This window comes from Nonomuraea sp. LPB2021202275-12-8, from assembly GCF_037044575.1.
Taxonomy (GTDB): Bacteria; Actinomycetota; Actinomycetes; order Streptosporangiales; family Streptosporangiaceae; genus Nonomuraea.
This window is the reverse complement of the sequence record NZ_JBAHWD010000046.1, coordinates 1-57,671: the sequence shown is the minus strand read 5'-3', so window position 1 is coordinate 57,671 and position 57,671 is coordinate 1. Positions and strand designations below refer to the sequence as shown.

At 68.2% G+C, this 57,671-nt stretch carries 44 protein-coding genes and 1 pseudogene (1 of these 45 running past the window's edge); 22 read left to right on the top strand and 23 right to left on the bottom strand.

Annotated elements, in window-relative coordinates; genetic code table 11:
* The 4 genes in view from V5E28_RS44220 to V5E28_RS44205 are tightly spaced (at most 36 nt apart) and all read right to left on the bottom strand, a layout consistent with a single transcriptional unit that may run on beyond the window.
* Positions 1–196: the beginning of a GNAT family N-acetyltransferase gene (locus tag V5E28_RS44220; protein WP_336216151.1), read on the bottom strand. Its footprint begins 362 nt before the window's first position; the window shows 196 of its 558 coding nt (coding positions 1–196); the start codon lies at positions 194–196; its stop codon lies off the left edge, out of view.
* The gene (locus V5E28_RS44215; protein ID WP_336216149.1) at positions 193–2,634 is read right to left on the bottom strand and encodes a hypothetical protein; all 2,442 of its coding nucleotides are present in this window, start codon (positions 2,632–2,634) and stop codon (positions 193–195) included. Before V5E28_RS44215 ends, V5E28_RS44220 begins: the two co-directional genes overlap by 4 nt.
* Positions 2,635–2,964: a helix-turn-helix domain-containing protein gene (locus tag V5E28_RS44210; RefSeq protein WP_336216148.1), complete on the bottom strand. Its 330-nt coding sequence runs from the start codon at positions 2,962–2,964 to the stop codon at positions 2,635–2,637.
* Positions 2,965–3,000: 36 nt separating this feature from the next.
* On the bottom strand, positions 3,001–4,107 hold the full coding sequence (locus V5E28_RS44205; RefSeq protein ID WP_336216146.1) for a tyrosine-type recombinase/integrase: 1,107 nt from the start codon (positions 4,105–4,107) through the stop codon (positions 3,001–3,003).
* Between the two features lie 576 nt (positions 4,108–4,683).
* Here V5E28_RS44205 and V5E28_RS44200 point away from each other — a divergent pair.
* From V5E28_RS44200 to V5E28_RS44195, 3 genes and pseudogenes are all read left to right on the top strand, one after another.
* The gene (locus V5E28_RS44200; protein WP_336216145.1) at positions 4,684–4,938 is read left to right on the top strand and encodes a DUF6444 domain-containing protein; all 255 of its coding nucleotides are present in this window, start codon (positions 4,684–4,686) and stop codon (positions 4,936–4,938) included.
* Positions 4,939–4,956: 18 nt separating this feature from the next.
* Positions 4,957–5,214, top strand: a complete 258-nt coding sequence (locus V5E28_RS49855; protein ID WP_442945971.1) for an IS66 family transposase zinc-finger binding domain-containing protein — start codon at positions 4,957–4,959, stop codon at positions 5,212–5,214.
* A pseudogene (locus V5E28_RS44195) lies at positions 5,100–6,137 on the top strand (IS66 family transposase). The gene V5E28_RS49855 and the pseudogene V5E28_RS44195 overlap by 115 nt, the downstream one beginning before the upstream one ends.
* Positions 6,138–6,449: 312 nt before the next feature.
* Here V5E28_RS44195 and V5E28_RS44190 read toward each other — a convergent pair.
* From V5E28_RS44190 to V5E28_RS44180, 3 genes are all read right to left on the bottom strand, one after another.
* A complete protein-coding gene (locus tag V5E28_RS44190) occupies positions 6,450–6,590 on the bottom strand; it encodes a hypothetical protein (protein ID WP_336216143.1) in 141 nt (46 codons plus the stop codon).
* 291 nt (positions 6,591–6,881) lie between these two features.
* Positions 6,882–7,517, bottom strand: a complete 636-nt coding sequence (locus V5E28_RS44185) for a TetR/AcrR family transcriptional regulator (RefSeq protein WP_336216142.1) — start codon at positions 7,515–7,517, stop codon at positions 6,882–6,884.
* On the bottom strand, positions 7,514–8,338 hold the full coding sequence (locus V5E28_RS44180; protein WP_336216141.1) for a class I SAM-dependent methyltransferase: 825 nt from the start codon (positions 8,336–8,338) through the stop codon (positions 7,514–7,516). The genes V5E28_RS44185 and V5E28_RS44180 overlap by 4 nt, the downstream gene beginning before the upstream one ends.
* A gap of 140 nt (positions 8,339–8,478) precedes the next feature.
* On the opposite strand from V5E28_RS44180, the gene V5E28_RS44175 reads away from it, so the two are divergent.
* The gene (locus tag V5E28_RS44175; RefSeq protein ID WP_336216139.1) at positions 8,479–9,342 is read left to right on the top strand and encodes an SMP-30/gluconolactonase/LRE family protein; all 864 of its coding nucleotides are present in this window, start codon (positions 8,479–8,481) and stop codon (positions 9,340–9,342) included.
* A gap of 251 nt (positions 9,343–9,593) precedes the next feature.
* Here V5E28_RS44175 and V5E28_RS44170 read toward each other — a convergent pair whose 3' ends face one another.
* Positions 9,594–10,145, bottom strand: coding sequence for a MarR family winged helix-turn-helix transcriptional regulator (locus V5E28_RS44170; RefSeq protein WP_336216138.1), 552 nt, complete (start codon positions 10,143–10,145; stop codon positions 9,594–9,596).
* A gap of 131 nt (positions 10,146–10,276) precedes the next feature.
* Here V5E28_RS44170 and V5E28_RS44165 point away from each other — a divergent pair, with 131 nt between their 5' ends.
* Together V5E28_RS44165 and V5E28_RS44160 are read left to right on the top strand one after the other, a co-directional pair.
* Complete coding sequence (locus V5E28_RS44165) at positions 10,277–11,212, top strand: NADP-dependent oxidoreductase (protein WP_336216137.1); 936 nt, start codon at positions 10,277–10,279, stop codon at positions 11,210–11,212.
* 36 nt (positions 11,213–11,248) lie between these two features.
* On the top strand, positions 11,249–12,352 hold the full coding sequence (locus V5E28_RS44160; protein WP_336216136.1) for an SGNH/GDSL hydrolase family protein: 1,104 nt from the start codon (positions 11,249–11,251) through the stop codon (positions 12,350–12,352).
* Positions 12,353–12,448: 96 nt separating this feature from the next.
* Here V5E28_RS44160 and V5E28_RS44155 read toward each other — a convergent pair whose 3' ends face one another.
* Positions 12,449–13,054, bottom strand: coding sequence for a DUF305 domain-containing protein (locus V5E28_RS44155; protein WP_336216134.1), 606 nt, complete (start codon positions 13,052–13,054; stop codon positions 12,449–12,451).
* Positions 13,051–13,218, bottom strand: a complete 168-nt coding sequence (locus tag V5E28_RS44150; RefSeq protein WP_336216133.1) for a hypothetical protein — start codon at positions 13,216–13,218, stop codon at positions 13,051–13,053. The genes V5E28_RS44155 and V5E28_RS44150 overlap by 4 nt, the downstream gene beginning before the upstream one ends.
* Before the next feature lie 36 nt (positions 13,219–13,254).
* Between V5E28_RS44150 and V5E28_RS44145 the strand changes: the two genes are divergently transcribed.
* The 5 genes from V5E28_RS44145 (at position 13,255) to V5E28_RS44125 (ending at position 20,224) form a co-directional block, all read left to right on the top strand.
* Positions 13,255–13,998, top strand: a complete 744-nt coding sequence (locus V5E28_RS44145) for a hypothetical protein (RefSeq protein WP_336216131.1) — start codon at positions 13,255–13,257, stop codon at positions 13,996–13,998.
* 216 nt (positions 13,999–14,214) lie between these two features.
* On the top strand, positions 14,215–14,565 hold the full coding sequence (locus tag V5E28_RS44140; RefSeq protein WP_336216130.1) for a hypothetical protein: 351 nt from the start codon (positions 14,215–14,217) through the stop codon (positions 14,563–14,565).
* 1,081 nt (positions 14,566–15,646) lie between these two features.
* Complete coding sequence (locus V5E28_RS44135; RefSeq protein ID WP_336216129.1) at positions 15,647–16,639, top strand: zinc-dependent alcohol dehydrogenase family protein; 993 nt, start codon at positions 15,647–15,649, stop codon at positions 16,637–16,639.
* Positions 16,640–16,949: 310 nt separating this feature from the next.
* Positions 16,950–18,230, top strand: coding sequence for a hypothetical protein (locus tag V5E28_RS44130; RefSeq protein ID WP_336216128.1), 1,281 nt, complete (start codon positions 16,950–16,952; stop codon positions 18,228–18,230).
* Positions 18,231–18,544: 314 nt separating this feature from the next.
* A complete protein-coding gene (locus tag V5E28_RS44125) occupies positions 18,545–20,224 on the top strand; it encodes a hypothetical protein (protein WP_336216127.1) in 1,680 nt (559 codons plus the stop codon).
* 175 nt (positions 20,225–20,399) lie between these two features.
* Here V5E28_RS44125 and V5E28_RS44120 read toward each other — a convergent pair whose 3' ends face one another.
* Positions 20,400–20,675 (bottom strand): DUF1622 domain-containing protein, encoded by a 276-nt coding sequence (locus V5E28_RS44120; RefSeq protein ID WP_336216126.1) that lies wholly within the window; start codon positions 20,673–20,675, stop codon positions 20,400–20,402.
* A 366-nt stretch (positions 20,676–21,041) separates the two neighbouring features.
* Between V5E28_RS44120 and V5E28_RS44115 the strand changes: the two genes are divergently transcribed.
* The 6 genes from V5E28_RS44115 (at position 21,042) to V5E28_RS44090 (ending at position 39,318) form a co-directional block, all read left to right on the top strand.
* Positions 21,042–21,692, top strand: coding sequence for a cysteine hydrolase (locus V5E28_RS44115; RefSeq protein WP_336216125.1), 651 nt, complete (start codon positions 21,042–21,044; stop codon positions 21,690–21,692).
* Between the two features lie 667 nt (positions 21,693–22,359).
* Entirely contained in the window at positions 22,360–25,833 is a 3,474-nt protein-coding gene (locus V5E28_RS44110) for an AfsR/SARP family transcriptional regulator (RefSeq protein WP_336216123.1), read from the top strand.
* 154 nt (positions 25,834–25,987) lie between these two features.
* Positions 25,988–26,632, top strand: coding sequence for a M4 family metallopeptidase (locus V5E28_RS44105; protein ID WP_336216122.1), 645 nt, complete (start codon positions 25,988–25,990; stop codon positions 26,630–26,632).
* Positions 26,633–27,453: 821 nt separating this feature from the next.
* A complete protein-coding gene (locus V5E28_RS44100) occupies positions 27,454–31,338 on the top strand; it encodes a DNRLRE domain-containing protein (protein WP_336216157.1) in 3,885 nt (1,294 codons plus the stop codon).
* Entirely contained in the window at positions 31,274–35,035 is a 3,762-nt protein-coding gene (locus V5E28_RS44095; protein WP_442945970.1) for an RHS repeat-associated core domain-containing protein, read from the top strand. Before V5E28_RS44100 ends, V5E28_RS44095 begins: the two co-directional genes overlap by 65 nt.
* Before the next feature lie 110 nt (positions 35,036–35,145).
* A complete protein-coding gene (locus tag V5E28_RS44090; protein WP_336216121.1) occupies positions 35,146–39,318 on the top strand; it encodes a LamG-like jellyroll fold domain-containing protein in 4,173 nt (1,390 codons plus the stop codon).
* Between the two features lie 461 nt (positions 39,319–39,779).
* On the opposite strand, the gene V5E28_RS44085 is transcribed toward V5E28_RS44090, so the two are convergent.
* The 3 genes from V5E28_RS44085 to V5E28_RS44075 all read right to left on the bottom strand — a co-directional run bounded on the left by V5E28_RS44085 (position 39,780) and on the right by V5E28_RS44075 (position 41,847).
* Positions 39,780–40,370 carry a hypothetical protein gene (locus V5E28_RS44085; protein ID WP_336216120.1) on the bottom strand — a complete coding sequence of 197 codons (591 nt, stop codon included), beginning with the start codon at positions 40,368–40,370 and terminating at the stop codon, positions 39,780–39,782.
* A gap of 43 nt (positions 40,371–40,413) precedes the next feature.
* Entirely contained in the window at positions 40,414–41,073 is a 660-nt protein-coding gene (locus tag V5E28_RS44080; RefSeq protein ID WP_336216100.1) for a dihydrofolate reductase family protein, read from the bottom strand.
* Between the two features lie 141 nt (positions 41,074–41,214).
* Complete coding sequence (locus V5E28_RS44075) at positions 41,215–41,847, bottom strand: dihydrofolate reductase family protein (RefSeq protein ID WP_336216118.1); 633 nt, start codon at positions 41,845–41,847, stop codon at positions 41,215–41,217.
* Between the two features lie 178 nt (positions 41,848–42,025).
* Here V5E28_RS44075 and V5E28_RS44070 point away from each other — a divergent pair, with 178 nt between their 5' ends.
* The gene (locus tag V5E28_RS44070; RefSeq protein ID WP_336216116.1) at positions 42,026–42,736 is read left to right on the top strand and encodes a TetR/AcrR family transcriptional regulator; all 711 of its coding nucleotides are present in this window, start codon (positions 42,026–42,028) and stop codon (positions 42,734–42,736) included.
* Positions 42,737–42,860: 124 nt separating this feature from the next.
* On the opposite strand, the gene V5E28_RS44065 is transcribed toward V5E28_RS44070, so the two are convergent.
* Positions 42,861–44,000, bottom strand: coding sequence for a twin-arginine translocation signal domain-containing protein (locus V5E28_RS44065; protein WP_336216115.1), 1,140 nt, complete (start codon positions 43,998–44,000; stop codon positions 42,861–42,863).
* A gap of 479 nt (positions 44,001–44,479) precedes the next feature.
* Between V5E28_RS44065 and V5E28_RS44060 the strand changes: the two genes are divergently transcribed.
* The 3 genes from V5E28_RS44060 to V5E28_RS44050 all read left to right on the top strand — a co-directional run bounded on the left by V5E28_RS44060 (position 44,480) and on the right by V5E28_RS44050 (position 49,049).
* A complete protein-coding gene (locus V5E28_RS44060; RefSeq protein WP_336216113.1) occupies positions 44,480–45,301 on the top strand; it encodes a S1 family peptidase in 822 nt (273 codons plus the stop codon).
* A gap of 1,311 nt (positions 45,302–46,612) precedes the next feature.
* Entirely contained in the window at positions 46,613–48,109 is a 1,497-nt protein-coding gene (locus tag V5E28_RS44055; RefSeq protein ID WP_336216112.1) for an MFS transporter, read from the top strand.
* Positions 48,110–48,158: 49 nt separating this feature from the next.
* Positions 48,159–49,049: an NmrA family NAD(P)-binding protein gene (locus V5E28_RS44050; protein ID WP_336216111.1), complete on the top strand. Its 891-nt coding sequence runs from the start codon at positions 48,159–48,161 to the stop codon at positions 49,047–49,049.
* Between the two features lie 416 nt (positions 49,050–49,465).
* On the opposite strand, the gene V5E28_RS44045 is transcribed toward V5E28_RS44050, so the two are convergent.
* From V5E28_RS44045 to V5E28_RS44035, 3 genes are all read right to left on the bottom strand, one after another.
* Positions 49,466–50,164, bottom strand: coding sequence for a hypothetical protein (locus V5E28_RS44045; RefSeq protein WP_336216109.1), 699 nt, complete (start codon positions 50,162–50,164; stop codon positions 49,466–49,468).
* Between the two features lie 78 nt (positions 50,165–50,242).
* Entirely contained in the window at positions 50,243–50,641 is a 399-nt protein-coding gene (locus V5E28_RS44040; RefSeq protein WP_336216107.1) for a hypothetical protein, read from the bottom strand.
* Positions 50,642–51,084: 443 nt separating this feature from the next.
* Positions 51,085–51,600, bottom strand: coding sequence for a hypothetical protein (locus tag V5E28_RS44035; RefSeq protein ID WP_336216106.1), 516 nt, complete (start codon positions 51,598–51,600; stop codon positions 51,085–51,087).
* A gap of 895 nt (positions 51,601–52,495) precedes the next feature.
* Here V5E28_RS44035 and V5E28_RS44030 point away from each other — a divergent pair.
* Complete coding sequence (locus V5E28_RS44030) at positions 52,496–52,714, top strand: hypothetical protein (protein ID WP_336216104.1); 219 nt, start codon at positions 52,496–52,498, stop codon at positions 52,712–52,714.
* Positions 52,715–52,943: 229 nt separating this feature from the next.
* Here V5E28_RS44030 and V5E28_RS44025 read toward each other — a convergent pair whose 3' ends face one another.
* The 5 genes from V5E28_RS44025 to V5E28_RS44005 all read right to left on the bottom strand — a co-directional run.
* Positions 52,944–55,544, bottom strand: a complete 2,601-nt coding sequence (locus V5E28_RS44025; RefSeq protein WP_336216154.1) for an AfsR/SARP family transcriptional regulator — start codon at positions 55,542–55,544, stop codon at positions 52,944–52,946.
* Positions 55,545–55,973: 429 nt separating this feature from the next.
* Positions 55,974–56,240 carry a hypothetical protein gene (locus tag V5E28_RS44020; RefSeq protein WP_336216103.1) on the bottom strand — a complete coding sequence of 89 codons (267 nt, stop codon included), beginning with the start codon at positions 56,238–56,240 and terminating at the stop codon, positions 55,974–55,976.
* Complete coding sequence (locus V5E28_RS44015) at positions 56,237–56,488, bottom strand: NADPH-dependent FMN reductase (protein WP_336216101.1); 252 nt, start codon at positions 56,486–56,488, stop codon at positions 56,237–56,239. The genes V5E28_RS44020 and V5E28_RS44015 overlap by 4 nt, the downstream gene beginning before the upstream one ends.
* A complete protein-coding gene (locus V5E28_RS44010; protein WP_336216100.1) occupies positions 56,485–57,144 on the bottom strand; it encodes a dihydrofolate reductase family protein in 660 nt (219 codons plus the stop codon). Before V5E28_RS44010 ends, V5E28_RS44015 begins: the two co-directional genes overlap by 4 nt.
* Positions 57,145–57,451: 307 nt before the next feature.
* Positions 57,452–57,671: hypothetical protein (locus tag V5E28_RS44005; protein ID WP_336216099.1), on the bottom strand; the 220-nt coding region annotated here is incomplete at its 5' end.

The window sequence follows — 57,671 nt, the reverse complement described above, 5'->3', positions numbered from 1 at the left end:
CGATGAGCTGATCTGCGACAGGCCTCACGTCGTCGATGCCGACCGGAGGAAACGCGAAGCCCACGGCTCCGCCGTTGTTGGCCACGATCATCCAGCAGTTGACCAGTTCGCGGGTCGCCTCGGATGACATGTCTTCCGGACGCTTGGCCTGAACGATCTCGACCAAGTCGCGATCGACGCGGGTTGGCAGGGTCACGGGATCTCCGTTTCCAATGGTCTGCCCGGTGAGGGATTCGGTTGTTCCTGTGGGGGTCTGCGGCTGATGTCGGCTGCGTAGGTCATCCAGTCGCCGCTGCTGGCGCGTTGCCAGGCGACGGCGACGTCGATGTGGATGCCGAGCAGGCGGGTGAGCAGGGCTGCGGGGAGTTCGGTGGCGAGTTGGAAGAGTGCGGCGGAGCGTGCTCGGCCGGGTTGGATGCCAAGGGTTTTGAGGCGTTGTCCGAGGTGGGTGGAGCTGATTGGGCGGCCGGGTTGGCCTCCGGGGAACAGCCAGGGTGAAGGGTTCCCGGTGCCGGTGGTGGCGTGTCCGCGTTTGCCGTCCAGGAGTTGTCGGGTGAGGTCGGCGACGGGGTCGGGCAGGATGACGGGCGCCGATCCGAGGCGGATGCGGACCGTGGTGCCGTCGATGGCGATCTGGTTGGTGGTCAACCGACTGATCCGGGCGACCGGCTGGGCATAGAGCAGGACGAGAAGGCCTGCGAGGCGGTCCCGGTTGCCGATGGTGTCGTCGTGGAGAAGTCGGCGGGCTGCTTCCCAGCGGCCTTCCTCGTCCAGCACGTGGGTGGGGCCGTGCCAGCGGGTGGCGGGGAAGGACAGCGTGGTGAGGCGTTGGCCGACGCTCCAGCGGATGAAGTGTGCGGCCTGGTAGCGGTGGGAGGCTTGGCCGCTGGTCAGCCATCGTTCGAGGTCGGCTTGGCGGCAGGTCGCCAGGGTCAGGTGCTGGGTGGTGAGCCAGTCGAGGAAGATGACGGCGGCGCGTGTGTGCTGGTGCACGACGGCGTACTGCTGGATCGTGGTGGCGTGGCCGCCGGTGCGGCGGCGAAGTCGGCGCAGCAGGTGCCAGACGGCGTAGCGGTGCAGGATCTGACGCTGGTCGGGATCGGTTCGGGTGGCCAGGACGTCGTCGAGGAAGCGTTCCAGCCGGGCCATGTGCTCATCGCGTGGCGGGAGCGTCCCGGTGGCGACCAGCACGCTGCGCAGGTGCGCGAGGATTCCGGTCTGCTCCAGGTCATCGAGTTCGGCGTGGGTGAGTTGGCGGCGGCCCGCCGCGACGTCGGCCAGCCCCTGCGCGACGGGTTCCTTGGCGAGCCAACGCAGCGCCGTTCCGGGCGGGTCGGTGGCTGCCAACGCCGCCTTCAGCGGCTGCAGGGCGGGGTGGATGACGCCGTCCGGGCCGGTGAACAGCTCCCGGAACCGCAGTTCCAGACGGCAATCGGGGCATCGGCCCGGCTGCGGGCTGCTCTCGCAGGCCGGACAATCAGGAAAGACCGGGACGGTGCAGCCGTGGCAGAGCGGCTCGGCGATGGTGCCGGACCGGATCGGTTCGAGATGTCCGCAGCGGGTGCAGCGGCCGGAGCGCCGCTGGCAGGGTGGGCACCATGGGAGCCCGGTCAACCGGGAGGTCCCGCAGGGCCGGTGCTCCTGGCAGATCGAGCATTCGAGCGTTGGCAGCGGCGGGCAGGTGGAGCAGAGAGGCCCGTCCGGGGTCCGGGTGTTAACGACGCGGTGACGGCCGCAGTTCACGCAGTTCTCAAGGTTGGCCGCGTTCCTGACCAGGCAGTTCGGGCAGATGGCTCGTCCGTGCTCGTCGCGGGTTGCTGCTTCGCAGACCCGCCCGCAACCTGAGCATGGCTCAGCCCGAGACCTGGCCACGCAATTCCGGCAGAGTCTGACCCCGTCGCGCGGCTTGACCAGCGGGATCACTCGGCCGCAGTGCGGGCAGGGCGGCCGGACGATGCCGGTGGTGCCAGCCTCACAAAGCGCGTCGATCAGCCGGAGCACCGAGGGAACGGGGGCCTGGGCGCCCGCTCCGGTGAGGAGTTCCGGCCGGTCCTGCAACGTCCAGGCCAGCTGATAGCGGCGCCCCGCCGCGGGAACTGCTGCCTGGACGGCTGCGGCCACGACCTCCGGTCGCAGGGACGGATCGATCGCGGTGACGATGTCGATCACGACGGCCACCGGATCACGACCGTCCTCAAGCGGGCACTTATCGCATCGGGGCCGGCCATGGCGGTCTCGGGAATGCATGGGCTTGGATCGTCCGCAGACGGTGCAGGGTTCGCGCAGCGGGCCGCAGGCGCCGCAGTACCAGTCCTCACCACGGCGCTGCAGCGTCCGCAGCGTCTTGCCGCACTCGGCGCAGACCGGCGGCGAGACTGCCCGAGCCCCGGCCCTGACCAGCGCGATGAGCAGATCGCCCACTGCCCGGAGTGCCGGAGACCGGCCGTCGGTGAGGATCTCAGGCCGCGTGGTCAAGGCTTGAGCGAGCTTGCGGCGTTTGGCCCGGCCGCCGGCCACGCTCACTACGGCCGCCTCGACCTCTCCGCGGCCCAGGCTCGTCTCAACATGCGTGATCAGGTCAACGATGACTCCGATCGGGTCGGCGATGACATCGGATGTCGGCGTGCCCAGCACTCAGCCGTCAGCCCGGGTGATCCGGGCCCGTCTGGGCCGGAGTTCGCCGACCCCGGCTTCACCACCGACCACCTTGGTCTTCTTGGCCTGCCCGGCGGCGGGGACGGGTTCAACAAGGTCGGTCATCGTGCAGTCCAGGATGTCCAGCAACGCCATCAGGATCTTCAAGCTGAGGCGTTCAGGCCGGTCGACGACCAGACGGTAGACCTGCGAGGACGACAGCTTGATGCCCCGCTCGCAGAGCGGTTGGAGCAGGTCGGTGGTGGAGAACATGCCGCGGGTGGCCATCACCTGCCGCAGATGCCACTGGTAGTCCAGCTTCGCCGTCATCGCTGATCCTTCTGTCCTGGCCGACTACCGTGGCCGCTATCGAGGGCCGGGCCCAGAGCCCGCCGCAGAGCGGTGTTCATGAAGTCGTCGCTGACATGGGTGTAGAACCGCCGTCGAGGAATCACTCTCGTGCCCGACCTGGGTCTGGATGAATCTCCGGTCAACCCCGCCTTCGGTCAGATGCGTGACATAGGAATGCCTCAGACTATGGACGGCCAGGGCAGACGGTAGCTTCAGGGCCTCCCGGTAGGCGACGAACCGGGCGTTGATCTCGGCCGGTTTCACCCGACCGCCGCGTCCAGTCACCCACAACGCCGGATGATCCTCACAACCGAACCGGGGCCGTACGTTCTCCACGTAGTCGACGACGGCCTCGACCGCCCAGTCCATCACCGCCGCGACGTTCCGCCGCCGGGGCGGCTGCCCCTTCTTGGCCTTGCCGTAGCGGACGTTGAGCATCCCGAACCGGCCGAACTCCGGAGCAGCCGGGTTCCGTCCAAAGTCCATCACATCCAGCTTGGCGGTCTCCGTCCGCCGCAGCCCCCACCCATAAATCACCTTGAACAAGGTCGCGTCCCGGTAAGCGGCCAGGGCGCCTTTGCGCTTGAACTTCACCGCGCGTTCCACCTGGTCATCGGCGTAGTCCAAGAACCGCTGCAGCTCTTGGCGGCTGAACGGCCGGGCCTCGGGGTTGCCTTCGTAGTCGTTGAGGTGGGCGATCGTGTTCCACTCATGTGCGATCGCCACCGGATGCCGCCCTGGGCCGAACGCCTGCTCACACGCCACCGCCCACCCATAGCGGCCATCGATCAGGAACTCGGTGAACTGCCGCAGCGTGCACTGGTAGCTGCGGATCGTGGACGGCGCCAGATGCTGCTCGGCCGTCATATGCAGCGACCACTCGTCCATGTGCCCTGGTGACCACGCCCACGGGTACTCGTTGGTGAAGTCCAGGAACCGGCGGACCAGTCGCTCGCGTGGCACGATCGTGTCGTCCTTCAGCCCGCGCGCCGTCTGCTGCGCCCGCCAGCCCCGCAACATCGCCTCGACCATCGCGTCCTCCGGACGCAACTGCACCACGCCGGAGACCAACTCCATGTGGGCCGCACCCGCAAGCTCAGCCCGCCGCAACCAGTCCTCCACCCCGTCAAGATCCAACCCGTTTCAAGAGCAAATCTTGCATCAAGCGGGATCATTCTGGCAAACTCGCTGATCAGGCAGCCAAGACCCAAGGCTCCGGAAGCCCCAGTAGCCGCCGCCCTGACCTCACGACCTGCGGCTTCTCGCCCGTCTGATGCAATTCCCGAGCTTTGGCATAGGTGTCGGCGGTGATGGAGATGTGGGCGTGCCCGAGAGCTCCTTGATCGTGACCAGTTCCACGCCTTGTTCCAGAAGCGTGGCGCACGAGTGCCGAAGGTCCAAAGCGGATCTTGCGGAGTCCGGCTCCCGAAGAAGCCTATGGATCTCACGGTTGATGTTGCTGGGTTGGAGGGGCTGCCGTTCGTGGTGGCGAAGATCAACGGTCTTCGGCGTCCGGGGAGTCCTCCAGAGCCCCGGGCCCTCGCGCCGTCGCCGAGGACCATGTCCACCTGCTCAGATTCGCCCAGTCCCATGGCCGTATCCATCCACGCCTGTCGCTGAGCTGGGGTTGATTTGAGGTAGACGCGCCCGTTTCGTTGGATTCACGGATCTTGGGATGGGTCGTCGTATTTTGAGCTGGTGACCCCCGATCCCGCGAGTTGGAGTCGTGAGGAACTGCTGGCTGCGCTGGCCGAGCGGGACAGGGTGATCGCCGCGTTGATGGCCGAGGTCGAGCAGTTGAAACGGCGGGCAGGGATGGATTCGTCCAACTCCTCGATGCCGCCGGGTTCGGACGGTCCGGCGGCGCGGGCCAAGCGCGCCAAGAAGACCAAGAAGCGCTCGTCTCGGCCGCGTGGTGGACAGGACAGGCACGAAGGGCATGCGCTGGCCTAGCGGAGCGATCCGGACCAGATCGCCGTCATCGCCCCCGAAGCATGCGCTGGGTGCGGTCATGTGCTGGCCGATCTGGAGGGGAAGGTCGTCGCGCGGGTGCAGATGTTCGACACACCGCCGGTGAAACTCCAGGTGACGGAGTACCGGATGCTCCAGATCGCCTGCCCGGCCTGCCGTCGCACGACCCGGGCGGCTACCAGGGGCTGGCCGGGCCCTGCTGTTACGGCCCGAACGTCCGCGCGGCGACCGCACTTTTGGCCTGCGCCGGGCATATGAGCATCAGCCGGGCCGCCGACCTGGTGGGCGTGCTGCTGGACGCGCCTGTTTCCACTGGGTTCACCGGCGGGCTGGTCAAGCGCGTCGCCGACCGGCTGGCCGGCTTCGAGAACGCGCTCAAGAACGCGTTGCGGGCCGCGCCGGTGCTGCATCACGACGAGACCCCCGCCCGCGCGTCTCCGCCAACGATGACGATCGGCTGCTGTATGTCTACACCGCCCGCGCCGGCCGGCTGGTCTCTTCGGCGCCGCTGACAACCGCGGCCACGCAGCGCTGGACGGGGTCGGGATTCTGCCCGGCTATCGGGCACCCTGGTCCGCGACGACTACGCCGACTACGCCGGCTACGCCAAGTACGACAAGGACCTGGCCGCGGTGCAGCTGTGCTGCGCGCATCTGCTCAGATCGTTGCGCGGCATCGGCGAGCTGGACGCCGTCGGCAGCCGGGTGCAGCGCTGCTGGACCGAGCCGGTCATGAGCGCACTGACCGACGCCAAGGCCGCGGTCGCCAAAGCCCGCGCCGAGGGCGCCATCGCCGTGGAGGCGGAGGTTCTGCACGGGCTGCGCGCCCGTTACGACGAGGCGGTGGCCTGGGGCATCGCCACCAACATGCACCGGGACTGGCCGGATGGCCGACATTCCGGCTACACCCTGGCCAGGCGGCTGCAGACCAGGGCCGCGCCGGTGTGGCGGTTCACCGTCGACTTCGCCGTGCCCTTCACCAACAACCCCTGCGAGCAGCCGCAGCGCATGGTCAAACTGCAGATGAAGATCGGCGGCTGCTGGCGCAGCGTGCGCACCGCCGCCCGCTACTGCCTCATCCGCTCCTACCTGGGCACCGCCCGCAACCACGGCATCCACCCGCTCGATGCCCTTCGCGACGCTCTGTCCGAAAACCCCTGGATGCCACCACAAAACGCCTGATCAATCACAGGCGTGAATGGATACCCATGGCCAGCTCGTCCGGGACAGGTTCCGGATGTTCATGACCTCCTTGCGTGGGTGCTGGAGCGTGGACAGGACGCCGGCCGACCGCGCTGCCCTCGGGTGAGGGTGGTCAGGGCGGCGCGGATGCGGTCCTTAACCTTCTTGTCTCGTTGGTAGGCGGTCAGGAACGCCACGCATCGACGATCACAAGGACGAACGGTTATTCGACGGAGATCGTGTGAGAGCGGAGGTGGTCGGCGAACAGGCCCGCCCGGGTCCTGCATGCGCGCGACGGCCCCGGACGGTGGATCAGATGATCGAGCCCTTTCCGGTGCCGGTGGTATCGGTGACCAGGACATGGGTGCCGTGGACCTTGAGCGTCCAGGGCTTGCCGCCCTCGCGCAGCCCGATCGCTACCGCCTCCAGGTTGGTGCTCTCCGGAATCGGCAAGGCGGGAATCGCGTGGCCAGCGGGTCGCGGCGGGGGAAGGCTTGCGCCAGGTTGTTCGAGCGAGTGGTCCAGTCGGCCAGCGCTTGCCCCTTGAGCATCTTGACCATGACGGTATCGGCGACCGGCCCGCAGGTGACCTAAATCAGCCGGGGGCGGTACTCCGGACTCTTGGCCATGTGGGACGGGCCCGCGCCGGACAATGGCGAACTGCCAGTGCCGCCGGTAGTTGGCCGTGTGCGGTCGTGGTAGTGGGCCGGGCGGACGCGCGGACGGCGTGTACGGCCACAGTCCCTACGCCTGATCCGGCGCGATCCCTCTCAAGCAGGTGGCAACCAGGTGGTCGGCGAAGCCGGGCGGGAACTCGATCTCCGCCGCCGGGGTGCCGTGGAAGAGGTGCGGGAGGATGAGCTCGTGGCAGGCGCCGACGATCATGGTGGCGGCGGCGTCCGGGTCGGCCGTGGCGGACAGGCGGCCGAGGGTCTGCTCGGCCCGCAGGTAGGCGGCCAGTTCGGCGCGCAACCCCCGCCCCTGCGCGACCGGATTCTCCAGCTCCGCGAACCGGGTGAGGACCGTGGGCCGGCTGAGCAGGCCGGCGAAGGCGGGGATGATCGCCAGGTGCAGCGCCAGCCCGTAGGTGACGTACGTACGCAGGTTGTCCTCCAGCTCTCCTGAGCCGGCCTCGGCGGGCAGGGCGGGGAGGCTCTGCTCCACCGTGCGGACGTGCGCGTGCAGTGCCAGGGCGATCAGCTCCTCCTTGTCGGCGAAGTGGTTGTAGAGGACCCCGTCGGCGACCTGCGCCTCCCTGGCGATGGCGCGCACGGTGAGGCCGGCGGCGCCCTGGGAGGCGATCAGGCGTTCGGCGGCCGCGACGAGATGGGCGGGCAGGGTCTCGCTGTCGCCCAGGGCCGCCGGCTTGCGGGGGCTCATGGGCGTACGGCCGTGATCAGGCGGGCGGCGCCGCGCAGGCGTACGGCGCCGTCCCGCTCGTAGGGAGCCAGGGCGGGGGCGAGGGCGGCCGTCGCGCGGGCTGCGGCGGCGGGGGTGGCGCGGCCGAGGAGGTAGCGGACGGGGCCCCAGGCGGCCAGGAAGGCGGCCGCGTCCTGGGCGTCCGTGCCCAGCACCTGCTCCGCCTCGACGGGGGTGGCCTCCACCTGCGTGAATCCCGCCGCGGTGAAGACCTCATGGACGTGGGCGGGGTCGGAGAGCGAGGTGGGGGAGGTGCCGTCGGGGGAGGGAGGGGGTGGCGGCAGGTGCTCCGCCAGGGTCTCGAACACCAGGCGGAGGTCGTGGTCGGCCAGGTCCCGCATGCCCAGGAACGCCACCCGCCCGCCGGGGCGCAGCGCCCGGCCGATGTTGGCGAAGGCGGCCACCGGGTCGGCGAAGAACATGATCCCGAAGCGGCTGACCGCCAGGTCGTACGTTCCGGCCGGGAGCGGGTGGACCTGCGCGTCGCCCTGCTGGAAGTCGACGTTGCCGATGCCCTCCTCCGACGCGAGGGCGCGGGCCCTGCTCAGCATGGGCGCCGACAGGTCCAGGCCGGTGGCGTGCCGGGCCCGGCGGGCGGCCAGCCGCGTCACCTGGCCGCTGCCGCACCCGACGTCCAGCACCCGGTCGTCCTCGCTGGCGAACTGGAGCAGGTGGTGGTTGAAACCGCTGTTCGTGGCGTCGTAGCGGTCGTGGTGGTCGGCCCAGTGGGTGCCCTCGTAGCCGTTCCACGCCTCGGACTGATGGGTGTTGACGATCGTCATGCTTACCTCCTGGATTATGAACGCACGTTCATGAACATACGTTCATTACGCTTGAGTGTCAAAGGTCATGGCCGGGGAGTGAAGTGATCAATATCCTGTTACGGCACTGCCTCCGGGGCAGGGGAGACGAGGAGGCAGTCATGACCATCGCCGCGCACACCGTGACCGGACCCGACGCCGAGCACGGCGAGGGGCCCGTGTGGTGCGCGCGCTGGGGCGGGCTGCGGTGGGTGGACATGCTGGCCGGCGACTTGCTGGCGCTCGATTCCGGTGGTGCGGTGCGCCGCCGCCATGTGGGCGTGCTCGCGGCCGTCGTCCGGCCACGTGTCACCGGCGGGTTCCTGGTCGCGGCCGAGCGCGAGTTGCTGCTGGCCGACGACGACGACCTCGACGCGCCACTGCGGTCACTCGGGCAGGCGTGGAGCGACGAGACCGTCCGGATGAACGACGGCGGCTGCGACCCGGACGGCCGCTTCTACATCGGTTCCATGGCCTACGACCAGAGTCCCGGCAAGGGGGCGCTGTACGTGTCGGGGCCGGACGGGGTCCTGGACGTGGTGCTGCCCGGGGTCGGCATCTCCAACGGGCTCGACTTCAGCCCGGGAGGCGAGCTCGCCTACTACGCCGACACCAGCACCGGGCGGGTCGACGTGCTCGACTACGACCGGGAGGGCGGGCTGACGGGGCGACGGCCGTTCGTGGCGGTGGACCCCGACCAAGGGGCCCCCGACGGGCTGACCGTCGACGCCGAGGGCGGGGTGTGGGTGGCGCTGTGGGAGGGCTCGGCGGTGCACCGCTACACGCCGGAGGGCAAGCTGGACGAGATCGTCCCGCTGCCCGTGCGCAAGGTCACCGCCGTCACCTTCGGCGGCGAGGGGCTGGACCGGCTGTTCATCACGACCTCCGCCCTCGGCGCCGACCGCACGCGGGAGCCCGACGCGGGCGCCGTCTTCGCGGCCGACCCGGGCGTCCGCGGCCGCCCGGTCCTGCCCACCACACTCTGACGCCGCGCGCCGCTCGGACTGGCGGGTCGGTACGGCGCGTCCCGGTCGGTACGGCGCGTCGCGCTCGCCTGGGCTGTCGGTGAGAAGAGACAGCGCTCAGCCGCACCATCGGAACGGTGAGTGGAGCCGACCTGGGTACCACCGCTGGCGGTTCCGATGCCGGGCGGCGCGGGCCGAGCCGTTCGGTGATCACCGGGTCCATGCCGTCCGCCTCCAGCGAGCCTCGGCGCCAGGCCGCGCGGAATTCCGGTTCAGGACTGCGTCGCGGCCGGGGGCGGCGAGGTGGGGCCGGGGCGGCGCTTGCGGGGGGCGGCGGAGCGGGGTGGCTGGGTGCGCATGTGGTCGCGGACGCGGGTCATGATGTCGCCGAGGTGGCGCAGGTCGTCGTCGGTCAGGGGGTCGAACAGCAGGCTGCGGGAGACCTGGATGTGGCCGGGCAGGACGCGGTCCAGGAGAGCCCGGCCGTCTTCGGTGATGGCGACCAGGGTGGCGCGCTCGTCGTCGGGGCTGGGGCCGCGGGTGATGAGGCCGGCCTTTTCCAGCAGTCCGGCCTGGTACGTCAGGCCGCTACGGCTGTAGACGACGCCGTCGGCCAGCTGCGTCATGGTCAGGTGACCGGGCGCGTGGGCCAGGCGGGCCAGGAGCTGGAACTGCACGTAGCTGATGTCGCCCTCGGTACGTAGCTGCTGCTCGACCTGGTGCTGGAGCAGGCTGACGGCTTCCATGAGCACGAAATAGGCCCCCAGCTGCTGGGGATCGAGCGCCTGGCCGGCGGCGTCGGGGGCGGGGCGGGTGTCCGTCATCCCCCCACCGTATATGTTCGAATTCAAAGCACTGTGAGAAAGGTCACCCACTCGCACGGTATTGCTTTGAAGTCGAAGCAGGTTACTGTCATCACATGCTTCGACTTCAAAGCATCGAGTCTGGAGAGATCATGAAGGCAGTGCGTTACCACTCCTACGGCGACAGCGACGTCCTGGTCTACGAGGACGCCGACCGTCCGGTGGCGGGACCGGGGCAGGTGGTGGTGCAGGTCGCCGGCACCTCGTTCAACCCGGTGGACGCCGCGATCCGCGCCGGTCACCTGCGGGAAGTGTTTCCGGTGGCCTTCCCGCACGTTCCGAACTTCGACGTGGCCGGAGTCATCACGGAGGTCGGTGAGGGGGTCAGCGGCTGGCAGGCCGGAGACGCGGTGGTGGCGTTCCTGCCGATGACCGCGCCCGGTGCCGCCGCCGAGTACGCCTCCGCCCCGGCCGAGACCCTGGCCGCCGCCCCGCGCACGATCGACCTCGCCGACGCCGCGGCGCTGCCGTCGGCCGGCCTCACCGCCTGGCAGGCGCTGTTCGAGCACGCCGGGGTGAAGGCGGGGCAGTCGGTGCTGGTCAACGGCGCGGGCGGCGCGGTCGGCGGGTACGCGGTTCAACTCGCCAAGCGGGCCGGTGCCGGCGTGACCGCGACCGCCGGCGCGCGCAGCCTCGACCGCGTCCGCTCCTACGGCGCGGACCGGATCATCGACTACACCGCGACCCCCGTTCCGGAGGCGGTGGCCGGGCAGCGATTCGACGTGGTGCTGAACCTGGTGCCCACCAGCCCGGAGGAGACCGCACGGCTGGTCGACCTGGTCGCCGACGGCGCAGTCTTCGTCAGCACCACCACCCCCGGCCCCGACGACGTCGGGCGCGGGGTGCGGACGGTGCGGATGTTCGCGCGCAGCGACGCCACCCAGCTCACCGAGCTGATCGCCCGCGTCGACGCCGGCGAGTTGGAGATCGAGGTGGCCGAGCGGCGCCCCATGGCCGACCTGGCCGCCGTCCACGACGAGGCCATCGCCGGACGGCTGGCCGGAAAGACCGTCCTGATCCCCGCCTGAGCGGCGACATTTCCCATGGCTACGAATGGAGCGATCATGATCTGGACAGCCGGCTTCCGTACCGCTGTGATCAGTCCCTACGAGCAGATCCAGCTCACCGAACCGCGCGGCTTCGCGAACCAGACAGTGCGTCAGGTGCTCCACATGGCCGGCGGCGGAGAACGCCTGCGTATACGCCTGACGAACCTCTACGGCCGCACCCCCTTGACCATCGCCGCCGCGACGGCCGCCACCGAGCACGGGCAGGCCGCCCTCACCTTCGACGGCGCCGAGAGGCTCACCATCCCGCCGGGTGAGGAGGCCGTCGGCGATCCGATGGATCTCCCGATCGCCCCCGGCGCCGACCTGTTCCTCAGCCTCTACCTCCCGCAGGAGACCGGCCTGGCCACCTATTCCCACAAGCCCATGGAGACCGCTCACATCGTCGCCGGGAACCACGTCACCTCTCCCGCACTCCCTGGGGCTGAGCAGGTGGAAGCCAGGTTCTACGTCTCGGGCGTCGACGTGCTCACCCCTGACGACACCACGATCGCGGTGGCGTTCGGCGACTCCTGGTTCGAAGGGGTCGGTTCCACGACCGGCGCGAACAACCGCTCCGTGGACGTCCTCAACCGGCGCCTCAAGCGGGGATGGGTCGTCAACCAGGGGATCGCCGGAAACCGCCTGCTGCGGGACGAGGTCGGCGAGCACGCGCTGGGCCGCTTCGACCGCGACGTCCTCTCGATTCCCGGCCTGACCCACGTTCTGGTGCACCTCGGCCTGAACGACCTCGGCCTCCCCGGCATGTCCGGCGAGCCTCCCGCCACCTCCGACTCCCTCATCGAGGGCTTCAAGGCCCTGGCCCACCGCGCCCACAAGGCCGACCTGAAGATCCTCGGCGCCACCATCGGCCCCTTCGCGGGTGCCGTCTACCCAGGGATCAGCACCCCTGAGGGCCTCGCCGCCCGACGCGAGGTGAACGACTGGATCCGTACCGCCGACACTTTCGACGCCGTCTTCGATGTGGCCCGAGCTGTCGAGAACCCCGAAGCCCCCGACTACATCCACCCCGCACTGGACAGCGGCGACGGCATGCACCTCAACGACCAGGGCGCCCGGGCCATGGCCGACGCCGTGGACCTGGAAACCCTCGCCCTCTAGAGCCGTGATCGTCAGCCCGCTGCGACCCTCTGGGCTGCGGCGGTCCGGGCCTGAGGTCTGGGCCGACGGGCAAACCCGCCGCCGTCATCGACATCATCAGGTGAGTTCGTCCAGGCGGGCGAGCTGGGCCGTGCGGGCACGTTCGAGGTCGGCGGCGAGGGCGAGGGCGCGCGGATCGGAGCCCGAGGCCCGCTCGCCACGCGTGACGAGCACGGACTGGTCCAGGTGGTCGCGCAGACAGCGCAGGAACAGCTCGTCCAACTCCTTCCCGCCGGCCGCGCGCATGGCGTCGAGCTGCGATGCCGTCACCATGCCCGGCATGTCATGACCTTCGTGGACATTGACCTCCGATATGCCCGCCGACTTCCGGAGCTCGGCCAGCCGGGCCCGCTCGGCCCGATGCGCGGGGCCGAGCGAGGCCGCCAGGCGCCTGACCGCCGGATCGGCGGCCTCGTGCGCGGCGAGGTCCAGCATCGGCATCGTGCGGTCGATCATCGGGATCATGAGCTGCACCCAGGCGGCGTCGGTGCCGTTGAATCCACCATGGGACGCGGAGCCTTCACTGGCAGGGCTGCCCGAGGGGCCGTCCGGGGCGGGAGCCGCGTGGGAGGCGTGGTGCCCGCCGGAGGCGGCGGCCTGCTCCGGGCCCGTGGCGCATCCGGCGGCCAGGAGCAGGGCGAGGAGCAGGCCAGTGCGGTTCATGGCAGGTCGTAGTCCTCGTCGAGGGCGGCCCCGCGGTGCGGCTTGTACTGGTCGTAGCCGCGCGGGTCGTATGGCAAACCGCCGTTGACGCAGTGGCTCACCAGCGTCTGCAGGATCGGCGGGTGCCAGGCGTTGAAGAAGTCGTAGTGCGGGGCAGGACGCATGGCCTCTCCTGTCGCCTGGACGGAGGGGAGAGCCTGGTGATCGCCGCCGTCTCGGTCAAGCTCATGTCCCTGCTCACCTTGGCCGGTCCGGCGGCAGCCGCGGTGACACCGGCCTTCGCGTACCTGACCGGCGGAGGGCACTATGTGCACGTGACCGACAACCATCCTGCCTTCATGTCCGCTCTCACGACCGAGCACTTCGTGCTGCAGACCGCCGCGAGCACGGCCACCAGCGAGGAATCGGCCCGGGCCACGCTGTACGTGATGGCGCTGTCCAGCTCACTGGTGGCGCTCGGCTTCGCGGCCCCGCCCTCGCCCGCGTTCACGCCGCTGGCGTCGGCCCTCTTACCCTCGCTGGTCATCCTCGGGCTTTTCACCAGCGTACGACTGGTGGACACGGGGCTGCAGAACATCCAGTGCCGCAGCGCCATGGCTCGCATCCGTCGGTACTACCGCGAGCTTTACCCGCAGGCAGCCGCGTACATCATTCCCTGGGCAGGACCGGCGGAGGACGACGTCGTCGCTGCCGCCGCAGCCACGCTGGGCATCGGACGGCGGCGCGATTGGCTCATCGGCTTCTTCTCCATCGCCATGATGATCGCCACCATCAACAGCATCGTGACCGGGGCGGGGATCACGCTCCTGACCGCCCAGGTGCTGCCGCTCGCTGCGGCGATCGCGCTCGGCCTGCTCGCCTCCGCCGTGCATCTCGTGCTGTTCTACCTGTACCAGCGCCACCGCTACAGCAGCCGCCCGGCACTTCCCGATCTTCCGTTCTGACCGCGTCAACCAGCGAACGGACCGGCGCGGGCGACGGCCGGCACGGCGATCAGCTCCGTCACCTTGACCGCCTGCCGTGGTGGGCGCGCCTTCCGAACCGGAGGTGGGACGCATTCACCGGCGCCCGGAAACAGCCTGTCCACTCACCGATAAATGCCCGCGTAACGACCGGTTGCCGTCCTCGACGGTGTTTCCGGGTTGATACAGGCTTGAATCATGAGAACTCTCCTCAAAGCGCTGGGCGCCGGATTGGCCCTGGCCTGCCTGACGATGTTCGCCGCGACGGGCCCCGCCCAGGCTGCGAGCGGGCGGTTGACCCTGAGTGGCGGGACAGCCAGCCGTACCGTCGTCTACGACACCTGCCAACCGCCCGCCCAGTCCCAGCCCCAGACGTTCACGATCGAGACATTCGTCAACGAGCCACTGCCCGGTTGCCAGGCGGTGCTCATCAACAGTGCCGGGGCGAGCAAGGTGTTGTGCGTGGGACGCGGAACCGTCCCGGCCGAGTTCCGCAACGCAGCTCTTGTCCGGGTGCAGCCCGGCACCGCGCCGCCCTGCGCCTTCTAGCCGGAGGTGCGTAGCCGAGCCCGCCAGGACGCAGGGCCGCGGCCTTTTCCGGGGCCGGACCATGGTGCGCTTCCCGATTCGCCCGGCGGACGCGCCGGTGACGTCGTCGTCAATGTGGATACGAAGGCGGCCGCGGCCATGGCTTCGGCGGGTCGGCTCTCCCCGGCGGCACCTCCCGCGCCGGGTCTGAGCATCCTGAAAGGCTCGATCGCGTCCGCGGGAGGTGACTGTCCAGGCGGTATGGCGGAGTACGGGGCAGCGGTGAGGCGAAGGGGATGGGGAGTCCTCGTGCCGCAGGTTGTCGCGCTCCTGCGTATCTCGTCATGCCTGACCAGTGCTCGTGTCCGAGTGCGCGCAGGGGAAATCCGGCGCCGAGCGGCGTCTGATGGGCTGGGAAACGCCTGAAACCTTAGGTCTCCTGGACTAAAAGCATCACTGCCCAAAGCGTGCAGGCCAGCGCGACAGCCGGGGGTCACGATCCACTCCCTGAGCATGCGCACCCGCGCCCGGTCAAACCGCGCCCGCGCCCCATTGACCGGCGCCCAGCCACACTGGCGCGTCTCCTGCTCACACGAGCCGAGGCGTGACAGCCAAGCCGGCTCGCGGATTTCCCAACGCGCTCGTTGCCCGGTCTTCGGGCGCTGGCCGTGGTCGGCGAAGCATGCCGCGTCCAGATGAAGCTGTCCGGCGTCGAGGGCGAGTCCGCTCGCAAGCATTGGCGCCAGACCGTGGCAGACTTACCAATCGGGGAGAACGCACTGGTCAGTGGCTATGGCGGTCGGGGGAGGCCGGGTCGTCGATGTGCATCAGGGTGGGAATGCCGCAGTCGGTACGCAGCGTCCGAACGGGATCGAGCCATGCCGACGCCGCGCGAGCAGCAGAGCATGCACCCGCCGGCAGGTGACTTGCGCCGCGCTCCACTACTCGGTGGTCGCGTTTTCCTCAGGAGGTCTGCCACCAGGATCGACGTGTGCCAACGCCTCTTTGGGCTCATGGCCGCTACCTGGGTGTCGGCCCTGCAGCCTTTCTCCGATGGGCCGGACCTCACACTCACCTGACAAGACAGGAAAGAGGCGCAGCCATGCGCGCAGTGGTTCTGCAAGAGTTCGACACCCCGCTGATCCTCGGCGAGATCGAGAAGCCTGCCGCCGGTCCAGGCCAGGTACTGGTAAAGGTCAAGGCCAGCGGCGTCAACCCGCTGGACATCAAGATTCGGACTGGCAAGGCTGCCCACGCCAAGCGCACGCTGCCGGCCGTCCTCGGCCTGGATCTGGCCGGCGTCGTCGAGGAAGTCGGCGCGGGCGTCAGCGACTTCGCGCCCGGCGACGAGGTTTACGGCATGACCGGTGGCGTCGGTGATCTGCAGGGCTCGCTCGCCGAGTACGCGGCCGTTGACGCCCGCCTGCTCGCCCGCAAATCGGCCTCACTCACCATGCGCGAGGCTGCGGCTCTGCCCCTGGTCGTCATCACGGCCTGGGAGGGCCTGGTCGACCGGGCTCAGGTCCATGCGAGGCAGAAGGTCCTCATCCAAGGCGGGGCAGGCGGCATCGGCCACGTGGCCGTGCAGATCGCCCGGGCCCGCGGTGCCGAGGTCTTCGCCACTGCCTCGCCCTCGCGCCTGGAGGTCGTCGAGCGCCTGGGAGCCACCCCCATCGACTACACCACCACCGCGGTGGACGAGTACGTCGCCAAGCACACCGGCGGCGAGGGCTTCGACGTCATCTTCGACACCGTCGGCGGTACCGTGCTCGACGCGTCCTTCGCGGCGATACGCACCTACACGGGCCACGTCGTGAGCGCCTTGGGCTGGGGGACCCACAGCATCGCGCCCCTCTCCTTCCGCGGGGCGACCTACTCCGGTGTCTTCACCCTGCTGCCCCTGCTGACCGGCCGCGGGCGGGAGCACCACGGACAGATCATGCGCGAGGCGGCCGCGCTCACCGACGCGGGGGCACTCAAGCCGCTGCTCGACCCCAGGCGCTTCACGCTCGCCGACATCGCCGACGCCCACGCGGCCGTGGAAAGCGGTGCCACCCAAGGCAAGATCGTGATCGACGTCGACTGGCCACCTTGATCTGCACCGCCGCCACCGCGGCCGGAGTCGATCCCGACCGGATCAAGTTCCTGGCCACCCTCCGGATCGTGCGCCGCTCGGTCACCGACCGGGCGGCCTTTTCCCCTGAACCTCAAAACGATCTCTGGACCAGAACTGTCCACCAGGTCGGCCGACCCCCGCAACCGCAACCCCGAACGCCGCCACCGCACCTACCCCCGCCCTGTCAAACGCACCCGACGCAGCAGCTACCGCGAACGACGCCCGAGTGACAAAGGCATCCGCCACGCTGGGCCACCCACCGTCCAACTCCTGTCCACCATCCGCCGTGTTGCCGGGCGAGGTGGTAACGCCAGCAATCATCGAGATGACCGTTGGCGGTCATGCAGAGCCGATTCTCGACGAAATCTGGCTCATCAGCTCTGGTCGCACGTACGACACCTACGCGGACCTGCTCTCCAACTCCCATGGCTTGCTCATGAACCTACGACCGAGGTCGGGTCTGCAGGGAGAGGCCATCCCGACGCGGAGTCATGACCGGCATACCTTCGCTATACCGCCGGACGATACAGTTCCCGCCTCGATGATCGTCACCAAGGGAACCAAGCTCATGATTCGCTACATCGGCTGCGCGCTGTTACTGGTAGCGGCGCTGTTCGGCCCGGCAAGTCCGGCAAGCGCCGCCGCACTTCCTGGAGAGAAGGCGAACTACGTCATCTCCTTCGGATCACTGCACGAAGCATCCGGAAGCAACTGGGTGCGCCTGGGCACCTACAGGTTCACCTCCAACGGCCGGGTACGTAGCGACACCTGGGCCTGGAGCCAGACCGCACCGGCCGCCCGCGTCGGCACGGGCACCGTTCCCGGTGGAAAGTGCTCCGGCACGTCGACCACCGTAAGGCCGTGCGACATCAAGACCGCCAACGGGTTTCTCACCCCCGCAACAGAGGTCAGAGCGGGGTCCTTCACGATGCACGCCGACGCTTCCGGACGTCAATACGTCAACATCGCCTGGGACCAGACCGCGTGGCGCACCGAGGAATGGTGGGTCGAAACCGCGCCTGACGGTACGTACGCGCGCCTGACGTTCAAGTACGCCCGCAAGTTCACCCACGGTTACGGCTACGGCAGCAACGCCGGATTGACCGTGCGGCGGCCGATGGAGGCGGTGCTCGGGCATGACACGCCGCTGACGATGACCTATCACCGCGCGACCAAGGGGAGCATCGCATACGTCGACAGGACCTGGAACATGGGCCAGTACATTCGATGCACCACCACGACCTGGTGCCTGACCTACAAGACCGCATCGACGAGCAACTGCAAGTGCGCGGCGCCGTACGACAAAGACCAAAGCCTGCAGAACTACATCCAGCAGGTGACCAGCAAGGATCGCCGTGACACGCACTGGCACTGGTGCAGCTGCCTGGCCAAGGGCAGCCAGTGCTACAAGGGCAACTCCCATGTCTATCCGTTGCTGCAGATCATCGATGACAACGCCAGGTGGCGTGGCTGGGTCGGCGTCGAGACTTCCTTCTACCCGTACAACGACCAGGCGGATCCTCGTCGGCACGACATGCTCTCGGTCTTCCGCGTCACTGAGTGGGCTTGACGTTCGGACCTCGGGGTCGAGGAACAGGGACAGCCGTTGGGGGTGAGACCGATCATGGAACAGGTGGTCCGTCGCGACCTGCGGAGAATCTCAAGAGCGCGGTAGCTCGCTGGACTGTCCAGCCAGGTTCGAGCCGAAGGCCGACTCGACGTTGTTGGTCGTGTGCCGACTCGACGGGGCATGACGAGCATCCGAACGAAAAAGTCCCGTTAGCGGGTGGCCACAGCTGACTATTTGAAAACTGCCTCAGAGTCCTTCGAGGTGCTGAAGTCTCGCAGCGACGGGATGGCCGATGCCTTCGACGTATTGCTGCGATGGATGCGGCAGTGCTCTGCTCTTCATCACTTGAACGCCCGTTGTTCCCGGCAATCTGCGGAGATGTCATCGTGCCCCAAACTTTTTCCCGACGCAGCCTGCTGAGAGGGGGAGCCGGTGCCGTGGTCGCGGGCATGGCCGCGTCCCTGGCCGACGATGCGCTGACGCCCGATGCCGCGCACGCGGCCGCGTGGCATTCCCAACTCGTCCACCCGGGTGGCGACGGCCGGCTCGTCTACAAGGCGGATCCGCGGGGCAAGATGATCCCGGATTTCAGCTGGGCCGGCTATCGCAACGGCGAGAGAGCAATACCGTCCGTTCCCGTCGTCAAGGAGATCGGCCCGGTCAGCGGTGACAACACCGCACACATCCAGGCCGCGCTCGACGAGGTCGGCGCGATGCCGCTCACCTCCAGTGGCTTCCGGGGGGCGCTGCTGCTCAAGGCCGGTCACTACAGGGTCGGTGGCGTGATCAAGATGAGGCGTGACGGGGTCGTGCTGCGGGGAGTCGGCAGGTGGGCCGACCCGTCGGTCAACACGGTCATCACCGGTACGGCCGATGGGAGCGCGAGCACAGTTCTCTGGGTCGGCGGTACTTCCGGGGAATGGGACACGCGGGTGTCCGGCACCACAACCGGCGTCACGTCAAGCCTGGTCAAGGCGGGTGAGCGCCGGCTCACCCTGGCCTCGACGGCCAACCTGAAGGTCGGCGACAACATCATCATCTGCCACCCGCACACCCAGGAGTGGACCGACGCGGTCAACGGCGGAGGCGTCAACAAGGACGCCCCGTGGAGCCCTGGCACCTTGCCCATCATCTACAACAGGTACATCAAGGAGATCGTCGGCGCCGACATCGTCATCGACGCGCCCGTCTTCAACGATCTGCGGCGGTCCCTGTCCCAGTCCTACGTCTACGTCTGGGACCAGGCAGGGCTCGTCCGCAACGTCGGCGTCGAGGACCTCCGCATCGACATGGGGAACCCGTCGCCCTACAGCGAGGAACATCCGCAGAGCTGCATCATCGTCAGCCGGGCCGAGGACGCCTGGGTCAAGGAATGCAAGCTGGTGCAGTTCTCCATTTCCGGCGTCTATGTGCAGCGCAGCACCCGGGTGACGATCCAGTCGGTAGCGGCCGGCTACCCGTGCTCGAGTATCGTCGGGGGCAAGCGCACCAATTTCTGCGCCGATTACCGGGCTCAGCAGGTTCTTTTCCGCGACCTCGAATCCACCTACGCACGGCACGCCTTCGGCGCCTCGGGAAGAAGCACCTGCTCGGGAATCGTGTGGCTCAACGGAACCAGCGAGCACGGCTACGCCGAGTCCGGCGGCCACCACAAGTGGAGCCAGGGCCTGCTGTACGACAACATTCGGGAACTGTCCAGCCAGAGCGACAAGGACTGGGTCCTGGGCCTGTTCAACCGCGGCGACCAGGGTGAGTCCCACGGCTGGTCATCGGTGCACAGTGTCGCGTGGAACTGCACGGTCGACAATGGCAAGAAGGTGTGCGTGCAGACCCCGCCGACCGCCCAGAACTATGCCATCGGCACAACGGGCGCCGTCACCGGGGTGAATTGGCACACCAACCACCAGATCGGTTACGTGGAGGGGACCAACAGACCCGGCCTGGCGCCGAATTCCCTCTATCTGGCACAGCTCGCTGATCGACTCAATGGCTGAGCCGATCAAAGGACTCCAGGGTGAGGGGGCCGCGATAGGCGGGAAGGGGCTCGGGAGAGGCGGTGACCGGTGCCCTGCTCGGCCGAAACCGTCTTGGCGATGGTGGCGAATTTCCATCACTTCCGGAGACCGCCCGAATGATATTTCGTGCCTCGCAATGGCCTTCGGTGAGCCGTCAGCCCCTCTGCCAGGGCCAGCGTCCGGTGATCTCCAATTCAAGGGAGAAACTGAGAAATGTGCGAATAGCGACGATTGCCGCGAGCAGGCCGACGCTCGCATACGTTGGCGAGACAGCGACGGTACGAGTGATGTCGCCGGCGACGAGGAACTCCAGCCCGAGCAGGACCGACCGCCCAAGGCGACGGCGATAGCCGGTGTATACGTCCGTTTGGCGGCGAACAATGGCGACAGCCGCGGCTACGGTGGCAGCCAGAGCCCCGATGACGATCACCGCTACTCCCACACCCTCAAGGGCCGCACCCACCCACTGCACGACGTGCTGAAAGTGCACCGCTCTTCCCCTCCATCACTCGGGCGGCGCTCGGCGCATCCCTGCCGGGCACCAGGACAAGCGCGCAGGCAGCCACCATGTTGATCGGGAAGCACTTACGTCAGTCTGATGGCAGCGACAGTAATCCAGATCTCGACCGATCGTCTAAGTATTTCCATCTCGGTAAGCGACCTCGCCCCCGTCGGCATTTGAAGATTGCTGCAGCCCGGAAGGGGTATGGCCCGCAGTCTAGCCGTCCAATCGGGCCCATTTTTTGCTGTCGGCGGGCCAAGGAGGTCGGGAGACGGCAAAAGGAGGGTAAGGACAATGGAAATCCAGCAGTCCGACACCGCAGTAGTGCTCATCGACCCGCAGAACGACGTACTGAGTGAAAACGGAACGAGCTGGGATGCGGTCGGTGCGAGTGTCACCGAAAACGGCACGATCGAGAACATGGAGCGTATCTTCAAGGCCGCGAAGGAGCAGGGATATCACGTTTTCATATCGCCCCACTACTTCTATCCCACCGATGGCGGCTGGAAGTTCAATGGACCGCTGGAGACCGAGGAGGCCCGGACCGAGACCTTTGCTCGAGTCGGCCCGCTGAATCTGACCGGTTTCCGCGACTCCGGAGCAGACTGGCTGGCTCGGTTCAAGCCCTACATCGAAGATGGCAGGACGATCGTCGCCAGTCCGCACAAGGTATTCGGGCCGCAGACCAACGATCTGGTCCTGCAGATGCGCAAGCGGGGGATCGACAAGGTCGTTCTCGGCGGCATGCTGGCGAACATGTGCGTCGAATCCCATCTGCGCGAATTCCTCGAGCAGGGCTTCGAGGTGGCCGTCGTCAGGGACGCGACCGCTGGACCGCGGCATCCGGAGTGGGGTGATGGCTACGAAGCGGCGATCATCAACTACCGATTTCTCGCCCATGCGGTGCCCTCGACCTCGGAAGTGATTGATCGCATGCTCCACTGAGGTGATCTCAGCGAAATAGTTAGGGCGATTGGGATTTCTTGGACACCGCCCGCATACGCGCCGAGGCGCTGAGCCCGACCTCGACGCACTCGGCTGTGGCCGGCTCGCTCCGCCAACGGCCGGCACCGGCTGAGCCAACCGGCAGATGGCCTGGCCGTCATCCGCCGATGACGAGGCGCCACTGAACCCTGCCTCGACCCGCTCCTCGCAGGCTTCTCCCGCGGCGGCCGGTCCCCGCTGACCTCACCCTCCAAGGTGCCGCCGGCCGTTCATGCCCGGGCCATGCCCCCAGCTTCCGCGGCAGGTGCTTTACGCGATCCCGGCGCGCAGGAGAAACAAGATGTCCGGTGAATGTCCCACCTCTTGGCCTGTTGTGCTCACGCAGGGTGGGCCAGAATCTGATGGCCTGGACGAGGGGAAGTGAACAGGGCGCCAGGCGGCGTCCAGGGACCGCGAAGGTGTCGCTTGTCCGGTGTTGCCGCAGCGAGCTGCATCGGCCGGCGACCGGCCCTGGTGCCCTCTCGCTACCGGGCTGTCGACCTGCTCTTCGTCGCCACGGCCCGATGCGCCTTCGAACGGGCCAGTGAAACCATGCCCGCCGCGCGGAAGGTCGTGGCGCATCGCAAGGCGGGACCGCTGATCCAGCCGACCAGCCGGTCGAGCGGCGATGAGACGCCGCATACGCCGGGAGCGGAGCCCATACGCCGAGATCGAGGAGAACGGCTGCCGGAAGCGATCGGACGAACGTATTTATGGGCGTAGAAGGCGAGATGTTGTGATCCCTATACGATTTTCGGTGCTCGGCCCCTTGACGGTGGTTCGAGACGGGACGAAGGTGTCCGTCCCGGGTGGCAAAATACGGACCTTGCTCGCGGCGCTCCTGCTCCGGCCCAGCCAGGCCGTCTCGCTCGACCAGCTCGCCGGCCGGCTGTGGGATCAGCACCCGCCGCAACACCCGCGCCGGGTGCTGCAGACCAACATCGCGCGTCTGCGGCAGTCCCTGGGCCTGGGCGAAATGATCTTCACCGAGCCGGGCGGCTACGTCGCCCGCCTGGAGCCCGGCCAGCTCGATCTGCTCGAGTTCCAGCACCTGATCGAGACGGCCGCCACCGCGACGACCCCCGTGCTCGAAGGGCGTCTCCTTCATGAGGCTCTCGCCTTGTGGCGTGGGCCCGTATGCGCCGACGTCGAGTCGCAGGCACTCCACCAGATCGACGTCCCCCCACTCATCGAACAACGCCTCCATGCCCTCGAACGCCGCATCGACATCGATATCTACCTGGGCAGGAGCGCTGCGCTCGTAGCGGAGCTGCGTGCCCTGACCACTGAGCATCCCCTGCGGGAGCGGTTCTGGGCCCAGTTCATGACCGCCCTCTACCGGACCGGGCGGCAGGCCGACGCCCTCGACGCGTACCGCACCGTTTCTCACGTCCTCAAGGAGGAGCTCGGCATCGATCCCAACGCCGAACTGCGCCAGCTCCACCAGGACATCCTCACCCAGCAGTACGAGCCCCAGGAGCGCTACCCGCTGCATTCGCAGGCGGATGGCGACGCGCTCGCGATTCCCGCCGTGGCAACGAGGTCGACAGCAGGAGAGACAGCCTCGGTCGTGTCGTCGGATGCACGCGAGGGGGCGAAGGCGAGCCCGCCAGAGGAGGGACATGCGCTGGGCGTGCTGTTGCGCACCTGGCGGGCACGGGCTCTGCTGACACAAGAGCAGGTGGCGTTGCGGGCGGGCCTCAATGTCCGCACCGTTCGCCGCTTGGAGACGGGCGAGCTGCGACGGCCGCGCGGCACGTCGGTGCGCTCGCTTGCTGAGGCGCTGGGCCTGGACGCCACAGAGTTGTCGACCTTCATGCAGGCCACCAACGAAGGACGGGGCAGCCCCCTGCCGAAACGGACAATGCTCCGGCAACTACCTGCCGACGTGGGAGCATTCGTCGGCCGGGAGCAGGAACTGGCCTGCCTCGACCGCATCGGTGACGCCGCCACCGTGGTGGTCACCGCTATCGACGGCATGGCAGGAGTCGGCAAGACCGCGCTGGCCATCCACGCCGGACACCTGCTGACCCCCCGCTTCCCCGACGGCGAGCTGTTCGTCGACCTGCACGGCTACACCCGCGGAATGGCCCCCGCGGACCCGGCCGACACCCTCGCCCGCCTTCTGGGAGCCCTTGGCGTCCCCGGCGAATCGATCCCCCAGCACATCGACGACCGCGCGGCCCTGTATCGCAGCCAGCTGGCCGGCAGAAGAATGCTGATCGTCCTGGACAACGCCGCCGACGAAGCCCAGGTCCGCCCCCTCCTACCCGGCACGGGCGGCTGCTTCGTCCTGGTCACCAGCCGCCGTCGACTCGTCGGCCTGGACGACGTCAGGACGGTCTCAGTGGACGTCCTGCCATTACCCGACGCGATCGCCCTGTTCACCGGCACCGCAGGACGAGACCGCATCGCAGACGTGCCACACGAACTGCTGGCCGAGGTCGTACGACGATGCGGGCTACTGCCACTGGCCATCCGGCTGGCAGCCGCCCGGCTCAAGGCACACCCTGCCTGGAGCGTGAACCACCTGCTGAAACGGCTCGAAGAACACGAACGCCGCCTGGACGTACTCCAAGCCGGACAACGCAGCGTCACGGCAGCACTCGACCTGTCCTACCGCGAACTGACCACCACCGAACAACGCACCTACCGCCTGCTCGGCCTGCACGCCGGAGTCGACCTCGCCGCCGACGCCGCAGCTGCCCTGCTGAGCACCACCACGCCACGCGCCTCGGCGCTACTGGACCAGCTACTGGAGGTCCACCTGCTCCAAGAACCGATCCCCGGCCGCTACCACTTCCACGACCTGATCCGGGCGCACGCCGCCGAGACGGCCACCGCCGAGGAATCCGGGACCGAACGGCACGCCGCGCTGACCCGCCTGCTCGACTACTACAGTCAAGCCGCCTCCGCCGCGATGGACCGCCTCTACCCCTACGAGGCCGACACCCGCCCTCGTCCCCCCGCCCAAACCACATCCATGACCGACACCGCCACAGCCACCACCTGGCTCGACGCGGAGCTGGCCAACCTCCTCACCCTCGCCCAATACGCCGCCGAACACGGCTTCCCCCAGCACATCCAGCACCTGTCGGCCACCTTGCAACGGTGCCTGCGCATCCGCGGCCGCCACACAGAAGCGGAGACCCTCCTCACCCGGGCGCTGACCGCCGCCCGTGCGGCGTCAGATCGCATCGGGGAGATGGAGGCGCTCCTCGGGCTGGGAGAGATCCGTCACGCGAAGAGCCAGTACGACGCCGCCATCGATGCCAGCACCCATGCCGTGGCCATAGCCCGGGACATCGGTCACCGCACCGGCCACCTCCGAGCACTGAACAACCTCGGTAGCAACCATCTCGCCCTGGACAGGTACGGCATGGCCGCGGACTACTTCACGCAGGCGCTGGGCCTCGCCCGGGCGGTCGAACACCACACCGGTGAGCTCGAAGCATTGCTCGGCTGCGGCAATGTCTATCGAGTTATGGGCCGGTATGAAGAAGGAGTCGAATGCTTCGCGCAGACGCTGAGCCTCGCCCGGAAGATCGGCCACCGCACCAGCGAACTGCGAGCGCTGCTCGGCCTCGGTTACAACCATCTGAGGCGGGGAGAGCCCGGGCGGGCCACCGATTATCTGGAGCAGGTCCTGAGCCTGGCTCGCAGTATCGGGCATCGAATCGGCGAGCTCAACAGCCTCAACGCGCTCGGCCATCTGAACTTGATCCAGGGACGGCACGAGCAAGCCCGTGAGTGCTACGAGCAGGCCCTCGAATTCGCCCGCGAGATCGGCAACCGCAACGCTCATTTCGAAGCCGTCTCTGGCATGGGCCGCCTGCAGCAGGTCAGCGGCCGTTACGATCAGGCGCTCCACTGCCACCGCGAGGCACTCGCCCTCGCCTCGGACCTCGGCCATCCAACCGACCAGACACGCGCCCACGACGGCCTCGCCCACGCCCACGCCGCCCTCGGACACCACGACCGAGCCGTCCACCACTGGACCCAGGCCCTGACCGTCTTGACCTCGCTGGGCATCGACCGGACGGACGAAAGCGGGGTAGACGTCGAGAGCATCCGCACTCACCTCGCCCGTTACGGGGCATGATCGCTGGATAGCCGGGCTCGACCGTCGCTCCGATCGCCGCCATGTGCGGCGCGGCGATCGTCTCGATTCCCCACCCCTTTGCTCAGACCGCATACCCCGGTGTATCGCACCGAGCGCTATTCGTCGCGACGTGGAACCTCTACACATTCGATCTGTGGTAGCATATCATCCACACCGCGCATCTAACCGCCGGCCGGCGAAAGCAGTTATCAACCGCGATATCCCCCATCTGAGTAGCTCCGGTCCGGCAATCCATTTCTTCTACCTGCTCGCGGTCGGCAGCAACCCCGCTCAGGGCGAAAGCAGTCCGACCTGTAACAACATGCCGGTCGCCGGCATCGGAAACGCCAAGGCGGAGAAAATCTGGTATCGGGCCCTCACCGAATACTTCACCGCCAAGACCAACCACTCCAACGCCCGGGTCGCGACCCTGAAAGCTGCAGCCGACCTCTATGGGGCGCACAGCCTGGAATACAATACGGTCAACGCGGCGTGGTCCGCCGTATCAGTCGGCGGCGCCCACCCGTTCCCCGGGGAGCAGACGCCATATCCCGTCAACCCGGGAGACCAGGAGACCGCCGTGCGGAAGGCGGCCAGCCTGCGACTCGAAGCTACAAATCCCGGCGAACGGACGTTGACCTACTCGGCGACAGGGCTGCCTCCGGGACTCACCATGGACTCGGCCTCAGGCCTGATCTCCGGTACGCCCACGAAGACGGGCGACTACCGGGTGACGGTCGGAGTGACCGACACTCTCCATGCCCAAGGCGCCACGTGGTTCATGTGGTACGTGACGTGACTGCGTGGCCCAGCAAGGGCCTGCGGGAGTCGAGGTCAGAGGCCTCGGTCCGCCGGACCGGGTGATCTGCGCCCTCGGTGGCAACGATGACGTGCCCGGCCGGGTCACAGCACATCGACCGAGAGCAGCGTGTATCCGGCTTCCCTCCATGTCAGCTCGATATGGGTGAGGGGACAAGCCATCGGTGCGTCGCTGACCCTGCAACGCGGGTCACGCGGAGCTCGACAGACGTGGCGGACTCGGCAACGAACGGAGATCCAGTTCTCCGACGGATGGTTGTGGAAGATCAATCGTCTACTGGATCTCCGTTCCCATGTCTCGGGGACTCACCTCCTTGACAGCGCCACGGGCGCCTTGACCACCCGGAGGCGCCACGCCCCTCTCTGCGGCGGTGGACGCTCCAGTGAAGCCGAACAGAAGCCACCCCCAGTCATCATGTGCTCTTGTACAGCAGCGGTCTCCAGCCACACCGCTGGCACGTGATTTCTGGTCACTCAAGATGCGGGGCTGCGGTCATGCGGAAGTGGTGTGTTGTAAGCGCGATCGTCTGCGTGTTCACGTTGACGCCCGCCGACCAGGCGGCGGAGTTACCCGTCACTCGGAGCATTGCCCAGGAAACGCCGCTCGGCGCGGCAGGTGAAGCGCCGGAGCAGAGGTCCGGTTCGGCCGAGGACCTGCGCCCGGGCGGCTCGACGGAAACCAGCCTGCGCAGCACCGAGCGAAAGTGGGTGCGTCCCGAGCATGCGGTCGCGGACCGGCTGCCCACGCCGGCTCTCGATCCGCCCCCATCGCAAGCGCCGCAGCGGTTGACGAACGTGAAGATGTTCGAGGCCGAGTGGCCGAAGAGCGCAGACCAGGCCAAGATCGGCAAGGAGCTTGTCGAGCAGCGCTCCGCGACCTCCCGCGTGTACCAGAACGAGGACGGGACGCACACCCGCCGCCTGTACAGCGAGCCGACGCAGGCTCGACGGCCGGACGGGACTTGGGCGCCGATCGAGCTCGACCTGGCCCATGACGCCGGTGGGCGCATCGCGCCCCAGCTCGTTCCCTCTCCGGTCAGCTTCGCGGCCACCGCTGCTGACGGGAACCTCGCCACTCTGACGCTGGACAACGCGCAGGAGGTGGCCTTCGGCTTGCGCGGGGCGGCCGCGTCGCCCGGCCGAATCTCCGGCGAGCAGGTTGACTACGTCGGCGTACAGCCGGACGCCGACCTCCGGCTCAGCGCCACCGCGACCGGGCTCAAGGGGGGCATCGTGGTGCGCTCCGCCGACGCGCCGACCTCGTACGACCTCGATCTCCGGTTGCGCGGCCTGACCCCCGTCCTGGACAAGGCCACCGGCGACATCGCGTTGTCCGATGCCGGCGGCGCGGTCCAGGCGCTGGTCCCCGCCGGGTCGATGCGCGATGAGAAGGGCGCGACATCCCAGGGCGTCCGTTACCGCCTGCAGCAGTCCGGCCAAGCCTGGGTGCTGCGAGTGGAGTTGGAGGAGGACTGGCTGCGCCACAGCAGCCGGGTGTTCCCGGCCATGGTGGATCTGAGCCTGGAGCGGCAGATCAACGGCGACGGCGATGACACGTACGTCACCACCGGCGCGCCGGGCAACCACTCCGCGGAGGAGACCCTCAAGATCGGAAACGAGGGCTCCGGGCGGGTCCACGCGGCCTACCTGCACTTCTCCGGTTTGGCCAGTAGCCTGCCGAACCAGTACGTCGTCGGCGCGGCGCTGAACCTGTACAACGTGCACAGCGCCGCGTGCACCCCCAAGCCGGTGGACGTGTACGCGGTCGGCGCGCCCTGGTCCGGATCGCAGATGACCACCTGGCCGGGAGCCCCCCTCGCGCAGCATCTGAGCCAGCGGTCGTTCTCGTACGGCAAGGCCGAATGCCCGGCGGCGCGGGCGGCCCTCCCGCTGGAACTGGATCGGGACGTGCTCACCGACTGGACGCACGGCGCGCCGTTCTACGGCCTTTCCGTGCGCTCGGCCAAGGAGGCGGACACGGGCGGCTTCAAGCGGTTCGCATCGGCGCAGGCCACCGCCGAGAACAGCGCGGGTGTGCCGTTCCTGGACGTCACATACTCCCCGCAGGGCGCCGAATACCGAGTGGACGAGGTGACGCTGCCGACAGCGAACCGGGCCGGCCAGCTCAAGGCGACCGTCCGCAACCGTGGCGCCGCGACGTGGACGCCGAGCGGGCCGCACAAGTTCGGCTTCATCGTCAAGCGGGGCAGCGCCGTCGTGCAGACCTCGCCGAAGTTCAACGTCCCGAACGCCGCCCCGAACGCCTCAGTCGCGATGAACGTGCCCATTGCGCCGCTGCCGCCGGGCGAATACCAGGTCGCCATGACGATGTACAACGGCAGCACCGACTACCACGACTACGGCGTGCCCTACGGCGCGTTCGCCCTGCGGGTGGTCAACGTCCCGCCGACCACCCGCTTCCAGCAGCCGGGCAGCGGCGCGGCGGTTGACTCGATCAGGCCGACGCTCTACGCCGAAGGCCACGACGACGACAACTGGCCGGGCACCGGGTTCAAGTACAAGTTCAGGATCTGCGCGGGCACCCCCGAGAAGCCGGCCGACTGCACGGAGACGGAGGACTGGGCGAACGCGACGTGGGTGCCCCCGGCGGGCAAGCTGCGCTGGAGCCAGACGTACTACTGGTGGGTCCAGGTCCACGACAACGTCACGGCCGGTGAGTGGCGCGGCCCCCTCCAGCTGAACACGCGGGTGCCGCAGCCGGAGATCACCTCGCACCTCGGCCTGACCCCGCGGGGAGCGCCGGCGCCGGGGCTCGACCCGCAGGTCGGCAACTACGGGATGACCACCACCGACGCGTCGGTGGCCACCGTGAGCCCTGACCTGACCATCACCCGCGCGTACAACAGCCTCGACCCGCGCAACACCAACGCCTTCGGCGAGGGCTGGGCGTCCCGGCTGGACACGGAGCTGTCGAAGGACGACGACGGGTCCGGCAACGTGACGGTGACGCTCCCCACAGGCCGCCAGGTGCGCTTCGGCCGCAACCACGATGGCGCGTATGCGCCGCCGATGGGGCACAACCTCGACCTCGCTTACGATACGAGCACCGCCGAGTACACGCTGCGTGACACCAGCGGCAGCCAATGGCGGTTCTACGAGTGCGGCAAGCTGCGCCGAATCACCGACCCGAGCGGCCTCGTACAGGAGATCGAGTACGAGGCCGCCTGCCCTGCCGGCAAGCCCGTCAGCGTGCGCAATCTGACCAGCGGCCGGCGGCTGAACCTGACCTGGACCGGCGGCCACGTCACCCAGGTGACCACCGATCGGCCGTCGCCGAGCGTCTCGCCGCTGACCTGGACCTACACCTACGAAGGCGACCGGCTGACCAGCGCGTGCAACCCGGCTGCGGCGCCGAACTGCACCCGGTACGACTATCAGGCCGGCTCGCACTACCGGTCGGTGGCCGTGGACGACAGCCCGCGGGCGTACTGGCGTCTCGGCGAGACGACCACGGGCGGCGCGGCCAGCGTCACCGCCCGTACGCCGAATGCCGACACAGGCACCTACAACGCGGTGACGCTCGGCGTCACGGGGGCGCTGGCCGGCACCACCGACGGCGCCGCGGCGTTCAACGGCACGAGCAGCCGGATCGACCTGCCGGACAAGCTGACCAGCAGCACGATGACCCTCGCCGTCGAACTGTGGTTCAAGACCACCGCGGGTGGCGTGCTGATGAGCTACGCCGACCAGCCCTTGGCGTCGGCCACGGCGAGCAAGCGGTGGGCGCCGGTGCTGTACGTCGGGCAGGACGGCCATCTGCGTGGCGGATTCTGGGTGCCGAAGCCCGAGGGCAAGAAGCAGATCGTCTCCGACAGCCTGGTCAACGACGGCCGCTGGCATCACGTGGTGCTCTCCGGAGCGATCGACACCCAGAAGCTGTACATCGACGGCGTGGCGCAGAAGGGCGACGCCGACCCTGAGCAGGACGACACGATCAAGGGTCTCATCGACCACGACGAGATGCCGCACGTCGTCGCGGGCGCGGGCAGGACCACCGGATGGCCGTCGGGCAACGACGGCAACTACTTCTTCGCCGGCAACATCGACGAGATCGCGGTCTACCAGCACCCGCTCGGCTCGACCGCGATCGCCCAGCACGCCGCCGCGGCGCGGCAGGTCCAGCAGCTCACCAAGGTGACGCTGCCGCAGGACAACCGGATCGCCGCCCAGCTGACATACGACACCGCCAGGGACCGGGTGGCCACCTACACCGACCACTCGGGGCGGAGCTGGACTCTCGACGCGCCAAGCCGCAACGAGGCGGTCCGCGGGGTGGTGCTGCACGGGCCGTACCCCGACTACGTCTACGAGTTCGACGCCGACCACGGCGGCCGGCTGACCAAGCGCACCTATGACGGGAAGACCCGCCGCTACGAGTACAACACAGCACGACGCCGCCGGACGGCTGGCGGGCCTCGCGGACGCGATGGGCCGGGAGACCCGCTACACCTATTACGACGACGACCTCCCGGCGACCGCCACGCGCAAGAACGTCCAGCAGGCCAACGGCAGCCGCAAGGACGTGCTGCTCGACCAGCGCGAATACGACTCGGCAGGCAACGTCACGAAGATCACCGCCGCGGGCGGCCGGGTCACCACGATGGCCTACGACCCCGGCGGCCACCTCGCCACCCAGACTCTCGATCCGGCCGGGCTGAACCGTAGCACCACCTACACGCGCGCCGCGGACGGCCTACCGGTTGCCGTGGACCGCACCGGCGCCGTGCAGCCCGGCCGGGTCGAGACCACCAAGTACCGCTACGACGCGGCCGGACTGCTCATCGCCGAGGACGTCCAGGCGATCGAAGGCGACGCGGGCAGCGTGGTGTCCGCCACGTACGACCGCGACGAACGCGGTCTCGTCCTTGAGCAGGCGGACCGCAAGCGGCTCCCGACGACGTTCACCTACGACGCGCTCGGCCGGCTGGTCACCGAGACCGGCCCGCAGGTGGAGACCTGGGTGGCCGGACAGCGGCAGACCGGCGTCAGGCCGCAGTCGACGGCCGGCTACAACACCTTCGGCGAGCCCACCCACACGAAGGACCCGAACGGCGCGGTCACCACGGTCGGCCACAACCTGCTCGGGCAGGTGGCGTCGGTCCGGCGGCCCGAATACACGCCGTCCGGCGGGCAGGTGATCCGGGCCGAGACCCTCATCGGGTACGACAATCTCGGCAATGTGACCTCGGTGACCGACCCGCTGAAGCGGACCGTCACCCGTACCTTGGACCCGCACGGCCGGCCACTGACCGAGACGCTGCCTCCGGTCGACGGTCAGTCCGGCGTCACCAGAGTCCGGTATGACCGCAACGGTGAGCTGCGATCGGTCACCGACCCGAACGGCGCCACCGTCGAGAACACCTATGACGAGCTGGGCCGGCGCATCACCAATACCGCCGTCGAACGTGCGCCGCAGATGTTCTTCATCACGAAGTACGGCTACGACGACGCGGGCAACCTGACCGCGGTGACCGACCCGGCAGGTCACACCGCCATCAGTACCTTCAACGCCGCCGGCGAGGAGCTCACCAGCAAGGATCCGACCGGCCGCACCACCACCCACACCTACGACAACGTGGGCCGCCCGCGCACCTCCACCGATCCGGCCGGCGCCACGACCCGCATGGACTACAACCTGCTCGGCCAGGCCACCCTGACCGCGCAGCTGATCGGAGGGGTCGGGATCGAACAGCGCCGCTGGCAGATGGCGTACGACCCCAACGACAACCTGACCAAGACCACCTCGCCGGAGGGCCGGACGACCACGCTCGGCTACGACGCGATGAACCGGCTGGTGCGCCAGGAAGAGAAGATCAGCGAGACCAAGACGATCCGTACCACGTTCGGTTACGACGCGGCCGGCAACCAGACCCGGTTCGTCGACGGTAACGAGCACGCCACCGACTACACCTTCACACCGTGGCGCCTGCCGGAGTCGACGATCGAGCCGGCCACCGCCACCACCCCGGACGCGCCTGACCGGACCTGGACCACGTCCTATGACCCGGTCGGCAACGCGGTACGGCAGACCGCCCCCGGCGGGGTGACCCTCACCGCGGAGTACGACGCCCAGAACCGGCTCAAGGTCCAGCGCGGCACGGGTGCGGAGGCGCCGACCGCGGACAAGACCTACGGCTACGACCCGGGCGGGCGGCTCACCTCCTTCGGCGGGCCGGGCGGGCCGACCCGGCTGAGCTACGATGACCGCGGCAATCTGCTGACCACCCGCGGCCCGGCCGGCGACGCCACCCTTACCTACACCGGCGACAGCCGGCTCGTCACGCGGAGCGACGCGGCAGGGATCTCGACGTACACCTACGACGGCGCGGGCCGCACGAATTCCGTCACCGACGGCCTGTCCGGCAGCACCGTCGACTTCGCGTACGACTCGGCGGGCCGGCTCTCCTCCACCGCCCAGCGCGGCATGGCGAGCCTGGTCAAGCGGGTCAACACCTACGACTCGCTGAGCCGCCTCGTCGGCGACAAGATCACGGAATACACCGCCGGCGGTGCGGTGTCGCGCATCATCCAGGGCGCCGACTACCGCTACGACACCGACGACAACGTCACCTCGAAGAAGACCATCACGAATGGGGTGGAATCCCCCAACGCCTATCAATACGACGGCGCCAACCGGCTCACCTCCTGGACCCCGCCAGGCGGCACCGCCACGACGTACGAATGGGACGACGCCGGCAACCGGACCAAGGCCGGCTCGACCACCTTCGCCTACGACGCACGCAACCAGCTCATGTCCGGCGGCGGGATCGAGTACACCTACAAGCCACGCGGCACCATGGCCACCGCCGGGACCCGCAACCTCGCCTTCGACGCCTTCGACCAGCTCGCGTCGAACGGAGTGCGGTACACCTACGACAGCCTCGGGCGAGTCGCCCAGCGCAACAGCGTCACCCACAAGTACAGCGGCCTGGGCAACGACGTCGTCTCCGACGGCACGAGGCTGACCAGCCGCGGCGTGAACGGCGAACCGGTCGCCGACAAGGCCGCCGGTTCCACCGCCACCGGCAAGCTGCTCTACTCCGATCAGCACGGCGACGTCACCGGCCGTTACGGCGGCGCGGAGACGTCCGGCACCCGCACGTTCGACCCGTTCGGTGCGCAACTCGGCACCGGCGAGGCGGGGGAGACGCCCAGCGTCGGCTTCCAGGGCGAGTGGACCGAACCCACCACGGGCGCGGTCAACATGCACGCCCGGTGGTACAACCCTGGCAGCGGCGTGTTCACCAGCCGGGACACCTGGACCATCCCGCAGGTCCCGTCGACCGTCGGCAACCGCCACGCCTACGGCATGGCCAACCCCCTCGGCAACGTCGATCCCTCGGGGCACCTTCCCTGCTCGGTCTACGCCTTCGGTCCCGAATGCCACGACCCGAAATCGAGGCAGTGGTTCGACTACCCCCGCCCCGGCTTTACCAATGGCAGCATCAACGGCCCGGCCGGAAATGGAGGCAGTGGCTCCTCCGGTGGCTCCGGCAGCGGCGCCATGAACGGATCCGGAAAGGGGTTCCCCCCGCCCCCGCCCCCGCCCCTCTGGCAGAAGAACCTCAACAACCCGCCGCCACGACCGCCCGCAGGCGAGACGGTTCCGCCGCCACCGGCAACGCTGCCGAGCTGGGACCCCGACCACAGCGATCTGATCGACCGGTCGAACTCGCTCTCCGACGAAGCCACGGAAATCACCGAAGATTCCGTGGAGCCGAGCCCGATCAATTTCCGGCCGGATGAACCGGATGAATACGACTTCGACGGCACCTGTGAGGCGGAGAACATCGGCAAGTGCCCCAAAACTCCGCTGAACAATGACCGCAACTTCTTCGAGGACCTTTGGGATGACACCGTCGAAGGCACCGGTAGATCGGCTGATGTGGTGGGCGGCGCCGGGGCATGGCTGTGGAAGTACCGAGCCCTCATGCTTTCCGGAGCCGGGGCGATAGCAGGCACCATCTGTCTCTTCCCGGGACCGCATTCCGTTGCGTGCGGGATCGCGGGCGCCGCCTTCGCCCTTTCGACGGTCGATGGCTTCATCGGATGCGCGTTTGGTCGCTCCAACGACGCCTGCTTCATGGCGATCATGAGCCTGTCGCTCCTCCAGTACGGGAAGGCGATTCACGGGCTGGGGAGCGGTCTGTTCGCGTTGGCTAGGACGTGGGCGTGGGGGACCAGATGGCTTCCCCGTGCGGGCGGCTTGGTGGCGAGGGGAGCAGAGGGCTCACTGGGTCTGTTCGATCTAAGTCTGAACCTAGGCATGACGGCCCTGGAAGCCGGCAGGATCAGAAAATGGGATAGCTCGAACAAGAATCGCGTCCAATTCCCGCAAATGTGTGAGGGAAAGACCTGCTGAGCCCCTCTCGTTCATATAGTCCGGCGGTCATGACCGGCTGGAAGTCTCAACGACGAGATTCACCTTTCGGGTGCGCTCCTCGTGACGGAGAACATTTTCTGGAGGTATCTGTGAGCAGCCGAAAGGTGCCTGCCGTGGTGGCGGCGATTTTAGCCCTGGGTGCACTGATCGTTCCCACCCCGCCGGCATGGGCGGTACCGCTGCCGTCCCCGACGGATCGGATGGACGCGGCGGTGCGGGTCGCGGCCGCGGTGGACACGGCCAGGCCCGGGGCCAAGGGCAGGGTGCTGCCGCTCGAGACCGACGGCCAGGGCCGGGCCCTGGTGTACGTGTCCGGCACTGACGTCACCGCAGCCCGCGAGGCGGTCAAGGCGGCCGGTGGCGTGGTGTCCGATGCGAGTGGTGACCGGGTTCGTGCCGCGGTGCCACCCGGCAAGCTGGAGGACCTGGCGTCCCGGTCCGATGTGGTGGAGGTGCGCCGCCCGGAGCGGCCGGTGCCATTGGACACCACCTCGGAAGGTGTGGCGCGGTCGGGCGCGCAGGCCTGGCACAGCGCCAGCCCCGCCCGGCTCGGCGCCGGGGTCAAGGTGGGAATCCTCGACGTCGGGTTCGGCCGGCTCGCGGCCGCTCAGCAGGCGGGTGACCTGCCGGCCGACGTGACGGTGAACAACGGCCTGTGCTCCCCGCAGGGGCAGAGCACGCACGGCACCACCGTGGCCGAGGTCGTGCACGACATGGCACCTGAGGCGAAGCTCTATCTGGCGTGCGTCACCGACTCGATGAGCTTCGACGACGCCGCCCGCTGGCTGAAAGGCCAGGGCGTGCAGATCGTCAACGTCTCCATGGGCTTCCCCGGCACCGGGCGGGGCAGCGGTATGCCTGACGCGATCGATCCCGATGCGACCGATCCGGTCTGGAGCCCGGCGACGGTGGTGGCGTGGCTGCGCGGCCAAGGGGTCGTGGTCGTGGCGGCGGCCGGCAACGAAGCCGAGCAGCACGCGTACGGGGCCGTGAGCGACGCGAACCGCAACGGCTGGCTGAACTTTCCCGGAGGGGGCGAGAACCAGGGGTTCACCGTGCGTGAGAGCGGGGCGCCGATCACCATCGAGCTGCGCTGGGACGCCTGGCCGCGCACCAACACCGACTACGACGTCTATGTCATGGACCAGCTGGGCGTGCCTTCGGACAATCCCGGTCGCCTTCCGGTGGCAGTCGCGAATCGCCCGCAGCAGGAGACGCCGGGCGGGCTCCACCCGGTCGAGACGGTGACCATCGAAAACACCGAGGCCGGTACGGCCTACTGGATCTACGTCAAGGTCAAGAACTCCGCCCCCACGAGCACGCGCTTCGACCTGACCATTCACGGTCGGGCCCAAGGGGTCGCCATCAAGCACCCGGAAGGCAGCATCGCCGAGCCGGCCAGCTCGCCGTACGCCATCGCGGTCGGTGCCATCACGCCGGCCGGTGCCGCCGCGGGCGGAGACGTGGAGGGATACTCGAGCCGAGGCCCGACGATCGACGGGCGGGTCAAACCCGACGTGATCGGGTTCACCGGCGTCAGCACGTTCACCGGCGGACCGGCCAACCCGGAGACCCGGCAGGGCACCTCGATCGCGGCCGCGCACGTCACCGGAGCCGCCGCGCTGTACAAGGGCGTCCGGCCCGGCCTCGACCCGGCCGAGCTGGAAGCGCTGCTGCTGGACAGCTCCACCCGGCCCGGGCGGAACAACGCCTTCGGATCCGGCGTGCTCAACGTCGGTCAGATACGCGACCTGGCCCCGCCGTCCGGCAGCGCTTTCACTCCTCTGCCCACCTACCGGCGGCTGCTCGACACCCGCGACCCGGCCGGCCGTCATCCGGCGCCGCTGGCCCGCGGGGAGACACTCGCGCTGGGCGTCCCCGACCTGCCCGCCGACGCCACCGCGGTCATGATCGATGTCACCGCGGTCAACCCGACGGGCGACACCGAGCTGGAGTTCTTCTCCGACACCCCGCAGGGCATCCCGTCCCTGGCCGCCGACGCGCGCAGGGTGACGACGGCCCTGGTCTCCGTCACGCTGCATCCGCAGGACAAGACCGTCAAGGTCAAGAACTCGTCGGCGACGACTGAGGTGGTGATCGACGTGTACGGCTGGTACAGCAGCCAGAGCAGCGCGTCCACCTATTTCCCCAAGACCTCGCCGTACCGGCTGCTGGACACCCGGACCTGGGGGATCGCCGCGCCCAAGCTCGACCCGGACGAGGAGCAGATCCTGCAGGTTCGCGGCGTGGCCGGCGTCCCGGGTACCGCCACCGCGGTGCTGGTCGACGTCAAGGCGACCGACGTGACCGAGACGGCCAACCTGGAGTTGTACGCAAAGACCGCCCGGGGCAAGGTCACCTTGTCGGCGCGCCCGGGCGAAACCCTGCAGACCCTCACCCTGGTCCCACTCGCCGATGACGGGACGATCAGGATCCGCAACGGCGGCTCCGGGCAGGCGCATGCGGTCGTCGACCTGGTCGGCTGGTACGCCACCGGCGGCGGGGCCCGTTATGTGCCGCTGCGCTACGCCCAGCCGCTGTTCGACAGCCGGACGGGCACCAACACCGCGCCGGGCGCGTTCGACACCGCCGATACGCGCGCGGTTCAGGTCAAACTGCAGCCCCGGGTGCCGTCCAACGCCACCGCCGTCATGCTCGAGGTGGCGCAATCGCGACGGCGCCTGGCGGCGGCCACCAGCGTGGCGTTGTGGTGCACGGAGTGCGGCTGGTGGGGCCACACGAACGTCAGCAGCAGCTCATACGAGAGGCAAGGCGGGGATGGAGATCCTGTGCCCGTATCGCCGGTCCAGACGGTGAGCAACTCCGCAGTCGTCTCACTGGGCGCCGATGGCACCCTCAACGCGCAGAACGCCCAAGGTGACGGACCCGGAAGCGTGGGCGTCCCCGGTGTGCACATCTCAGCCGGTCTCACCGGGTACTTCGTGGGCGGCCAGGCGCACGGGTCCGCCCCCTTGCCGTCACCGACCGGCCACTGGAGGTTCGACGACGGCACCGGGACGACGGCCGCGGACTCGTCCGGCAACGGGCGCCCCGCGACCATCCAGGGCGGCGCGTCGTGGATCGGCGGGCGAAGCGGCGGGGCGATCATGCTGAACGGTACGTCGGGCCACGCGGCCACGGCCGGCAGCGTGCTGCGCACCGACCGGTCCTTCACCGTATCGACGTGGGTCTTCCTGAACCGCCGGGGCGACTGGTTCACCGCCCTCGCGCAGTCGGGGCGCCAGCAGTCCGCGTTCTACCTCCAGTACAGCCGCGAGACGGACAAGTGGCGGTTCGTCGCTCCGTCCGCTGACACCGCCAGCCCGCCCGCCTATGTCTCGGCCGGCGCCGCGACGCAGGCCGCCACCGGCGAGTGGACTCACCTGGCGGGCGTGTACGTCTCCGGAGCGCGCCAGCTGAAGCTGTACGTCAACGGGGCCCTGGCCGGCCAGGCCACCGGCACCACCTGGAATGCCGACGGGCCGTTCACGATCGGTGCGGCGAAGAGCGGCGGACAGGTGAACAACCGCTTCCCCGGCGGCGTGGACGATGTCCGAACCTATGACCGGGCACTGTCCGACTCCGAGGTGCGGGAGTTGCACCGGATCCCGCCGCCGGGGCTGTACGACCACTGGAAGTTCGACGAGGGCTCCGGCACGGTGACGCGATCCTCGGAAGGGCGGAAGACGAACGGCACCTTGAAGGACGGCGCCTCGTGGGAGACCGCCGGTCTGGCCGGCGGTGCGGTGCGGCTCAACGGCACCTCGGCGTTCGTCGAGATGCCGTCACGCGCGATCGCCAGCACCGACAGCTTCACCGTGACCGCATGGGTGAAGCCGATCAGCAACGTCAACGGCGGGTGCCGGATCGTGCTCAGCCAAGACGACGCCACGATGAGCGGTTACGCCCTGAAACACTGTGGCCCCGGGACGGGCAGCTGGCAGCTCGGAAAGGTGAGCCCGACGAACCTGGCGGCGGGCACCGCGGCCCACGGACCGCCGGCCACTCTGAACAGGTGGACGCACCTGGCCGGGGTGTACGACGCCGACGCCCGCGTGCTTCGGCTGCACGTCAACGGAAGTGTCGTCGCCACCGTCGACGGGGTGACCTTGGACAACGCGCTTGGCGCGTTCGCCGTCGGTCGGGGTCGGCTGACCTCCGGATCGGCCGGCTTCTTCGCAGGTGCGATCGATGACGTACGCGTCTATGGAGGCGCGCTGAGCGACGGCGAGATCCGCGTGCTCGGCACGGCCCCCCGCTGAACTGGGCGGCGGACAGGGAGGTCTGGGCGAGGATCGGCTGCTGGGTTGTGGAAAGGGGCGTCAGCCGTACAGGCCGGCGCCCGACCAAGGAAGGCCGTTACAAACCCGACATGGTCGGCCCGGCACCAGCATGTCCTGCCCGCTGGTGGCCGGCCGTGCCGCCGCCGTCCGCGGAAGCCTCCTCAAGAACGGCACCCCCCGACCCCACCGCCGCGCTCGTCAAGGCGCTGCTCATCAACGGCACCGGCTGGGTCAGCTCGCCGAGATGACCTGGCGCGAACCGACCCGCCGCCACCATCACGACCCTGACTTCATGCTCGGCGAAGCTCCTGGTGGCAGGGACGTTTTGGCGGACTGCCTTACCTGCCGGAGCTTCGTTTGCTGTTACCGGCCGGACAGACCGAGCGGACCGAGCAGGCCGCTGTGGCTCGCCCGACTGCGGTCGTGTCCGTCCGGGGCGGCTACCGGTTGTCGGGTGGTTGAGGTGTCTGTTCGGGGTTGTCCCAGCCGGAGGTGAACCAGTGGGCTTGGCCGGTGGTGGGGTCGTAGGAGCGCCGGCTGATGGTGCCGATGTTGCCGCCGTAGACGTGGATGCCGATGGTGGGTTGGTTGCCGATGGCTGTGACGGTGTGGACGTCGTCGTCGGTGGTGCAGCAGATGGTGACCTGGCCTGGTTCCCATCGTGTTTCGCCGGCTGGTGTGAGGGGGGTGTTGGTGGTGGTTGTCGTTGGTTTGAGGTAGCGGGTCTCGTGTTCGGCTCCTGCGTAGATGCCGGCGACGCCCCAGGTTTCGTGTGAGTGCACGGGGGTGCGTTGGCCTGGGTTCCAGATGACGGAGGCCATGGACCAGGTGTCGTCGGCGGCGATGTGGAGCGGATATGTCAGGTGACGCACGGGCGATGGTCGTGTGAGCTGTGGTGGGAGCTGGTAGTCGCTGGCCAGTAGGGCCGAGAGTAGTTCGGCGACGCGTGCGGTGATCTCGTGTTCGTCGTGGGTGGTGCTGACCACGAGGTCCACGTCGTGGATGAAGGTCTGCAGGCGATCAGGGTTCATGGTGTTCTCCTTCGCGCGATGCCTTTGATGATCGCTATGTCGATCATGATGGGGTGCCGGGCAGGATCCGGTACTTGAGGTGGGTGACGCCGGGTGCTTCGATGGCGCGGATCTGCTCGAGTCGGATGTCGGCGTCGCCGAGGTTGTCCAGGAGGCGGGATCCGTCTCCGAGTAGTACGGGGACGACGTGTAGTTCGAGTTCGTCCAGTAGTCCCGCGGCCAGGTATTGCTGGGCGATGTGGCCGCCGCCCCAGAGCATGACGTCCTTGCCGCCGGCGGCTTTCTTGGCTTGCTGGAGGGCGGATTCGATGCCGTCGGTGACGAAGTGGTAGGTGGTTCCGCCTTCCATCTGTACTGGATGGCGGGCGTGGTGGGTGAGGATGAACACGGGGTAGTGGAAGGCCGGGTTGTCGCCCCACCAGCCTGTCCACTGTTCTCCGTTCCAGGCGCCGCCGCCGATGGGGCCGAACATGTTGCGGCCCATCACTCCGGCGCCGAGGTTCTCGATCGCCTCCTCGAATACCGCGGTGCTCGGGTTCACCTCGCCTCCCTGCTCGCCATGGGCTCGGCGGAAGGCGGCCAGCGGGACCACCCAGTCGTGGAGCTGATCGCCACCCACGCCGAGCGGGTTCTCCTCGCTCTGGTCCGGGCCGGCGACGAAACCGTCCAGCGAGATCGAGATGTGACACCGGAGCTTGCTCATCGTGCCTCCTCGGTCAGCTCGGCGCCGCCGTTCGGCGCCGTCAAGAAATAGTCGGAGCCGGCCCGGCCGGCTCGACATCACTACGGAACTACGTGCTGAACATGCGGGGCGTTCGTGGTCTGAACCGCCGCAGGCGGCGGTTCAGATACCCGCACGGGTGAACGTCACATGCGTGACTCCGCTGGGCGAGGAGGTGGCCTCGACCGCGTAGTCCTTCTCGAGGCCCTCCAGTCCGTTCCAGAGCCGCATGCCCCGGCCGAGCAGGATCGGGACCACCGCGATGTGCAGGTAATCGACGAGCCCGGCAGCGAGGAAGTCGCGGATCGTGGTGGGGCCGCCGCCGATGCGTACGTCCTGGCCGTCCGCAGCCTTGCGGGCGGTCTCGAGCGCCTCGGCAGGCGAGGCGTCGATGAAGTGGAACGTCGTGCCGCCCTCCATCTCGATCGGCGGGCGCGGGTGATGGGTGAGGACGAAGACCGGGGTGTGGAACGGCGGGTTGGGCCCCCACGCGCCCTTCCACTCCGGGTCCTCGTGCCATCCGGGGTGGCCGAACTTCCCGGCACCCATGATCTCGGCGCCGATCCCCGGACGGTGTTCCTGGGCGAAGACGTGATCGACGCCCCCGCTTCCGCCGGGCTGCCACCACCGAGTGGCGAACAGCCATTCGTGGAGCCTGTCCCCGGCGTGACCGAAGTGTGCGTCGTGGCTCTGACCCTCACCGGCGCCGAAGCCGTCGAGTGAGATGGAGAAGTTGTGGACGCGGGCGAGTGACATGGCTGATGCTCCTTTGGCAATGGGGGGCGTTGTCGCAGGTGGGATGGGAACGGAGGTTGGCGGCATTCGGGTCATCGCCGCCCCAGGTTCTGCTCCCACGTACCGAGAATTAACTGTATCTCTAGGACACTGTGTATGCTAGAGACAGTTTGGATGGGATGGCAAGGAGAGGACGGCGATGTCGGCCAACGAGAATCCGAAGGCAGTAGCCGAACTGCTGTGGGGCCTGCGGAAATCGCGTAGCAGAGGCCCCAGGCCCGCCTTCGACGTCGCCCAGGTGGCCGACACCGCTGTGAAGGTCGCCGACACCGAAGGACTGGAGGTGGTCTCCATGCAGCGGGTCGCCGCAGAGCTCGGCCTGACCAAGATGGCCCTGTATCGCTATGTCAACGGCAAGGCCGAGCTGATAGCCGTCATGATCGAGGCGGCGGTCGGCACACCCCCCGACCTGAGCGGGGTGACCGGCTGGCGGGCCAAGCTGGAAGAGTACGCCCGCCAGTTGTCCGCCGCCTGGCGGCGCCACCCCTGGCTGACGTCGATAACCGTGGGCGACCGTGTCATGGGCCCTCGTGAGACCGGGTGGCCCGAGAGTGCCCTCAGCGCCCTGGCCGATACCTCCCTGACCGAACGCGAACGACTGGATGCGGTCATGCTGGTGTCCAGCCACATCCGCGCCACCCACGCGGCCGCCACCCCGGGCACCCAGACCTGGACGGGCGGCAGCGCCGCCTCGATCATGCGTGACCTGCTACGCCTCAACGCCGACCGTTTCCCGCTCCTCGCTGCCGTCGAGGCCACCCCCTCGGCCACGACGACGCAGGAGTTCGGCCTACGCGCCATCCTCGACGGTCTCGAACACACCATCAGCCAACGCGGTGACGATGAATGAGTCATCTCAGCAGGTGATTTCCTTGCCGACGAGGATTTCACTGATCAGGCTCAACACGCTCGCGTGTACGCCCCCCGCCCTTCCGTGCGGTGTGACATCCACCGCACGGCTCGTGCAGACGGCCTTAACCGGTGTAACGAGCGGTGGTGGGTGTCACATAGCCGCGGCTGCCTCCTGCCCAGACGCCTCCACCGGGCACGCCGGCGAACACTCGGCCGTCGCCGGCCGACAGCAGCGGCGGGAGCTCCTGCCACGCTCCGCCTGATCCACGGAAGAGCGCATCGCGGCCGACTCCGTGATGGCTCTGCGTCTGGAGCAGCACCGAGCCGCCCAGGTCGTACAGGCGCGCGACGCGTCCGCCCGTCGGTATGGGCACCCGCCTCCAGGTCTTCGAGTCCCAGTGTGCGAGGTAGCTTTCGACCGGCGACATGTCATCCTTCACCAGGTCTCCCGCCACCCACACCTGGTCCTGCGCGACCGCGGCCACGGCGTACGACCACACCTTGAAGCCCGCGTCGCCCGTCGGCAGGTCATGCCGGGTCCAGACCGTGCCGCTCCAGGACGACACGTAGGAGGAGACCGTTCCGCCGACCACCCACGCGGTCGTCCCGGTGGCCGACAACCCGCGAACTCTGTCATGCCCGTCCGTCCCCGGGGACGGTGTGACGACCCATTCTCTCCCGTCCCAGCAGGACACCTGCTCGCGATGGTCCGAGGTTGGGCCGTAGACGTACGAGAGCCCGCTGAGGAGCCACGCCGTGCCGGGCGAGCCGGTGTCGACATGGCCGTTGCCGTTGTAGAACCAGTTCCGCGGAGCGGCCGGTACCGCGACCTCTGTCCATGCCGAGCCGTTCCAGTGCATGGCCTTGCTTCCGTCGCCGGCCCAGATGTCGCCGGTCGCGGCGCCACTGATGCTGCCGCCGACGGCCGGCGCGGCGACCTTGGTCCACTTCGATCCGTCCCATCGGCCCAGGACGGGTGCGGCTCCCACCAGGCCGACGGCCCACGCGTCCGCCGGCCCCGACGCGTGGATGCCGACGACCGCCTCATTGACGGACGGACTGCTTGAGCTGTCCGGAAAGTCGTGTGCCTGCCAGCCCGCGGCGGCATGCGCCCGGTCGGACGGCCACAGGGAAGCCACGGCGACGCCGGCGACTGCCGCGGCACCTGCCAGGAAACGCCTCCGGGTGGGTTCGGCCGATGGCCTGCGTACGACCTGGTCGCTCGGCGCGACGGTGGACGGCCGCACGGTATGCGGACTCATTTCAGGATGCATTGTGTTTCCTTTCGGGAACAGCAGCGGAATTGCAGGAATATTGCCGGTTCTGCTCGAGAAGGCCGACGACTCCAGGACGGCCCATGCGTTCCGAAATGAGTTCACTGTAGAGGGCTGGGAAGTTGAAGAACAGGCAATTGGCGGGGCACTCGCCGGACATTTCACGTTTATGAATACGCGAGGTGTGCCGGCGGAACACCTGCGCGCGCCTGGCCGCCGTGGCCGATGATCTGCGCACTGCCGTCGCCCGCGGGGCACTCGGTTGTCGGGTGGCGGCCGAGCAGCCAGTACGGCAACGGACGAAATTTCACTAGGTATAACACCAGGGAAAGGCCAGTCGCATCCTTCAGTCGTCCCGGGTTGAAGGCGCGGTTGAAAGCGATATGAAGCCAGAATGAGGACCGGTTTCTCCTAGTATTCGGCTAGCGCGGCGGGCCTGGCCGCGCCACATCGAATCAAGGGATAAAATGACAAAGAGGAAAAGACTTCTCGGCACCCTCCTCACGCTCGCGGCAACGGCGATGTTGTCGCTGGCGGGCGCGGGCCCCGCGGTGGCGGATGACCCCGATTACAACCCCCTGCTCATCGGCGGAGATCAGGCCACTGAGGAGTACGGGTTCGCCGCTTCGCTGCTGTACAAGGATCAGGGCTCCCGGCCGAACCCGCTCCGCTGCGGAGGCGCCCTGATCGCCCCCGAATGGGTCATCACCGCGGCGCACTGCGTCACCGGGCGCAACCCGGCCGACTTCAAGGTGGGCGTCGGGTCGAACGACTACCTGGGCGGCGCGATGTTCGAGCCGATCAAGTTTGTGACGCACCCGTCCTGGGACGACCAGAGCGACGCGAGCATGGCCGACATCGCGTTGATCAGACTGGCGGCGCCGTCGACGGTGCGGCCGATCGCCAGCGCGCGGGCTCCGATCCCGGACTCCGCCGTACGCCAGATCGGCTGGGGTGTGACGGTCGAAGGCGATTCGGCCTCGATACCGCGCAACATCCTTCAGCTCGACACGAAGTTACTGCCGATCGCGGAGTGCTCCTTCGGCGACGAGTTCGACGCGACACCCGGAGACCTCTGCGTCGAGCGGTCGAAGAAGGACACCGCGGGCGCATGCAGTGGTGACTCGGGAAGCCCGCTGCTGTCGAGGGTCGACGATCGGTGGCGGATCATCGGTGTGGTGAGTCGCAGCGGCGGTGCCACCTGCCTTGGCACCGACGAGGTCTACACCGCCACCAACAGTTACTGGGCCTGGGTGACCAGCGTGATCGGTGCCAACCGGATGTCATGATGTGACCTCGTCCGACCCCGCCCTCTCCTTCCCCGTGACATGGCGCGGGGGAGGAGAGGGTGAGGTCGGACGCACGCATTCCACCGCTTCGATTCCCTCCGGTTCAGGGACGCCCTGCTGTACCGCCTCGCCGTCCAGGCCTTCACCGTTCGTTAAGTGCTGGTGGAGCAGGGCTTCAAGAACTCGGTCGTCACCCAGGGGGCTCGGCTCGGCGACGTCCAGGCACTCGCGGGCGGCACTGCTCAGTCCTGAACAGGCGTCGGCCGGAGCCGGTAGCGAGACATGTCGATCAGCGCCACCGACGCAACCGGGCAAAACGACGTGCGGCCGCGTGCGCAGCGTGGGGGAGCGTGGCGCCGCCGCGTATCGCCTCACATTCTCTGCTGTCCGCGTTATGTCCCGCCAAATGTCCGGTTAACGCCCTGGTTTACGCATGACCTTTGGTGCAAAGTCTACGGAAGGGCAAATCTGCCTGTGAGATGAGCAAGCCCTCCAAGTCAAAGTGGGATCCACCTCGCAGGCCGGAGAAAGTCCTCCGCCTGCATGTCTCGGGACGGTGACTCCCGGGGTGATCACATTGAGTCTGTACACAGGAAGGGTGTAGTGCTGCCCCAGAAATGACCGCTCAAAGAGGTTGAGCGTCAGAATATCAGGCACCGCTGTTGGTTTACCTGCAGAAGCGGACAGGCTTACAAGAATGAATTGCCGTTGGCGCCACACAGGAAAATCCGAAGAAAGGAGCACCACAGAAATGAAAGTTCGACTCGTGTCCGCTGCGGTAGCCGGCATGTGCGCGGCTCTGCTTCTGTCGACGCCCGCCAGCGCTTCCCAGGCCTTCGACGGCCAAACGGCTGTCGGGGAGGTTCAGGCCGACGGCGCCTGGGAGTACTGGGGGACTTATTCTGCGAGCAAGTGCAAGCTGCAGGTGAAGTTGTGGGCGGACGTCGGTAAGCAAGCCGAATGCCGCCCCAACTCTGATGGCGTCAATTTCGATCTATATCTGTGGATTCTTAGGTAGTAAATGCGTTCTGGATTCTTCGGCCCCAACGTGCTCGAGGTCTGTTTCCGGAGCGATGGGTCGGAGGTCGCGCAAGGATGCCGGGGCCTCGCCGGCCGACGGTCCGCGAGGCCCTCGGATGGGCGTCTTCGGGCTGGTGGGTGGCGGGGCTTCGGTGTCGGTGCGGTGGCGGGCGGCTGCTGCGCCGATTGCGCCGCGCGGCCGAGGAGGGACCGAATGAGGGCTACCGGCACGCCGAATATGGAGCGTGGGCACAAGTTGATCAAAGCAGGCGCGGGCCGGGACAGTCCGAGATGCGGCTGGTGGTCGCCATGATGCATGCGATGAAGAGGCCGATCACCACGTCAGATGGGCTGCGGCTGTCGCAGTCCGCCGGTCGGTGGGTGGTGGTGGCCACAGCGCTCGGGGCGGGGCTGGTGCTGTTGGAGACCACGGTGCTGAATGTCGCGTTGCCTGAGATAGCGCGCGACCTGGGCACAGGCATGACCGGTATGCAGTGGACGGTGAACGCGTTCGCGCTGGCCCTGTCGGGCCTGATTCTCTTCGGCGGTGCGCTGGGGGATCGTTACGGGCGGCGGCGGATCTACCTGGTCGGCCTCGCTTTGTTCGCGATCGCCTCGCTGCTGGGTGGCCTCGCGCCGAGCATCGGTTGGGTGATCGCCGCGCGGACGATGCAAGGCGTCGGTGCCGCGTTGCTGGTCCCGGGGTCGCTGGCACTCATCCAGGCCGCGTTCCACCCTGCTGATCGGGCGCGGGCGGTCGGCGCTTGGTCGGGCATGAGCGGGATGGCCGGGGCGGCCGGGCCGCTGCTCGGCGGCGCGGTGGTCGATGTCGCGGGGTGGCGTTGGGTGTTTTGGATCAACGTCCCGATAGCGGTTGTGGTGGCGGTGCTGATGATCCGTCACGTCCCCGATACCCGCGGTGCGGCAGCGCCTGGCCGCTTGGATGTGGCCGGGGCCGCGCTGGCGGCGATCGGGCTTGGCGGCCTGACCTACAGCCTCACCGACGCCTCCGGCGGGTGGCCGCTCGCCGCGACCGCCGCCGCGATCGGCATGCTCGCGATGGTCGCCTTCATAGTGGTCGAGCGGCGCGCTGCGGCGCCGATGCTGCCACTGGGGTTGTTCTCCGTCCGAGCATTCAGCGCGGCGAACCTGGCATCGTTCTGCCTCTACGGTGCGGTCGCCGGGCTGTTCTTCCTGCTGCCCATGCAGCTCCAGATCACCACCGGTTACTCCCCGCTGGCCGCAGGGATGGCGCTGCTGCCGATCACCGCCGTAGTGCTTGTGCTGTCGCCCTTCACGGGCACGCTCGTCACCCGAGTCGGTCCCCGCATCCCGCTCACGGCCGGCTCTGTGGTCTGCGCCGCCGGGGCATTGCTGGCGGTACGGGTCGGCCCACACGCCTCCTACGTGCCCGATGTACTGCCGGCCGTCGTCGCCGCAGGCCTGGGCATCTCAGCGATCACCGCTCCCATCAGCGTGACCGTGCTGTCTGCCGTGCCGGACAGCCGCGCCGGCATCGCCAGCGGCGTGAACAATGGAGTTGCCCGCGCGGCCGGGCTGCTGGTCGTGGCCGCTCTGCCGTGGTTGGCGAACCTGCCCCAGGACGCCACCCGCAGTCCGGAGGCCCTGAGCCACGGGTTTGTCGTGAGCATGCTGGTCTGCGCCGGGCTGTTCCTCCTCGGCGCCGTGGTGGCCTGGTGCGGGATCGGGGGCTCCGGTCGGCTCGCCGAATCAAGCCGCCGTCGGCACCGTCCCCTGGCCGCCCCCACGCTGGAACCGCCACCGTGAGGCTTTGCATTCGCCGCACCGACAGCTCATACGTATCGAGGGGAACCAGATGTCACCCGTCACCGTCCTCGTCATCGGCGCCGGCGGAGCCGTCGGCTCCGCCCTCATCGACGCACTCCTCCCCGGCCATCGGGCGGGCCGACCGGGCCTCATCGCCGCCGCCAACCGTCCTGCGAGCGTCCGCGCGCTGTGCGAACGCGGCATCGAGGTACGCACTCTGGACCTCGACGAAGCAGAGGCGGCCGGACTCGGCGCTATCCAGCAGGTGTTCGACGGGGTCGACCGGACGTTCCTGCTGACCGGCTACGACGTCAGGATGCTCGCCCAGTCCAAGGCCGCCGTCGACGCCGCCATGGCCGCGGACGTCTCCCACCTGGTCCACGTGGGAGTGAGCGCAGCCCCAGACACCACCATCGTGCACTTCGCCTGGCACCAGCTCATCGAGGCCTACATCGAACGCTCCGGACTGGGCTACACCCACCTGCATCCAGCAAGCTTCATGCAGAATTTCCGGCTCGGCATCGAGAAACCCGGCGTCCTGACCCACTTCGTCGGTGACGCGCGACCCAGTTGGGTCGACGTCGGGGACATCGCCGCCGTCGCGGCCGCGGTGCTGTCCGACCCCGCACCGCACGACCATCGCTCCTACAACCTCGCTGCCGAGGCCGCATCGCTCTACGAAATCGCCGACCTGCTCACCGAGGTCACCGGACGGCCCTGGCGCTACGAGCCGGCCGAGCCCCAGGTCTTCTACGAACGGATGACCGCCGCCGGCGCCGACCCGATCTACATGGCCTGCGTCCGCAACGTCTTCGAACGCACCAGGAACGGCTCCCTCACCGACCCGCCCATCACCGACGACATCCACCACGTGACCGGCCGGCCTGCCACGTCCCTGCGCGCGTTCTTCCAACGCCATCGCAACCTGTTCTGCCTCTGACGCTCCTCGATGCGCGCCCTGTGTGAGTGCCGGGCTGATCCGCCGGCACCGCAAGGCGCTCGGCGCGCTTGGCGGCGGCGTACAGCGTGCCGAGAACCTGTGCGCGGGCGGCGGTGACGTCACTGACCTGCCCGCGGTCGCGTTCGCGGTGCTGGACGGGGATCTGCTTCCAGGACAGCCGTTTGACCTGGGCGTACAGGCTTGGCTGCCGAGGCCCCCCTGGGCGCTGGTGGGGCCGCCGAACCAGTGGCTCCACCAGCCGAGCATCAGGCGCTCCCCACGTGTTCCTTCGTCACGAGCGTGAATCGCGAATCGCGGAACAACAGCGTCAACACCGCTCGAAACAGCATCTGCCGCACCTCCCCTCGGCCTCGTAGTCGTTGAGGTCGGCGCCCGTGCGAGGCGTCGGCCGCCGGCTATCCCGAGCCCGAGGGGACGGAATAGCCAGGTCGTAGGAGCGCGCCCTCATCGAAGTCGCACCGACACTTCGGCGCACCGCGCAACTTCGCCGAATCGTCGACGATGGACAGCGAGCGCAGCGGCACGCCGCGGGACTCCAGCTCGGCTCCGACGTCGCGGTATACGACGCTTGCGTCACAGCCGGCCCGGGCCAGGACCTCGACCGCGACACCACCGGAAACCTCCCGGTAGGAGTGCCGGGCGGGCAGCGGCACCGCCTCGACCGCCTCGACCGCTTCGGCGATGTCGCGGGCAAAGGTCCAGCCCGCGTCGTGCCGTACCGCACTGGAGAGTTTGCCGAGCAGCGGGCCGGTGCCCGGCAGGTCACGGAGTTCGCAGGTGAGCGCCGAGGGCAGGGCCCGAACCGCGTCACCTGTGTCGTACCGCAGGAGGACCGTGGTGTCCCGGTACGGCAGGAACGGCGTGGCCACGATCGTGCCGACCGCACCCGGTGCGGCAGCCGTCCCGGTGTCCGGGTCGATCACCTCAACGAGGCCGGAGGTCGGATGGAAGTGCACGTGGCCCTGCCCACACATGCGCCCGTTGAACGGCACCAGTTCCGTCAGCGCATACGACTGCCGCAGCTCGAACGGACCGAAGAGCCGTTGTGCGCGGCGGTGCAATGCGGCGGTGACCGGCTCTCCGCCCAGGTACATGCGTTCGATGCCGAACCGGTCGGGCCGCCACCCCGTGGTCAGGCCGTACCTCGTGCGGAGCCCTGCTGGCGGTTGGTGTCAGCTTGACCGGCTCACAGAATGCCGCCGGATCAGCGGGTCGAGCCCCGTGGCCAACTTTTCGAGCAGTGACAACTTCACGCCGCAACCAGAGCTGTCCTTCTGGCGGTTGCCCTTGAAGAGTGCGCGGGCCTGGGACAGATCGGCCGCTGCCCTCGGGTCGTGCCGACGCCGCCACAGGGCCGTCTCCAGGGCGTCCAGTGCCAGTTCGGTGCGTACGTGGGTGGCCAGCTGCCGGCCGACGACCGTGCGCGGGTACACGTCGATGGAGAACGCCGCGCACAACCAGCCGCTCCAGGTGCGGGGTGGGCTGGGGCAACAGCCCGCCAGCCCGACGACGACGAGCGAGACCGCCCAGCCGACCAGGCATCGAATCTGACCTGGTCCAGCGCCACCCACGCCCCGTGTTGATGACGAACGCGGGGCCAGATCCTGCCCGCGGTCATGAGCCGAGTCCTTCCGGCGACGGCCACCCTGCGGCGGCCGGCTCCGGCATCACGGGCGTGTGCCACGCAGCGGTGAAAAGTCCGCGAGCGCTGAGGATGCTGCGGCGACTGAAGGGCCGCGGCGGGGCGGCACCCTGTCACACAGGTGGATGCCACAGGCACGCGGCGCGCCTCACCCGGTTCCTCGAACGCGTGACGGCAAGTCTCGACTGTCGCAACAGAGGTGTTCCAGGGCCTCGACCGGTCATTCGCCAGCCCGCAGCCGGGCCTGACATCCCGGTGGCGGGGCGACGACGCACAACGCGAAAGCTCATGGCTCGGCGGTAAGAGCTTGACGATCACCGCCGCGCCATGAGCCTCGCACGTCACATCACCGGACAGGGGCAACCCTGCTAGCTAGCCGGCGTGCGGGAAATATCCCAGGATGAATTCGGCGTTCACCTTCGAGGTCGGCGGATTCGATTCGCAGTCGGAGCGGACGGACACGAAGTGGCTCTTCGTGTGCGGGACGTAGCAGCGGTAGAGCGGTCGCCTGCCCGCCCCCGGGCTCCTGTAAAGGAAACCCTCCCGCCGGATGAACGTGTTGTTCTTCGAACTGCTGACGCTGTTCTCGCAGTCGGCAGCGGCGGTCAGGAACTGGTCGCGCGGGGCGTGGCCCGCGAAGCAGCCGTAGATCGGTCTCGTGCCCGGGAGGTTACTGGTCAGAATGGGGACCCGGCCCTCCTCGCGGTATTTCGGGCCCGGCTGCGCGCCGCTGGTCACATAGTGCTTAAGCCCGTCGAAGTACCGCACCAGCGGAACGGCTGGCGGGCCGGCCTGCCGGCCGGTTTCGGCGTGGGCCGCGGAGATTCCGGCCCCGGCGGTGACGATGGCCGCCGCCAGCGTGCCGAGCACGGCGAATTTCGCCTTCATGTCGACTTACCCTTCATATGTTTTCTGCATCTTTGGCATAGGTGCGTCCCGCGTCGTTTCGCGCAAGATCGGAATATGCCCGGCAGTCACTTTAGCCTCGCCGGTATCGTGCTCAGCTCTGTTTCTTGACATATGACCGGCTATTGTCAGGCAAATGTCCGCCGAATGTCCGGTCGCGTTGACTCTGTTATTGGCCGTAGCCGGGAAAGCGCCGCAGCGACCGCGTCGATGAGCTGCGTGGCGGGGCTGCTGGCGCTGCGGTCGCCCATCCTGTTGCCGACCAGCGCAGTGGACAACCGGCCGCAGGTATCGGAGATCGACCTTGTCGCCCTCAGGGCTTTCGCAGGCGAGAGTGCCCCGCAGCAGCCGCTCGGGTCCGATCATGACGCGCAGGCGTCCGCGGCCCGACTCCGACAGGCCTGCTTGGGAACTCGTTCTGCGGCTGCGGCCGCTCCGCGCTGAACGCGTGCCTCCCGCAGCATGCGCCGGCATGCCGGCCGCCCGTGAGCGGTGAGAACTCCCGGACCGGCGGTGAGGCCTTCCTGAGGTCGCTTCGAGGCCGACCGTCACCGATGATGGGGCGGGTCGTGCTGGCGCAGGGCCTCGCCTGGAACGGGCGAGCCTGAGCCGGCCACGCCCGCGACGGCGACGTTGGGGAGGCGAAAAAGTGTTGGTGACCAGGACGGCCGCGAGGGCCTTACCGGTGGCGGGCCAGCTCGCCCGAACGCAGGGGCGAGCGCGGTGACGTTCCTGCCTCCGGCCGCGTCCGTGGAAGTCGTGACCGTCGACGCTGCCGACGTCGCGGTGCTGACCTGGGTGCTAGCCGATCACCACACCGCCGAGTGGCCGCTCTTGCCGCTGCTAGGCGGCCCTGCGATTCGGCCGGACCATCGTGATGCAGGGCCACGAGCTGTGGGTCCTGCTGCGAGTGGCCGACCCCGGAGTGCTCTACGACCTGGCGGCTGCCCATGACGCCGTGTGCGAGCGGGTCGATGTGCAGGCCTACCAGCGATTGGAGACGGAACTCTACCGGCAGGCGCCGCTGACCGCGGCCGCTATGAATGCGGTCATGGAGGCCGAACTCGTCATCCGGGCCGCGCAGGACGGCTGCTGAGCCGCCCCGGCCACCCCCCGCCGAAGGACCGCCGCCTGATGCGACCGCGTGCACCGACAGGCGGCCGTCATGGCGCAGATCGCGTTCGTGCTCGGGCACGCCGACAAGGCAGGCCGGCCATGACCGGCCGGCGGCAGACCACGTCCGCGAACGGTTCAACGACGACACCCGTCGTGGGGTCGTCCTTGTCCTGCTCTGTGATGAATATCGGCACCGAGCGGAATCCGTATCAGTGGCTCAGCGGTGCGGTGCCACCGCCACCACGTGGTCCCGTCGTGCCGTTTTCGCGCGCCATCAGCTGAGTGGCGTGGTCCCGTAACAGTTCATGCATCCGGTACAGGCCGATTTCCGGTTCCTGCAGCAGGTGCGCTCCTGCCAGCTGTTCGAGCAGGAGCTCGGCTGTGATGACGTCGGTGTTCAGCAGGGCTGCGGCCGTTTCCGCAGGGATATCGGCTGTGGTCCGGCTGCCGAGCAGACGATACGCTCGCCGTTGATCTTCGGGTAGTTTCCGGTAGGCCTGATCGAGCGTGGCGGCGATGCTGCGGTTGCCGACCGCCAGTTCGGTCAGCCGCTGATGCGGCTCGGTCAGCCGGGTCAGCAGATGAGCGATGTCCCAGGCGGGGTGATAGCTCAGCCGGGTGGCGGCGAGGCGGATGGCCAGGGGCAGCAGCCCACATCGCATCACCGTCTGGACCAGCTGCGCAGGCGTGCCAACGATTGGCTGCGACCCGGCGGCGCGGGTGAACAGGGTGATCGCGTCCGCCGGTGGCAGAACGTCGAGCGAGACCGTACGGGTCCCGTCCAATGCGGCCAGCCGGCGTCGGCTGGTGATCAGGACCCGGCAGTCCCGGCTACCTGGTAGCAAGGGCAGAACCTGCTTTTCGTCGACGGCGTCATCCAGCATGATCAGGATTTTGTGGCCCGCCAGCAGGCTGCGGAGCAGCCCGGCCCGGTCATCCGCAGGGTGCGGGATGTGGTGCCCGGGCACGCCAAGAGCACTCAGCATGCGATGCAGCACCTCCTGCGGGTGGACCGGGGCCCGGTCGGCGGTGTGACCATGCAGGTTGACGAACAGTTGGCCGTCGGGGAAACGGGCGGCCAGCCGATGGGCGGCGTGGAGGGCGAGCGCCGTCTTGCCGACCCCGGCCATCCCTTCGATGACGGTGATCATTGCAGGGTGCCTCTCCGCCGGGTCGTCCAGCAGGGCGACTTCGTCCGCTCGGCCGACGAAGTCGGCCACGTCCGCCGGCAACTGCCGCGGGACGGTGAAGTGGTGCCGTTGTGCCCGGAGCACATGATCGGTCGGAGCAGCACTCCCGCCGACCGGCCGCTCGCGGGTCGTCAGGTCCGACATCGCGGGCTCGTTCCCCTGCGGCCGGAGCATCTCGGCCAGCAACCGCAGCAACGAATCGCGAGCCCCCGCCTCGATACCGGTCTCAAGCTGTTGGAGGGCGCGCGCACCGAGCACCGCCTGTTCGGCGGGCACTTCTTGCGTGAGGGCGGCCAACTTCCGCAGCGGTCGCAGCTTGGTGCCGAACAAGCGTCCGGCTGCGGACGGCTCTTCACCAGGATCGGCCAGTGCAGGCTTCGGCAAGATGAGGCCGGGCTCCCGTGCCGCGGGCGGCTTTTCCAAGGTGATCAGGCGGACGGCGTCCGTGGCGTCCCAATCAGCGGCTCCACACCGGCTGGTGATCACCGTCATGCAAGCCCGACCTGCCGGTAGCAGCGGGCGGACCTGCTCGGCGTCCCGTGCGTCGTCCAGCAGCACCAACAGGCGACGGTCGGCGGTCAGAGTCCGGTACGAACCGGCCAGCGTGACCAGGTCGGAGGGAAGGTCATCGGCGGGAACGCCGAGCGCCCTCAGAGATGTCCGCAATGCTGCGGCTGGTTCGATCGGCGCGTCACGCGACCCGCGTAGGTCGAGATAGAGCTGCCCGTCCGTGAATCCGTCGGCGATCGAGTGAGCCCAGTGAATCGCCATGGCTGTCTTCCCGGTGCCCGCCGGACCTGTGACCAGCGCGACGGCTGCCGATCCGGACTGCGCCAGATCGCTCAAGGCTGTGAGCTCCGCGCTCCGGCCGATGACTTCTTCGGCTGCGGCGGGGATCGTACGGGGGATCACGCGAAGGCGTGGCGCCGTGCCTCTGATGAGCGAGGCAGCAGGTGGGGCGACGAGCAGTTCCGCGTACAACCGCTGTAACTCCGCGTTGGGATTCACGCCGAGATCCTCTGCGAGGCGTATCCGGAGTTCCTCGTACCGCTCCAGTGCCTCCGCCCGCCGGCCCTGCCGGTCCAGCACCATCAGCAGGCGCAGCCATAAGGACTCGCGCAAGGGACAGCGCGCAGTCCACCTCCTCAGCTCCGCGACGAGATCGCGGCTGCGTCCCTCGACGAGATCCAGGTCGATTCGCCGCTCCAGTGCCGCCAGATATCGTTCGGCCAGGCGCGGTGCCTCCGCCTCCTGCAGCCAGTGGGAGGCCACGTCCTCGAACGGCTCACCCCTTGACAGAGCCAACGCCTCGTCCAGCAGCCTGCGTTCCAGATCGGAATCCTGGGCACGCGCTGCGCGGTCGAGGATGCGTCCGAAGCGCAACGCGTCCACATCGTCGGCGTCGACCAGGAGAAGAAATCCATTCGGCCGCGTCTCGACCCACCGACCGCCCAAGGCGCTCCGCAGCCGCGCCGCGTAGTTCTGCAGACTCCGGCGGCTGTTCGCGGGCGACCCGTCCGACCACACCATCTCAGTCAGCCGCTCCAGGGACACCGTCTTCCCCGCGGACATCGCCAGGGCTGCCAGCAGTGTCCGCAACCGGTTGGCGGTCAGCTGAATCGGCCGCCCCCAACCGAAACCTCCAGCGGTCCGAGGACCCCGACCGACAACCCTTGCAACAGCCTCCCCTTACCATCTGCCCCTGGTCAGCGACACGTCCAGTCAAACAACCAGCACCTTCAGATGGCATCCAGAACAGCTGCACATGCTCATGGTCGCGTCTGCCAGGTGGTCACGGGTTCCGGGGTCACAGCGTTCCAGGGTGAGGTGATCCGCCGCCGCGCGGACGTGGTCGCATCTTCCCCGACCGGGCCGCGATCACCGCCTCGTCGGCGCGGCACGCTGGAACAGCACACAGTCTCCTGGCGGTGCTGGTTGTCTTCGTCGAGGCCCCTTCTATCAGGTGCACTTCTATGCAGAGATCAAGTCCAACGGTCCGCAACAGGCCTGTGACCTGCCCCGTCACGATGGCATGAGCTCATTTCATACTCAGGACGTACTCAACGTAGCTGCGTTGCCGGGTGGTTGGGGCGTGTGTTCGGGGTTGTCCCAGCCGGAGGTGAACCAGTGGGCTTGGCCGGTGGTGGATCGTAGGAGCGCCGGTTGATGGTGCCGATGGTGCCGCCGTAGACGTGGATGCCGATGGTGGGTTGGTTGCCGTTCGGCGACCTGCGCGGTGATTTCGTGTTCGTCGTGGGTGGTGCTGACCACGAGGTCCACGTCGTGGATGAAGGTCTGCAGGCGATCAGGGTTCATGGTGTTCTCCTTCGCGCAGTGCCTTCAGTGCGGTGCTCCAGGCGATGACCTGGTCCAGCAGGGTGGTGAGGGTGTCGCCGTGGCGTCCCGTTCGGTTCGTCCAGGGGTGGGAGCGCGAAGCCGGTCAGGTCGACCATCTCGAATGTGGCGTCGCCGCGTTTGGTGGCGTTGTCATGGATCCAGTTGGCGACCGCTTCGCCCTTGCGTCCGGGTCGGGTGCTGCCGATGATGATCGCTATGTCGATCATGACGGGGTGCCGGGCAGGATCCGGTACTTGAGGTGGGTGACGCCGGGTGCTTCGATGGCGCGGATCTGCTCGAGTCGGATGTCGGCGTCGCCGAGGTTGTCCAGGAGGCGGGATCCGTCTCCGAGTAGTACGGGGACGACGTGTAGTTCGAGTTCGTCCAGTAGTCCCGCGGCCAGGTATTGCTGGGCGATGTGGCCGCCGCCCCAGAGCATGACGTCCTTGCCGCCGGCGGCTTTCTTGGCTTGCTGGAGGGCGGATTCGATGCCGTCGGTGACGAAGTGGTAGGTGGTTCCGCCTTCCATCTGTACTGGATGGCGGGCGTGGTGGGTGAGGATGAACACGGGGTAGTGGAAGGCCGGGTTGTCGCCCCACCAGCCTGTCCACTGTTCTCCGTTCCAGGCGCCGCCGCCGATGGGGCCGAACATGTTGCGGCCCATCACGCCGGCGCCGAGGTTCTCGATCGCCTCCTCGAATACCGCGGTGCTCGGGTTCACCTCGCCTCCCTGCTCGCCGTGGGCTCGGCGGAAGGCGGCCAGCGGGACCACCCAGTCGTGGAGCTGATCGCCACCGACCCCGAGCGGGTTCTCCTCGCTCTGGTCCGGGCCGGCGACGAAACCGTCCAGCGAGATCGAGATGTGACACCGGAGCTTGCTCATCGTGCCTCCTCGGTCAGCTCGGCGCCGCCGTCGGAACACCACGCGGTACGGCCGTACGGATGGAACTCGGAATGGACTTCGCTGACGCGAATTGCGTGGCTGTTTCCTGCACGCCCTCAAAATTCCACGCGGGCCAAAAATTGGTCCAGGGCGTTGAGCGGCCATTTGCAGGGCATGTGCCGCTTGGCAAGGCCCGACGTGAGCAGACGGACGCTGAAGCCGTGCCAGACATCGGCCGGTTCGTCCACGGTCTTGGCGAACTCGTACCTCGAGTCGTCCCAAAACCCCTGCCGTTACGTCGGTCACTTCAGCGACCGGGCCGACCCGCGTCCTGACCCATGCCGCCAGACCCCATGACGATGGCGCGCCGATGCGTGGCGGCGATGGTCCCGCTCGACGAGTGCAGGCTGCCGCTGGTCGGTACGGTGCCGGCTTTCGTCGGGCGCTGCGCCGGTGTCGCCCTTGCCTGCGCTTCAAGTCCCACCGTCATTCCGCTCCGGGCAGGCCATGATAAGTATTGACCTTCT

Bases quoted from the DNA above. Each gene is read 5' to 3' on its own strand.
- V5E28_RS44045 (WP_336216109.1), bottom strand. From the start codon at position 50,164: ATGTACCTGGGCGGAGAGCCGGTCACCGCCGCATTGCACCGCCGCGCA.
- V5E28_RS44020 (WP_336216103.1), bottom strand. From the start codon at position 56,240: ATGAACCCTGATCGCCTGCAGACCTTCATCCACGACGTGGACCTCGTG.
- V5E28_RS44135 (WP_336216129.1), top strand. From the start codon at position 15,647: ATGCGCGCAGTGGTTCTGCAAGAGTTCGACACCCCGCTGATCCTCGGC.
- V5E28_RS44125 (WP_336216127.1), top strand. From the start codon at position 18,545: ATGGATGCGGCAGTGCTCTGCTCTTCATCACTTGAACGCCCGTTGTTC.
- V5E28_RS44060 (WP_336216113.1), top strand. From the start codon at position 44,480: ATGACAAAGAGGAAAAGACTTCTCGGCACCCTCCTCACGCTCGCGGCA.
- V5E28_RS44160 (WP_336216136.1), top strand. From the start codon at position 11,249: ATGATCTGGACAGCCGGCTTCCGTACCGCTGTGATCAGTCCCTACGAG.
- V5E28_RS44065 (WP_336216115.1), bottom strand. From the start codon at position 44,000: ATGAGTCCGCATACCGTGCGGCCGTCCACCGTCGCGCCGAGCGACCAG.
- V5E28_RS44165 (WP_336216137.1), top strand. From the start codon at position 10,277: ATGAAGGCAGTGCGTTACCACTCCTACGGCGACAGCGACGTCCTGGTC.
- V5E28_RS44095 (WP_442945970.1), top strand. From the start codon at position 31,274: ATGGCCTACGACCCCGGCGGCCACCTCGCCACCCAGACTCTCGATCCG.
- V5E28_RS44115 (WP_336216125.1), top strand. From the start codon at position 21,042: ATGGAAATCCAGCAGTCCGACACCGCAGTAGTGCTCATCGACCCGCAG.
- V5E28_RS44155 (WP_336216134.1), bottom strand. From the start codon at position 13,054: ATGAACCGCACTGGCCTGCTCCTCGCCCTGCTCCTGGCCGCCGGATGC.
- V5E28_RS44170 (WP_336216138.1), bottom strand. From the start codon at position 10,145: ATGACGGACACCCGCCCCGCCCCCGACGCCGCCGGCCAGGCGCTCGAT.
- V5E28_RS44070 (WP_336216116.1), top strand. From the start codon at position 42,026: ATGTCGGCCAACGAGAATCCGAAGGCAGTAGCCGAACTGCTGTGGGGC.
- V5E28_RS44080 (WP_336216100.1), bottom strand. From the start codon at position 41,073: ATGAGCAAGCTCCGGTGTCACATCTCGATCTCGCTGGACGGTTTCGTC.
- V5E28_RS44055 (WP_336216112.1), top strand. From the start codon at position 46,613: ATGCGGCTGGTGGTCGCCATGATGCATGCGATGAAGAGGCCGATCACC.
- V5E28_RS44035 (WP_336216106.1), bottom strand. From the start codon at position 51,600: ATGAAGGCGAAATTCGCCGTGCTCGGCACGCTGGCGGCGGCCATCGTC.
- V5E28_RS44030 (WP_336216104.1), top strand. From the start codon at position 52,496: ATGCAGGGCCACGAGCTGTGGGTCCTGCTGCGAGTGGCCGACCCCGGA.
- V5E28_RS44175 (WP_336216139.1), top strand. From the start codon at position 8,479: ATGACCATCGCCGCGCACACCGTGACCGGACCCGACGCCGAGCACGGC.
- V5E28_RS44140 (WP_336216130.1), top strand. From the start codon at position 14,215: ATGAGAACTCTCCTCAAAGCGCTGGGCGCCGGATTGGCCCTGGCCTGC.
- V5E28_RS44015 (WP_336216101.1), bottom strand. From the start codon at position 56,488: ATGATCGACATAGCGATCATCATCGGCAGCACCCGACCCGGACGCAAG.
- V5E28_RS44075 (WP_336216118.1), bottom strand. From the start codon at position 41,847: ATGTCACTCGCCCGCGTCCACAACTTCTCCATCTCACTCGACGGCTTC.
- V5E28_RS44185 (WP_336216142.1), bottom strand. From the start codon at position 7,517: ATGAGCCCCCGCAAGCCGGCGGCCCTGGGCGACAGCGAGACCCTGCCC.
- V5E28_RS44100 (WP_336216157.1), top strand. From the start codon at position 27,454: ATGTTCGAGGCCGAGTGGCCGAAGAGCGCAGACCAGGCCAAGATCGGC.
- V5E28_RS44010 (WP_336216100.1), bottom strand. From the start codon at position 57,144: ATGAGCAAGCTCCGGTGTCACATCTCGATCTCGCTGGACGGTTTCGTC.
- V5E28_RS44150 (WP_336216133.1), bottom strand. From the start codon at position 13,218: ATGCGTCCTGCCCCGCACTACGACTTCTTCAACGCCTGGCACCCGCCG.
- V5E28_RS44085 (WP_336216120.1), bottom strand. From the start codon at position 40,370: ATGAACCCTGATCGCCTGCAGACCTTCATCCACGACGTGGACCTCGTG.
- V5E28_RS44210 (WP_336216148.1), bottom strand. From the start codon at position 2,964: ATGACGGCGAAGCTGGACTACCAGTGGCATCTGCGGCAGGTGATGGCC.
- V5E28_RS44180 (WP_336216141.1), bottom strand. From the start codon at position 8,338: ATGACGATCGTCAACACCCATCAGTCCGAGGCGTGGAACGGCTACGAG.
- V5E28_RS44050 (WP_336216111.1), top strand. From the start codon at position 48,159: ATGTCACCCGTCACCGTCCTCGTCATCGGCGCCGGCGGAGCCGTCGGC.
- V5E28_RS44110 (WP_336216123.1), top strand. From the start codon at position 22,360: ATGAGACGCCGCATACGCCGGGAGCGGAGCCCATACGCCGAGATCGAG.